Origin of the sequence: Lactobacillus equicursoris DSM 19284 = JCM 14600 = CIP 110162, from assembly GCF_001434815.1 — a bacterium.
GTDB lineage: Bacteria > Bacillota > Bacilli > Lactobacillales > Lactobacillaceae > Lactobacillus > Lactobacillus equicursoris.
The window spans coordinates 1-49,158 of record NZ_AZDU01000010.1 but is presented as its reverse complement, the minus strand read 5'-3'; the positions used below and the strand labels follow the sequence as shown (position 1 = coordinate 49,158).

Sequence of the window (49,158 nt, the reverse complement as noted above, 5' to 3'; positions counted from 1 at the left end):
CGGTTGAGTCAAAATGGGGGCAAAAAAGCGGTAAACCGGATCCGGTTGAGTCAACTCGGGGGCAAAAAAAGGGAAAAAGCGGTCCGGTTGAGTCAACTTGGGGGCAAAAAAGCGGCAAACTGGGTTCGGTTGAGTCAACTTGGGGGCAAAAAAGCGGCAAAAACAGTCCGGTTGAGTCAAAATGGGGGCCAAAAAGCAGCAAATCGGATCCGGTTGAGTCAAAATGGGGGCAAAAAAGCGGCAAACCAGGTTCGGTTGAGTCAAAATGGGGGCAAAAAAGCAGCAAATCGGATTCGGTTGAGTCAACTTGGGGGCAAAAAAAGCTGCAAAAGCGGCCCGGTTGAGTCAACTTGGGGGCGAAAAAAGGGCAAATCAGACCCGGTTGAGTCAAACTGGGGGAGGGATGCACACAAACTGACTCAAGTAATAGGCGTTGCTGCCCAAAATTTACTCAACTATGGTCCTTTTTTAAAAAAGCGTGCACACAATCATACTCAAGTAAGCAAAACTGTGGCCCAAAACTTACTCAACTGCCAGCCGATCGACCTTAGTTGAGTAAGTTCGTGAGCAGCTTTTTCTTTACTTGAGTAAACTTGTGTGCAGTCAATTTGCTAGTTGACATAGTTTTTGTGCATGGTCTGGGTTTGGTTGAGTAAGTTTGTGAGCAGCATTTTCCGCAGTTGAGTAAATTCGTGTGCAGCAAGAATTACGGTTGAGTAATTTTTGGGAAGTTGAAAAATTATTTTTTAAAAAAGGCTCAAAATGATCTCAACCGAAGCGATGCTCTGCTCAAAATGATCGCCACCTCAACCAAGCTCCCGTGTCTCACCCCGTCCCCCAAAAAATCGTCCTTGTTAAACCACCCCATTTTTGGTATATTAAGGATGAAAACGATTATTCAATCATAAGGGAGTAACGGCAAGCCTAACCAGACTTGCGACAAGACCAACAGCCGAAGGCACTGCGCCTTCTGGGCTTGTCTTAATTAGTGAGACTTATGTGCCAGCGGCTAAGCCGGGGCACGTGAGTCTCTTTTTTTCATAAGGAGGTAGAAAAAATGGCTAAGACCTACTACAAGCAGGATATCCCCAGCTTGCTGGCCGAGTTCGACACCGACGCCAACAAGGGGCTATCTGACAGCAGCGCTAAAGAGCGCTTAGCCAAATACGGGGCTAATGCCCTTGCAGGCAAAAAGAAGCGGTCAATGTTTGCCCGCTTCATGGACCAGTTCAAAGATTTGATGATCATCGTCTTGCTGGTCGCCGCCGTTTTGTCCGGCGTGGTGGCCCAGGAATGGACCGACGCCGGCATCATCTTAATCGTCGTTTTGCTGAACGCCATTCTCGGCGTCATCCAAGAAGCCCGGTCTGAAGCGGCGATTGAGGCCTTGAAGGACATGTCAACACCGAGCGCCAAGGTCCGGCGAGATGGCGCCGTTGTTGAGGTGCCGTCAACCGACCTGGTCCCTGGCGACATCGTCTTGCTGGAAGCCGGCGACGTGGTGCCGGCTGACCTCCGCCTCACCGTGGCCGAAAGCCTCAAGATTGAAGAAGCAGCCTTGACCGGTGAGTCCGTGCCCGTTGAAAAAAGCAACGAAGTCCTGCAAAAAGACGACGTGGCCCTGGCCGACCGGATCAACATGGCCTACTCCAGCACCAACGTCACCTACGGCCGCGGCGAAGGGATCGTCGTTGCCACCGGGATGGAGACCGAGGTCGGCAACATTGCCAAGATGCTGAACGAGGCTGACGAAACGGATACTCCGCTCAAGCAAAACCTCAACCAATTAGGCAAGACCCTGACCTACATGATCCTGGCCATCTGCGTGATCGTCTTCATCATCGGGGTCATCCGCAACCCGCAACATGAACCGTTGAACGCCCTCTTGATTGACATGTTCTTGACGGCCGTTTCTCTGGCTGTCGCCGCTATCCCAGAAGGCTTGCCGGCCATCGTCACCATCATCTTGGCCCTGGGCACTCAGGCCATGGCTGACCACAAGGCCATCGTCCGCAAGTTGCCAGCCGTTGAAACGCTCGGCGCAACCGACATTATCGCGTCTGACAAGACTGGGACCTTGACCCAGAACCGGATGACTGTGGAAAAAGTCTACTACGACGGCATTTTGCACGATTCTAGTGACGACATCGACCTGGCCAACCCAGCTATGATCACCATGCTGCTGGCCAACGACACCAAGATCCAAGACGGGGGTGAACTTCTCGGTGACCCAACCGAAACGGCCCTGGTCCAATATGGCTTCCACAAGAACTTGAAAGTCCTGGACTTTTTAAGCGAGCACCCAAGAGTAGAAGAAGTGCCATTTGACTCTGAACGCAAGCTCATGAGTACCGTCAACAAGTACGACGGCCGCTTTATGGTGGCTGTTAAAGGTGCCCCTGACATGCTGCTGGACCGGGTTAAGTACGTCAATATCAACGGCGACTTGTCCGAAATCAGCCCGGTCCAAAAGCAGGCCATCTTAGATACCAACAACCAGATGGCCAAACAGGCCTTGCGGGTCTTGGCCATGGCCTACAAGTACGTTGACCAGCCTTACGCTGACCCAACGACCGACAATGTTGAACAAGACCTGATCTTCGCCGGCTTAGTCGGCATGATCGACCCTGAACGGCCTGAAGCCAAGGATGCGATCAAAGAAGCCCACGCTGCCGGCATCAGAACGATCATGATTACCGGTGACCACCAAGTCACCGCCCAAGCCATCGCTGAACGGCTGGGCTTGGTTGAAAAAGGCCGAGACGAAGCCGTCATTACCGGGGCTCAGCTGGACAAATTGAGCGACGACTACTTCACCAAGCACGTGGGCGACTACTCCGTTTACGCCCGGGTTTCTCCTGAGCACAAGGTAAGAATCGTCAAAGCCTGGCAGGCTAATGGCAAGATCGTGGCCATGACTGGTGACGGCGTTAACGACGCCCCAAGTTTGAAGCAAGCCGACATCGGGGTCGGCATGGGGATCACTGGGACTGAAGTCTCCAAAGGTGCGGCCGACATGGTCTTGGCCGACGACAACTTTGCGACCATCGTTGAAGCTGTGAAGCAGGGGCGGAAGGTTTTTGCCAATATTCAAAAGGCCATCCTGTACCTGATGAGCTGCAACGTCGGCGAAGTCTTGACGGTCTTCATGATGACCTTGCTTGGCTGGGACGTCTTAAAGCCAGTCCAGCTGCTCTGGATCAACCTGGTCACTGACACCCTGCCAGCCATTGCCTTGGGTGTTGAGCCAATTGAGCAAGGCATTATGAAGAAAAAGCCTCGCGGGAAGAACTCCAACTTCTTCTCAGGCGGCGTAGCCAGCTCCATCATCTACCAGGGGATCCTCGAAGGGGTCTTGGTCTTGACCACCTACGGTTTAGGCCTCCACGCTCTGCCGCACGGATCTAACCCGCACGAAGATGCCTTGACTATGGCCTTCTTGACTTTGGGCCTGATCCAGCTCTTCCACGCAGTTAACTCCAAGTACATCAAGCAGTCCATCTTCCAAGTGAACACCTTGAAGAGCAAGTGGTTCAATATTGCCATCTTGGTCTCCGCCCTCGTCATGGCGGCCGTAGAGCTGCCATTTTTGACCAAGGTCTTCGCTGTCTCCGAGCTGAACCTCGACCAGTGGCTGGTGGTCCTAGGCATGGGCATCTTGATGATCCTGATCGTGGAAATCGTCAAGTTTTTTGAAAGAAAAAAGGACCAAAACTAATTGACAAAAGCTTGACAAAAGGCCCGTGTTACCGCTAACATATGTTATTAGACGTGTTACCGGATGGGCATTAGTCTGCACCTTCTCCATTTAAGGGGAAAGTGCAGACTTTTTTATGTGTGAGAGTTAGAGTTATGGAATTTATCAAAAATTACAACAATAATGCGGCCTTGGTCAAAGACGACCAAGGGCAGGAATGGATCGTGACCGGCAAGGGGGTCGGCTTTGGCTTGAAGCCGGGGATGCAGGTGCCTGAAGCCAAGATCGAGCGCCGCTTTGCCTCAGAAAAAGACGAAGAAGTCGAGCCCGACGTGGTGGCCGGCATCACGCCCAAGGCTTTTGAAGCAACGGACCAGATCGTCAAAAAGATGGCGGACGAATACCAGCTCAGCTTTACCGGCTACCAGTACTTTGCACTGGCAGATCACATCGACTTCGCGGTCAAAAGAACCCTGGACGGCGGGGCCGCGCCCGACGGGATGGTAGCCTGGGAAGGGGCCAAGCTTTTTGCCAAGGAATATCGGATGGCCCAAGAAGCCGTGGAAATTATTGAAGAAGTTACCCATATTGAGATGGCCAAGAGCGAGGCTATCTACCTCATGTACCACTTCATCAACGCTGAATCCGACGGTACCAAATTGCAGGACACGGTCCGCCTGGCCCAGTACATCACCGGCATTGTTAACATTATCCAGTTCCAGTATGGGGTGACCTTAGACGAAGGCAGCTTCAACTACCAGCGCTTTGTTGGACACATGCGGGCCCTAATGGTGCGAAAAATCGTCGGCAGCAAGGACACTGCTGAGCTGGATCCAGCCATCTTGAACCTGATGGAGGCCAAGTACCCAGAAGAAAAAGAGACCGTGGACCGGATCCAGACTTACCTGCAAAATAAGGCGGGCTGGACCTTGACGCCAGACGACCGGGTCTACCTGATCCTCCACATTTGGCGGGTCACCCACCGGGACGAGGAGGAGTAGACTTTTAAAAAATTCCAATTCACTATTGACACCGCTTCCAAATCCTGGCATAATAAAAGCATCAAAAGACGTGTTACTATTAAATTAGGCATGGGTCTACTAAATCGTTAAAGCTCTATCTTTGCTTTAGCATTAGTAGACTCTTTTTTTATCAATTTTCTAGTATTGTGTGGTGTGTTACTGGTTCGACCAGGCATGAACCCGGCAATGGCTATTGTTAGTTTGTAGCCCTTGCTGGGTTTTTCTTTTGAACAAAACTAAATCTTCAAATCATTTAGTTTAAATTTAAGGAGTTTTAATCATGGCTAAGAATTACGATGAATTAGCTAAAGATATTGTGGCCCACGTGGGCGGGGAAGACAACGTTTCTTCCTTGAAGCACTGCGTGACCCGCCTGCGTTTTGTCTTGAAGGACGAAAGCAATGCTGATACGGATTATTTGAAAAAGCGCGACGGCGTGATCACTGTCGCTAAGGCCGGCGGCCAATACCAAGTGGTAATCGGCAACGCGGTTGGTGACGTTTACGACGCAGTTTTGAAAAATAGCAACATCAAGGGCGTCGGCGAAGTTGCTGAAGACGATGCTGAAGAAAAGCCAAAGGGCAACCTTTTTGACCGCTTCATCGACCTGATTTCCAGCGTCTTCCAGCCAATGCTGGGTGCCCTTAGTGCAGCCGGTATCTTGAAGGGGATTACCGCCATCTTAGCCGCCAGCGGCGTACCAACCACGTCAGGGCTGTACATTCTCTTCAACGCCATGGGCGATGGGATGTTCCAATTCCTGCCATTCTTCCTGGCTTATACGAGTGCTAAGAAGTTCAAGATGGACCAGTTTACTGCCTTTGCTCTTGCTGGGGCCATGCTTTACCCGACCTTAACCACCACGGTTAAGTCAACGACTAACCTCTTTGGGCTTCCGCTCAGCTTGCCAAATGGCGGCTACTACTCAACGGTGGTGCCAATTATTGTGGCTGTGTGGTTTGCCTCATTAATTGAAAAGTGGACCAAGAAGTGGATACCAACTGACGTTAAGATGTTCGGTGTGCCATTAATCACCTTGCTGATCTCAATCCCGGTTTCACTCATGGTAATTGGGCCAGTGGCTAACACCGCTTCAAATTGGGTTGGTGATACCTTTACTGCAATTTACGGCGTAAGTCCAATTGTTTACGGGATTGTCTTAGGTGCCTTGTGGCAAGTCCTGGTTATGTTCGGTCTGCACTGGGGCTTAGTGCCACTAGCCATAATCGAAATTGCCCAAAAGGGTCAAGGGGTCATGATCACCGCCAGCGTCATGATCTGCTTTGCCCAAACTGGTGCCTTGGCAGCCATCATGTTGAAGACCAAGGAAAAGAAGGTTAAGGAAATTGCTACTCCAGCTCTGCTGTCTTCAATCTTTGGCGTTACTGAACCGGCTATCTATGGTGTTACCTTGCCAATGAGAAAGCCTTTTATCATGACTTGTATTGCTGGTGCCATCCAAGGTGCAGTCAGCGGTATCTTTGATATTAAGATGTACGTCTTCGGCGGTATGGGGATTTTCGCCTTCCCATCCTTCATCAACCCTAAGACGGGTTCATACGCTGACTTGATCCACCTGATCATCTGCGGCGTGATCGCTTTGGTACTGGGCTTTGCCTTGACCATGTTCACCAAGATTCCTAGCCTGTACGGCGAAGAAGATGCAGCCTTGGCTACTGCTGGTGCTCCAGCTGAAGCCGCTAACGCAAACGCAACTACTGAATCCGCTGCTGCCGGCGTTAAGGCAGAAATCTTGGTATCACCTCTTAAAGGTGAAGCCGTTGATTTAAGCGAAGTTAAAGACGATGTTTTTGCTTCAGGGGCCATGGGCCAAGGGGCTGCTATTAAGCCTGCTGAAGGCGTACTCCACTCACCAGTTGCCGGCACGGTCATGATGGTTTTCCCAACTGGCCACGCGATCGGCTTAAAGAGCGATAATGGTGCTGAAATTTTGATCCATCTGGGCATGGACACGGTCAACCTGCAGGGCAAGGGCTTTGAAACCCTGGTTGAAAAGGGCCAAAGCGTTCAGCCTGGTCAAGAACTGATCAAGTTCGACCTTGACGGCATTCAAAAGCAAGGTTACGATTTGACGTCGCCAGTCGTTATCACCAACTCTAAGGATTACGAAAGCGTAAAGGCTGATCTTGGTCCGGTCGAAGTTGGCCAAAATCTGCTAGAATTGAAGTAGCGAAAAATAGAAAGCGATTTAGCTGGTAAAGTAATAGTAAGTTTTTTAGAAAAAAGGAGAGCATTAGTAAAATGACAAAGTTTCCAAAAGGCTTTTTGTGGGGCGGGGCAACCGCTGCTAACCAAGTTGAAGGTGGCTATGATGAAGGCGGCAAGGGTTTGTCCGTAACTGACGTGCAAACGGCTGGTTCATTAGAAGCACCGCGTTACTTGACTTACACCTTGGATGGCAAGAAGCAAAAGAGTCCGGCTCTGCCAGGCCAAGGCTTGCCAAAGGGCGCTAAGGGTGCGATCTTTGATGATGAATACTATCCAAACCATGTAGCGATCGACTTTTACCACCACTACAAGGAAGACATCAAGCTCTTTGCGGAAATGGGCTTTAAGGTTTACCGTTTGTCCATTGCTTGGACCAGAATTTTCCCTACTGGCTTAGAAGACGAACCAAACCAAGAAGGTTTAGACTTCTACCGCCGGGTCTTTGAAGAACTGAAGAAGTACGACATTGAACCACTGGTTACGATTTCCCACTATGAAGACCCATTGACTCTTAGCGAAAAGTACAATGACTGGGGCGACCGGGGCATGATCGATGCCTACGTGAAGTACGCAACTACCTTGTTCAAGGAATACAAGGGCTTGGTTAAGTACTGGCTGACCTTTAACGAAATCAACACCGCCTTGCTGGGCCTGTCCACTTTTGGCGGCAATGGCAAGGACGAAGACTTCCAGCACAACTACCAAAAGCTCCACTACGAATTCGTGGCTTCTGCCCGTGCGGTTAAGGCTGCTCATGAAATCGATCCAAACTACGTAGTCGGCAACATGATCTGCGGGATCGTCTTCTACCCAGGTTCTCCTGACCCTAAGGACGTGCTTTTGAACCGCTATAGCTGGGAACAAAACATCTTCTACTGCGGCGACGTTCAATGCAAGGGCAAGTACCCAACTTTTGCCAAGCGTTTGTGGGCTGAACACAATGTTCACTTAGACATTACCGACCAGGACTTGCAGGAGCTCAAAGAAGGTACGGTTGACATGTACACCTTCTCTTACTACATGTCCAACATGGTAACGACCCACGAGGTCAAAGACAAGGTTGGCGGCAACTTTGCGGCCGGTGCTAAGAACCCATATCTTAACTACTCAGAATGGGGCTGGGCAACTGACCCAACTGGCTTGCAATACTACCTGGAAACGATCTACGACCGCTATGAATTGCCAGTGATGGTTGTGGAAAACGGCTTGGGCGCTGTCGACAAGCTGGAAGATGGTACAGTCCATGACTCCTACCGGATTGACTACCTCCGCCAGCATATCGAAGCCATGGGCAAGGCCATCGAAAACGGCGTTGACCTGCGCGGCTACACCACTTGGGGCTGCATCGACTGCGTATCGGCTGGGACTGGCCAAATGTCCAAGCGTTACGGCTTCATCTACGTTGACCGTGACGACAAGGGCGAAGGGACCCTTAAGCGGCTGCCAAAGGACTCCTTCTACTGGTACAAGAAGGTTATCGCTTCTGACGGCACTGACTTAAGCGACTAGTTAAAAAAGCTCTCATTCTCGAAAACATTTTTCTATCTTTATACTTAAAATCTCAAAATCAAAAACTTCAAATTTCACTTAGGCTAAGGCATTATGCCTTGGCCTTTAGCTGTTAAAAAGTAAGGAGCAAAAAATGACTGAATTTCCAAAAGACTTCCTCTGGGGCGGGGCAACCGCAGCCAACCAATATGAAGGGGCTTATTTAGAAGACGGCAAGGGCCTGTCTACGTCAGACGTGATGACCAACGGCAGCCACACCACCCCCCGCAAGATCACCTGGATCAAGCCAGCCACGGGCGAAACTGGTTATGTCGAAATGGCTTTTGGCAAGAGCATCAACTTCCCTAAAGATGCCATTCCAGCAGTTGTTGACGGCTACTACTACCCAAGCCACACGGCAACCGACTTTTACCACCACTACCAAGAAGACATCAAGCTGATGGCAGAAATGGGCTTTAAGTACTTCCGCTTGTCCATCAACTGGGCGCGGATTTTTCCAAATGGCGACGATGCTGAGCCAAATGAACAAGGCCTGGAATTCTACGACAAGGTCTTTGACGAATGCCGCAAGTACGGGATTGAACCTTTGGTGACCCTGTCTCACTACGAAACGCCGCTCAACTTGTCCATCAAGTACAATAGCTGGACCAACCGCAAGGTGATCGACTTCTTCGTTAAGTACGCTAAGACTGTTATGAAGCGCTACAAGGGCAAGGTGAAGTACTACCTGACCTTCAACGAAATCAACTGCATGTCCATGATGCCCTTCGTCGCTGCTGGTCTCTTGACTGATGACGACGAATCTAAGGCTAAGGGTGCCCATAACCAATTCCTGGCTAGTGCCTTGACGGTCAAGGCAGCTCATGAAATCGACCCGGAAATCAAGGTGGGGCAGATGCTGGCCTTCCAGCCATTCTATGCCTTAACGGCAGATCCGAAGGACCAGCTGGCAGCCTTAAAGGCCAACGACTGGACCCTCTTTTACAGCGACGTCCAAACCGGTGGCCGCTACCCAGACTGGATCTTGAAGGAATATGAAGAAAAGGGCATCAAGCTGGACGATCAGCCAGAAGACTATGAACTGCTGGCCAAGTACCCAGCCGACTTCTTGAGTTTCTCTTGCTACGCTTCTTCAACCATCACCACCCACGATGGTCAAGAAGTCAGCGGCGGCAACTTGATGGGCGGGGTCACCAACCCGTATCTCAAGACCAACGACTGGGGCTGGGCGATTGACCCAGACGTTTTGCGGATCGCCTTGAACATCTTGTGGGACAGATACCACAAGCCGCTTTGGATCGTGGAAAACGGGATCGGCGTCAAGGACCAAATCGCTGAAGATGGCCACATCCACGACAAGGAAAGAATTTCCTACCTGCAGCAAAACCTTGCTTCTATGCGGGATGCCATTAGCCTCGACGGCATTGACCTGATGGGCTACACCATGTGGGGCTGCATTGACCTGGTTTCTGCCGGGACCGGGGAAATGCGCAAGCGCTACGGCTTTGTCTACGTTGACCGCGACGACAAGGGCGAAGGGACCCTGAAGCGGATCCCAAAGGATTCCTTCTACTGGTACAAGAAGGTCATTGCTTCTAGAGGTGCAGATTTAAGCGACTAGTAAAAAATATTCTATAAACAACAAGTTAAAGAGCCGTAAGGCTCTTTTTTGCTGGAAAAAATAAAAAGAGAGTACAATATTCTTCATGACTGAAGCAGAATTACAAAAACTAGTTGAAGACATCTCGCTCAAATATTTTGGCAGGCCCTTTATCCATACCGTCAAGATCAACCGCCGGATGAAGACGACGGGCGGCCGCTACCACCTGGATGATCACCACATCGAGATCAATGCCCATTTTTTAGAAGCCAAAAATCGGGAATATCTTCCTGGCATCATTAAACATGAACTCACCCACTACCACCTCCACCTCTTGGGCCTAGGCTACCAGCACAAGGACCGGGACTTTAAGACCCTGCTGGAAAAAGTAGGGGGCAGCCGCTACGCGCCAGATATTGGCCAAAGGCGCAAGCAGCACTACAAGTACCACTACCGCTGCCAGGGGTGCGGGCAGGACCTTTACCGAGTCCGCCGGCTTAACACCAGGCGGTATGTCTGTGCCCGCTGCCGCGGAAAATTTGCTTTACTGAAAAAATAGCCTTGCCAAAAAGCTTTTTGCCTGTTATACTATTATTTGTATTGCGGGCGTGGCGGAATTGGCAGACGCGCAAGACTAAGGATCTTGTGACCGCTTTAGGTCGTGGAAGTTCAAGTCTTCTCGTCCGCATGTGTGGGAGTCGTTAGGAATAACGGCTCCTTTTTTGTTGTCCTCGAAGAAAAATAACAAGTATAATAGAAAACAGCAAACTAATTTAGGGGGAAAAAGTCCAAAATGTATGATGCCAAAAGCCGGCAAAAAACGCTTAAGATGACGATGACCGCAGTCTTTATCGCCATTTTGCTCTTAGAAGCCTTTATTCCCAATATTGGCTACATCACGATTTTTCCGGGGATGCCGGCCGTGACGACCATCCCCTTGACCGTGGCCATCTACGCCTGCCTGATGGGGCCAAAAGCCGGCGCCACTTTCGGCCTGGTCTGGGGCCTAACCAGCCTCTTTCGGGCCTATACGGCCCCAAATGGCCTGGTCACCATCTTGCTCTTTCAAAATCCCCTGATCTGCCTAGTGCCGCGGATTTTGAGCGGGTATTTAGCTGGTCTAGTTGGCAAATTGCCCTTAAAGAAAAAGAGTTTGGCATATTGTTTAAGCGGAATTACGGCATCAGTCACCAACACCTTGTTCGTGATCTTGCTGTCAGCCCTGTGGTACGGCAATAATTCCCACCAGCTCTTGGTCGCTTTAGGGAAAAATTCCGGCAATCTTTTAGCCGTGTTATTCGTAGCCTTAGGCGCTAACTGCTTGCTTGAATCAGCTTTTAGCGGTATAGTAACTCCAGTTATTGCCAGCGCCGTCAACAAGCGGCTTGCGCGTCGTTAGTTAGGAAAAAGGGTGTCTTATGCCAAGAAGAAACCGCAGTAAGAATCAGCAAACGACCATTACCATCGTCCGCGTTTTTGCCATTGTTTTGCTCCTGATGGGAGCCTTCGTGGCCTTTCGCTACTACCGCCGCCAGGCTTTAGAGCAAGAGCAGGTGCGCCAAGCGGAATTAGCCAAGAAAGAAGCTGCCGCCAAGCTCTTAAAGCAGAAGAAGGACTTTATTAAAAAGGTGGCGCCGGTTGCTCAAAAAGTGGACAAGGGGACTAAGCTTTTGCCAAGCATCACCATCGCCCAGGCCTGCCTGGAGTCCAACTATGGCCAAAGCGATTTGGCCCAAAAGTACAACAACCTGTTTGGCGTCAAGGGGACCAGCAAGACCACCTCAGCGGTCATGACAACCAAGGAATACACCAACGGCAAGTGGGTCACGGTCAAGGCGCGCTTCCAGATCTACGACTCTTATGAAGCATCGATCCGGGCCCACAACCGCCTCTTCCAAGAGGGGACGACCTGGAACAAGAACCAGTATAAGGACGTCTTAAATGCCAAAAACTATACCGAGCAGGCCAAGGCCTTAGTCACCGATGGCTACGCGACCGATCCCGATTACGCCACCAAACTGACCAACCTGATCGAGCAATTCAACTTAAATCAATACGATAATTAAGCAAACAGCCGCCAATCTTTTGGCGGCTTTTTTTGCTATAATAGGTAAGCAAGATTTTTCCAATGAAAGGGTACGTGCATGACAGAAACAGCAATTTTACAAGGATTAAACCCGCAGCAAGTAGATGCAGTAGAGACGACCGAGGGACCGCTCTTGGTCATCGCTGGGGCCGGCTCTGGGAAGACCTCCGTTTTGACCAGAAGAATCGCCTACCTGGTTGAAGAAAAGCGGGTCGCTCCCTGGCAGATCCTGGCCATTACTTTCACCAACAAGGCTGCCAAGGAAATGAAGGAAAGAGAAGAAAAGCTCTTAGGCGACGAAGCCCGGGACATCTGGATGTCCACCTTCCACTCCCTCTGCGTCCGCATCTTGCGCCGGGATGGCCAGCAGATTGGCTACGACCGGGACTTTTCCATTGCTGACCCGTCAGAGCAGGTGACCCTGATCAAGCGCATTTTGAAGGAACTGGACCTGGATCCCAAGCTCTACCAACCCCGCAGCATCTTAGGCCAGATTTCCAATGCGAAAAACAACCTCTTGACCCCAAGCCAATATAAGGCCCAAGCCGCTAGTCCTTTTGAAAAAGTGGTCAGCGATGTTTACCGCAAGTACCAAGGAAGCCTGGAGCGGGACATGATCCTCGACTTTGACGACTTGATCATGCAGACCCTGGTCCTGTTTAAGGAAAGCCCAGACACCTTGGAATACTACCAAAACAAGTTCCGCTACATCTTAGTTGACGAATACCAGGACACCAACGAGGCCCAGTATGAACTCTGCCGCCTTTTGGCCAAGAAATACCAAAACATCTGCGTGGTTGGGGATGCCGACCAGTCCATCTACGGCTGGCGCGGGGCCAACATGGAAAACATCCTCAACTTTGAAAAGGACTACAAGAGCGCTAAGACCGTCAAGCTGGAACAAAACTACCGGTCAACTGGACACATCTTGAAGGCCGCTAACGCCGTGATCGACCATAACGAAAACCGCAAGGCCAAGCGCCTGTGGACTGACAAGGGCGACGGCGACAAGGTTCACTACTACCAGGCCCAAAGCGACCGGGACGAAACCCGCTTTGTTTTGTCCAAGATCAGAGAAGAAGTTAAGGCGAAAAAGCGCAAATACCAAGACTTTGCGATTCTTTACCGGACCAACGCCCAGTCCCGGACTATGGAAGAAACCCTGGTTGAGGCCAATGTCCCATACCAAATCGTCGGCGGTCACAAGTTCTATGACCGCAAGGAAATCAAGGACATTATGGCCTACCTGAAGCTGATTGCCAACCCCAGCGATTCGATGAGCTTCAACCGGATCATCAATGTGCCTAAAAGAGGGATCGGGACTGCCAGCGTAGCGCGCCTGACTGCTTTTGCCGACCAGATGGGCGGCGGGATCTACGAAGCCGCCCGCAATGTCGAGCTCTCTGACGTCTCTAGCGCTGCCGCTCGCAAGATTTTGGCCTTCAGCGACCAATTAGCTAGCGTGATCTCTTTTGCCCAGACCAACACCGTAACGGACTTGACCGAAAGAGTCCTGGAAGTTTTTGGCTACAACAAGGCCTTGAAAGACGAAGAAGCGCAAGGGTCTCTAGAAGCGGCCACCCGTCTAGAAAACTTGCAGGAATTTCTGTCAGTAACCAAGCGGTTTGACGATAACTACGAAGAAAGCGAAGACAGCAGCCGCCTGAGCGACTTTTTGGCAGAAGTATCCCTCTTAAGCGACCAAGACGACTTGGAAACAGACGACAAGGTGACTTTGATGACCCTGCACGCGGCCAAGGGGCTGGAATTCCCAGTGGTCTTCTTGATCGGGATGGAAGACAACCTCTTCCCTCTAGGCCGGGCCATCAAGGACGAAGACCCGAACCAGCTGGAAGAAGAGCGGCGCTTGGCCTATGTCGGCATCACCCGGGCCCGGGAAGAGCTGTATTTGACCAGCGCCTACTCCCGGATGATGTACGGCTCCTTCCAGCACAACCAGAAGTCCCGCTTCATCGATGAAATCAAGGACGATGACTTAGACGTAATTTACTCTGGTCCAAAGCCTTCCCCGCTTGACATCAAGCTGCCTTTTGCTAAAAGTAAGCCTATTTCCATGCCGAAAGCTCAAAAGGCTAAAGGCGCGGTCGGCGCTGAAAAAGAAGGCTGGCACCCAGGCGACCAGGTTGAGCACAAGGCCTGGGGCAAGGGCGTGGTCATCAAGGTTAATGGTTCAGGCGATGACGTTGAATTAGATATCGCCTTTGCCTCCAAGGGCAAGAAGCGGCTTTTAGCAGCCTTTGCCCCAATTAAGAAGATTTAACAGGTAGAAAAAATGGCTTTAGCAGACGCAAAAAAAGAAGCAGCTGCCCTCAACAAGCAGCTGAAAGAGTGGGCAGAAGCCTACTACACGAAAGACAGTCCGGTCGTTGAAGATAATGTCTATGACCAAAAGTATAACCGGCTCTTAGAACTGGAAAAAGCATACCCAAGCCTGGTGACGCCTGATTCCATCACCCAGCAAGTCGGCGGCGACGTCAACAGCGACCTGCCCAAGGTGGAGCACCCGGTACCGATGCTGTCCATGGGGGATGTTTTTTCAAAAGACGAATTAAAAGAATTTGACCAGCGGATCCAAAAGCTGGTGGGCCACCCGGTCGCTTATAACGTGGAATTAAAGATCGACGGCCTGTCGCTGTCACTAGAATACCAAGACGGCAAGCTGTTCCGGGCTTCCACCCGGGGCAACGGGCAAGTTGGCGAAGACGTGACCGCGAACGTCCGCTACATCCAGGACGTGCCGCAGACTTTGCCGGAAAACTTGACCACCGAAGTTCGGGGCGAATGCTACATGGGCAAGGAGGCCTTTGCCAAGTTAAACGCTGAGCGGGATGAGCAGGGCGAGGCCACTTTTGCCAATCCTCGCAACGCAGCAGCTGGTTCTTTAAGGCAGCTGGACCCCAAGGTGACTAAGAAGCGGCAGCTCAGCACCTTCATCTACACCTGGATCAACCCGCCTCAAGCAGTGACGGGCCAGCACCAGGCAATCGGCGAAATGGCCAAGCTGGGCTTTCACACCAATGAAAATGGCAGAAGACTGGAAGACTTAGAGGCCGTTTTTGCCTACATCGACGAATTTACGGAAAAAAGAGACCAGCTTCCTTACGGCATTGACGGGATCGTCTTAAAGGTTGATGACCTGGCCCTGCAAGAGGAGCTTGGTGCCACCGTCAAGGTGCCCCGCTGGGAAATTGCCTACAAGTTTCCGCCAGAAGAAGCCGAAACCCTCGTCCGCGACATTGAGTGGACGGTCGGGAGAACCGGCGTGGTGACGCCAACGGCGGTCATGGATCCGGTGGAACTGGCCGGCACCACCGTGGCCAGAGCTTCACTGCATAATCCTGACCTGCTGGCTAAATTAGACGTCAGAATCGGCGACACGGTCAAGCTGCACAAGGCCGGCGACATCATTCCGGAAATTTCCGAAGTCGTCCTGAAAAAGCGGCCAGTAGCTTCAACTCCGTATGAGGTCCCAAGCAAGTGCCCTTCCTGCGGCGAAGAATTAGTTCACTTAGACGGCGAAGTAGCTCTGCGCTGCATCAACCCGTCTTGTCCAGCCCAAGTCGAAGAAGGCATTACCCACTTTGCCTCCCGCCAGGCGATGAATATCGCGGGCCTTGGCCCCAAGATCGTCCGCCAGCTGATTGACCAGGGCCTGGTCCACAACGTGGCTGACCTTTACTACCTGACGGCTGATGACCTGGCCACTTTGCCTCACTTCAAGGAAAAGTCGATCAACAACTTGCTTTCAGCCATCGACCAAAGCAAGGGCAATTCACTTGAGCTGCTTCTTTTTGGTCTAGGAATCGACAATGTCGGGGCCAAGGCTGCCAAGCTAATTTCGGAAAAATTTAAAAATATGTCTAAAATCGCCCAGGCAAGCGTGCAAGATCTGACTGTAATCGATACAATAGGTATGACGATTGCTGAATCTTTGACCGCCTACTTTAAGCAAGCCGAAGTGCAAAAGCTTTTGGACGAGCTAAAGCAGGCAGGCGTGAACATGGATTATCTCGGCGCCAGCCCCGAAGAAGCTGAAGACAACTTCTTCAAGGGCAAGACCGTGGTCTTGACTGGCAAATTAGAACACTACTCCCGCAAGGAATTTACCGAAAAACTGGAAGTCTTGGGGGCCAAAGTGACGGGCTCTGTTTCTAAGAAGACGGACTACCTGATTTACGGCGCTGACGCCGGCTCCAAACTGGCCAAGGCTGAGAAGCTGGAGATTCCGCGCTTGACCGAGCAAGAGGCAATCTCGAAGATCGAATAGAATGAAAGATGCAGGATTGATTAAAGTGAAGAAATTTTTCCAGGCAATGGCATTATTGAGCTGCAGCGTCTTTTTGGCGGCCTGCGGCAATTTGAAGAATTCTGACTTAGCCAGCAATTCAACGACGACTTCGACTAGCACCAAGAAGTACCAAACGACTTCAACTTCTGATGGCGACTACTCAGTCCTTTTGAAAAAAGGCGTCTACCAAACAAGCGAAATTTCTGGTCTAGAAGCCACCAACTACGACAACAGCGTGGACGAGTCGGCCATGGAGCGGGGGTTGATCCGCCTGTCCAAGAAGGTCTACTCAACCAAGTCCTACGTTATCCAAGAAGGGCAGCAATTGGATGAAACGACCGTCACCAACTGGCTGGGCCGCTACTCTAAGTCCAACAAGGAAGGCCTGAACTTAAAGAATAACGGCAAGACCGGCGCAACCACTCGGAACCCGATCATCTTGCAGCAGATCATGGAAGAAGACTTTTACGTCAAGAGCGGATCCAGCTACAAGCTGGCCGGCATCAGCCTCTCTCTTGGTCTGAACTCGGTTGACTACTACACCAAGACTAGCGGCGGTACGGAATACAGCACCAAGATTCCCCTGGCCACCCGGCGCTCTTTTGGGCAAAAGACGGCTAACACCATCATCAGCCGCTTGAAGGCCAAGAAGAAGTACAAGAACGTCCAGATCATGGTTGGCCTTTTCTCTAAGACCGATTCAGACTCAATTGTTGGGGGAACTTACTTCTCATATGGGACAGCGGCCGCAAATAGTAGTAAAATAACTAAATGGAATTCTGTGAATGAAAAGACCCAGGTCTTGCCAACGGTTGACAATGCTACTCCGGTCAGTGCCAGTGACCAATCCAAGTTCACCAGCTTCAAGGACGACATTGAAAACTACTTCCCGAACGTTTCCGGCGTAACGGCAACCTTGCGCTACTACGACGGCAAGTTGGCTTACGAAAGCATTGCGATCACGACCCAGTTCTACAACTACCTGGAAGTGCAAAGCTTTGCCCAAACGGTCAAGAATCGGGCTAAGAAGTACCTAGGCACCAGCTCGCCTGTCGAAATTACGATTTCCTCGGTCAACGACCCGCAGGCGGTAATTTCTAAGAGTACGGCAACCGGGTCTTACAACATTCACATCTATGGCGGCAATTAGGAGGTAATTAAGTGGAAAAGGTAACAAACGATACCATCAAGCACGTTGCGAAATTGGCAAAGCTTGAATTTAGCGACGAAGAATTGACCAAGTTCACCCCACAAATGGGCAAGATCTTGGAAATGGCAGAAGAATTGCAAGCCGTTAATACTGACGGCGTTGAAGAAACCGTTCAAGTAGTTGACCGCGACACTGTCTTCAGAGACGATGTTCCTGAAAAGTGGCAAACTCGCGACGAAATGATGAAGAATGTACCAGACAAGAGCAACGGCTTTGTTAAGGTACCTGTAATTATCGATAAGGATGACGACCAATAATGAACTACTTAAACGAAACGATTGATTCATTAAACGACAAGCTGAAGAAGGGCGAACTGGACGCCAAGCAGCTTGCCAAGGATACTGCTGAAAACATCAAGAAGACTGACGAAAAGATCAACGCCTTTATTACCGTTGATGAAGATGCCAAGGTGGCAGAAGACCTGAACTTTGACAACAAGTTGGCCGGCGTGCCAATCGCCATCAAGGACAACATCATCACTGAAGGCTTGAAGACCACGGCTGCCAGCCACATTCTTTACAACTTTGAACCAGTTTACGAATCAACGGTTGTCGCTAAATTGAAGGCTGCTCAAGCAACCATCATCGGCAAGACCAACATGGACGAATTCGCCATGGGTTCCTCAACTGAAACCTCATACTTCGGTGACACCAAGAACCCTTGGAACTTGAACAAGGTTCCTGGCGGTTCTTCCGGTGGTTCAGCAGCTGCTGTTGCCAGTGGTGAAGTGGTGGCTGCTTTAGGTTCAGACACTGGTGGCTCCATCCGTCAACCAGCTTCATTTAACGGGATCTTCGGGATCAAGCCAACTTACGGCCGGGTATCACGTTGGGGCCTGATCGCCTTTGCTTCGTCTTTGGACCAAATCGGCGTAATGTCCAAGCGCGTTAAGGACTCAGCCGAAGTCTTGAACGTGATTGCCGGTGCTGACGACCGCGATGCAACTGTTTCTGAAAAGGAAGTTCCTGACTACACTGCCTTCTTGGGCAAGGACGTAAAGGGCTTGCGCGTAGCCGTTCCTAAGGAATACATGAGCGATGCCGTTGAAGCAGGCGTTAAGAAGGCTGTTCAAGCCAAAATCGACCTCTTGAAGGAAAACGGTGCGATTATCAACGAAGTCTCTTTGCCACACACCAAGTACGTGGTGCCAACTTACTACATCATCGCTTCTAGTGAAGCTTCTGCCAACTTGGAACGTTACGACGGTATCCGTTACGGTTTCCGCGCTGAAGATGCCAAGAACTTGGAAGAAGTCTTCGTAAAGAGCCGGTCAGAAGGCTTTGGCGACGAAGTTAAGCGTAGAATCATGCTGGGTTCCTTTGCCTTGTCAGCTGGTGCTTACGACAAGTTCTTCTTGCAAGCTGCTAAGGTTAGAACCTTGATCTGCCAAGACTTTGCCAAGGTCTTTGAAGACAACGACGTAATCGTTGGGCCAGTTTCAACCGAAACTGCTTTTGACCTGAACTCAGAAATTTCTGACCCAATCAAGATGTACAACAACGACATTTTGACCATTTCTGCCAACATGGCTGGGATTCCAGCAGCCAGCGTTCCAGCAGGTTTGAGCGAAACCACTGGCATGCCAGTCGGCTTCCAAATTATGGGTAATCGCTTCGATGAAGGCCACGTCTTCCAAGTAGCCGACTTTATCGAACGCAGCAACAAGTTCTATGAACAAAAACCAGCTGGATTGGAGGATTAAGCTAAATGAATTTTAAGTCAACGATCGGTCTAGAAGTCCACTTTGAGTTGAAGACCAAGAGTAAGATCTTTTCACCTTCACCAGTAACTTACGGGGCAAAGCCAAACACGGAAACCAACGTTATTGACTGGGGTTACCCAGGTACCCTGCCAATGGTCAACAAGGAAGTTTACCGTCTTGGTTTGATGGTGGCCCTGGCTACCCACTCCCACGTTAACCCGGTAACCCACTTTGACCGGAAGAACTACTTCTACCCAGACAATCCAAAGGCTTACCAAATCACCCAATTCTTCAAGCCATTGGCTGAAAACGGCTATGTGGAAGTTGAAGTTCACGGGCAAAAGAAGAAGATCCACATCCACGAAATGCACATCGAAGAAGACGCCGGTAAGAACACTCACGGGACTAACGGCTTCTCCTACGTCGACTACAACCGTCAAGGGGTTCCACTTTTGGAAGTTGTTTCTGAACCAGAAATGACTGACCCAGACGAAGCTGTTGCCTACCTGGAAAAATTGCGGGAAATCGTGCAATTTACTGGGGCTTCTGACGTTAAGATGGAAGAAGGGTCAATGAGAATTGACACCAACATTTCCATCCGTCCAGCCGGGCAAAAGGAATTCGGTACCAAGGTCGAAATGAAGAACCTGAACTCCTTTGAACACGTTCGCCTGTCTCTGGCTTATGAACAAAAGCGCCAAGAACAAATCCTCTTGTCTGGTGGACGGGTACAAATCTCAACCCGCCGTTTTGACACCAACACTGGCAAGACTGTCTTGGAACGTGTCAAGGAAGGCGACGCTGACTACCGCTACTTCCCAGAACCAGACCTGGCTCCATACCACATCAAGAAGGAATGGGTTGACGAAATCGCAGCCAACTTGCCAAAGACGGCTGACGAACGCCGGGACATCTACGTGAACGAATATGGCTTGAAGCCATACGACGCTAACGTCCTGCTCCAAAGCAAGGAAAGCTCAGACTTCTTCGACAAGGCTGTTGCTGCTGGTGCTGATCCAAAGCAAGCAGCTAACTGGATGAACACCCAAGTTAACGGCTACTTGAACGAAAACCATGCTGAACTGAAAGACATTGCCCTGACTCCAGAAAACCTGGCAGCCATGATCAAGCTGATCTCAGACGGCACCATTTCATCCAAGATCGCTAAGAAGGTCTTCGCTGAAACTGTTGCCAACGGCACTGACCCTAAGAAGTACGTTGAAGAAAACGGCATGGCTCAGCTGTCAGACGAAAGCGTTCTGACTCCAATGGTTAAGGAAGTTGTTGACAACAACCCTCAATCAGTTGAAGACTTTAAGAACGGTAAGGACCGGGCAATCGGCTTCTTGGTTGGCCAAATCATGAAGCAAACCCGCGGCAAGGCCAACCCAAAGGTGATCAACAAGCTCTTGCTGGCTGACTTGAACGCCCGTTAAGCCGAAAATTTTAAAAAGAAAAAGGTGTAGCGAAATGACAAAGCGCGCGCGTTTAATTTACAACCCAGTCTCTGGACATGAACAAATGCCCAAGAATGTTGCTGATATTTTAGATGTCTTAGAGCAGGCCGGCTATGAAGCTAGTGCCTTTAGAACCACGCCAGAGCCTTTGAGCGCCCAAAATGAAGCCACCCGGGTATCTAAGGAAGGCTTTAGCCTCGTTGTCGCAGCTGGCGGCGACGGAACCATCAACGAAGTAGTCAGCGGGATTGCCTTTTTGCCAGAAGAGCAAAGACCAAGAATGGCCATCATTCCGGCTGGCACTACCAACGACTTCGCCCGGGCTTTGAAGATTCCGCGCGATGACATTGGGGCCGCTGCTCGGGTAATCTTGAAGAACAAGGTGCAAAAGATGGACGTGGGCCGGGCCGACTTTGGCGATGGCCAGCACAAGTACTTTGTCAACATTGCTGCGGCCGGTTCACTGGCAGAACTGACCTATGGGGTGTCTTCTGACGTTAAGTCGGCTCTTGGCTATGCGGCCTACCTGATCAAGGGGGCGGAAATGCTGCCGCACCTGACGGAAAACGAAATGCGGCTGACTTTTGACAGTGGCGTTTACGAAGGCAAGTTGTCCTTGCTCTTGTTGGGGATGACCAACTCCATCGGCGGCTTTGAAAAGATCATGCCGGATGCTGAGCTGTCTGACGGCCTCTTCCAGTTGATCGTGGTTAAGCCAAGCGACCCAGGCAACCTTCTGCGCCTCATGGCCTTGGCCTTAAACGGCAAGCACGTGGATGACCCGAACATCATCTACGCCAAGACCACTAGCCTGAAGGCTGAACTGATCGGGGACAACCGCGGCGACAAGCTGTCCGTCAACTTAGACGGGGAAGAAGGCGGCATGTTCCCAGTAACTTTTGAAAACTTAAAGCAACGGATCGAGTTCTACATCGGCTAGACCTGTTATAATAGAGTTTGACTTTGGTCAAACTCTATTTTTATGGAAAAAGAGAAAGTGAAAAGACGGGAATGAAGAACAGAATTAGTCAAAGGGCCTTAGAGCGGCAAGATATGCTAGATCAATTAACGCCAGAGCAACGGGCTGACTGGCAAAAGATGGTTGACTACCGGGAAAAAGCCTTAAAAGAGCGCGACAGCAAGTTGGCTGAGCACCTGAACACCTTTAACGATGGGGTGATTGCCATTATTATTACCATCATCGTGCTGGAGATCGCAGCCCCAGTGAAAAGCGCGGACTATCCCGATTTTGCCAAGCAGATTTTCATTTACCTGCTGTCCTTTTTTGTGGTGGCCAACTTTTGGTTTCAAATCCATAAGACCTTCAGCTTTTTTATCAGTAAGGCTAGTAAGCTAACCATGATTGCCGATTTCTGCTTTTTAGCCAGCCTGTCCTTGATGCCAGTGATGACTAAGTGGCTGATGGCTGACTTGTCAGTGATGTCGGTAGTTAACTTTGGGATTGTCTACTTTTTAGTCCAATCCTTCGAGCTCTTGACTGAGCTGTCCGGCATTAGACGGGCCATTCGGCACCTGCAGATTTACCGGATTTTGATTGGCCGATACGCTTGGACGCGGCTAATCTGGCTGTTTGCCTTGAACCTGGTCTTTATCGGGATTTCCTTCTTCAGTCCCCGGGTGGGGATGGTCTTATACCTGGCTTTTCCGATCATTAACTTTATGTTTCCAGAACGCAGAAGAGACACTAGAAAGAGTAAATAAAAGAACATGCAAAAGAATCAAATCGTTGAAGTTGAAATTACGGACTTGTCCTATGAAGCCATGGGGGTGGGGCACGTGGACGGTGAAACCGTCTTTGTGACCAACGCCCTGCCAGGCGAAATCGTCAAGGCCAAGATCTTGAAGGCTAAGAAAAATTTTGCCTTTGCCAAGATCGAAGAGATCGTTAAAGAAAGCCCAGACCGGGTCAAGGTGCCTCTGCGCCAGTCAGTCCAAGGCGGACTTGCCAGTCTGGCCCACCTCACTTACGACAAGCAGCTGGCATTTAAGAAGCGGCAGGTAGTGGAACTTTTGAAAAAAGCTCACCTGGACGACATTGAAGTGGCAGATACTTTGGAAAGTCCGCTGAAGACCGGCTACCGGAACAAGGCCCAAGTGCCGGTTAGAACGGTTAAGGGGCAGCTGGAGATCGGCTTTTTCAGACGGCACTCTCACGACCTGGTGCCGCTGGAAGACTTTTTCACCAATGACCCCGAAATCGACCGGGTATTAGTGGCGGTTCGCGACATCTTGCGCGAATACCACGTGCCGGCTTACGATGAAGAAAAGCACGCCGGCGAAGTCCGCTACCTAGAAGTGCGCCGGGGCGTTGCCACGGGTGACTTGATGGTGGTCCTCATTTGCCTGCACAAGGACTTCAAGGGGCTGAAAGAGGTAACTGACGCCATTAGTGAGATTGATGGCGTCAAGTCCATCTTCCTCAATCACAACCCGCAAAAGACCAACGTCATTTTGGGCAAGCACGACTACCACCTGTGGGGGAAGAAGTACATCGACGATAAAATTGGCGATTTAACTTTCGAAATTTCCCCGCAATCCTTTTTCCAAATCAACTCATCTCAAACCCCGCGCCTCTATAAATTGGCCATTGACCAAGCTGACCTCAAGCCAAGCGACATGATCGTGGATGCTTATTCCGGGATCGGGACCATTGGTTTGTCAGCTGCCAAGTACGTTAGAGAAGTCCGCGGCGTAGAAGTGGTCAAGGCCGCGGTCAAGGACGCTAAAAACAACGCCCGCCTGAACCAGATCCACAATGCTAAGTACTATGCCGGCAAGGCTGAAGAACTGATGCCCAAGTGGGCTGACGAGGGCCTGAAGACCGACGTGATCTTTGTGGACCCACCGCGTAAGGGCCTGACGCCAGAATTTATTGACGCCGCCGTTAAGACTGGCCCAGAAAAGGTGGTCTACATTTCCTGCAACCCGGCAACCTTGGTCCGGGACATCCAGCTTTTTATGGACCAGGGCTATACGAACAGCCTGGTTTCCCCGGTTGACATGTTCCCGCAGACGCCGCATATTGAATGCGTGACCGTGCTAAAAAGAACAAATTAAAAGAGGGCCGAAAAAGCCCGTGTTTAAGCCATTTCTGCGACATCCGTCTTTCTGAGAAGAGAGGCGGGTGCCGCGCTTTTTATAGAAAAAATGTGAAAGTTGGTCTGGCGTGACTGTGGGAAGGCTATTTGAGCAGGAATAGAAAAAAGACGATGCAGAATCATCATCTGCACCGCCTCCCATCGTGTTAATCCTCTTTGAAGTACGAGGCTATCAGCAATGAAGTGATGAATCTGATCGGAGAAAATCCGGCTACTGAATTAGAGGATATCAACCAAGAGATCGCTGACCTGCAGAAGGATATTCTTGCCGGAGTGAAAGCTCATTGGGATGTCACAGAGCTTGCTGAAAGGGTGCAGGAGCTAAGATGCAGAAAGACAGAGATCGAAGCTGTGCAGACAGCAGAGAAACGGAACAAAGAACGAATCAATAACCTCCGCGAATCCATCGAGAAGTTAAAGGATAAGGTGCTCGCTTATGATGAAAAACTGGTCCGAAACTTTATCAAGGAGATCAAGATCTTTCCCGATAAGCTCACCATCACGGTGATAAGCGGTGCACATGAAGACATCACAATTTAATATTGACAGTATTTTGCCGTCTCGAACTATCGGGACGGTTTTTCTGTTTTTTCAAGAGTTTCAAACATGATATACTAAGTAACGAAATTATGCTAATGAGAATTGGATATAATTGCTACTGATTTCAAAGCCACTTGGAAGAAGACAAGATACGTATTCCAAGATATAAATCAGGATTTGGCTCAGCCTACGAAGGAGTGGTTGGATACACTCACTGAGAAACAGATCCTTGCGGTTATTGTATGGCATTTCAGGAGAGATCATTTTAGTGAAGGTAGCTGGATCGCAGATTCTGGAGCTGATGGACATATGGCTGTATTGGTGGATGCATTGTTGGGAAGATGCGAGCGACAGGGTTTAATTATGAAGACAAAGACAATAGAAACCGACGGAATTAAATATATAGAGCCTGTTCCCGGAGCCACAAGTGAGTGGTATTACGGTATGGATTATGAACACGGTGATCTTTACGAGGCCGAAGAACTGTTTAAGGATGGACATGTGGTAAAAGGAAGAAAGCTTTGTCTTGTCCATTTTCCGAACGGAGAGGTTTTCTTTCCAGTTCCGAAGACAGAGGGGCATTATAGCGAAAAACCGATATTCTTTGACGGCGGAATATATATGCTTGATGTGGATTTTCCAAATGGAGTGATCAGGATTGTCAGATTCGACAGCAGTGATCATCAGGTAAGCATTCATACGGAGCTTCCGCTTTCATCAGTGAAGGATTGTTATAATCTGCAGCTGCGTATCAGTCCACTTACGCTTTCGAGACAGAGCGGTAATGAATTGGATATTGTTTGGCCGGAGAAGGTCAGCCTTTCAATGGAGGATCATGATTCCTTCTTTTTACGGGATGGAGAGAAACTGTTCTTTAACAGATGGTTTGAAGAAGGGGAAGACGTGGATTACAAGTACTGGGAGGAGACTATAGTTCGGGATCTTAATGGAAATGTAATTGAGATATTTCCCGGGGATGTAATGCAGATGCCAAATGGAGAAATGTGGTACTTGAAGTAGATCCTTAAGAGAAGATGACAAATCGAAAGTTAGAGGATTAGACATGAATCATTGTGGAACCTATACGATAGAAACGAAAAGGCTGTTGTTAAGAGAATTTATGGTCGAAGATGCAGAGGCCATGTTTCAGAATTGGGCATCAGACAAAGAGGTTACAAAGTTTCTGACATGGCCTGCTTATACCAGTTTGGATACCGGAATTCATATATTGAATGAATGGACTGCGTCCTATGAAAAGCCGGACTTTTATCAGTGGGCAATTGTGCCGAAAAATCTCAACGAACCGATTGGTTCAATATCTGTTGTATCAATCAATGAAAAAACGCAGATGGCAGAAATCGGTTACTGCATTGGCAGACCGTGGTGGAACCGTGGAATAACTTCGGAAGCGTTGAGTGCAGTAATTAATTTTATGTTCGATCAGGTCGGTGCAAATCGCGTCCAGGCAAAACACGATGTAAATAATCCTCATTCAGGACTGGTTATGGAAAAATGCGGAATGAAATATGAAGGTACCCTAAGAAGCGCGGCTGTAAATAATCAGGGTGTCTGCGATGTGAGCATCTATGCATTATTAAAGTCAGATCGATAACTTCCAGTTCAATGTGTTTTGCAAAGTCGCTGATATCATTGAAGGTAATGGAGCAACATCATATTTCTGACAAATTCCCGAATAGCATGTCCCTGCTTTGAGCAATTCCCAGACAGCAAGAACCGACGTGATTATGTTCCTCACTGTCTCGTTTCACGTTGAATGCGTGACCGTGCTGACTAAGGAATAGCTTATGGCCAATTAACAAAGTCCTTTCACTGCCAGGGATGCTTTTTTTGGTTGATGAGCTAATATTCTACGTCTAAATCGGGCAAAAGTTCCTTGAAAGTTTTACCTTCAAACAAGGGAACGTCTTCTACCAACTTACGGAAATTCTTATTTTGAATTATGACTTTTCCGCTGAGTTCTTCGGCAATCATGTAGCCACCGTCACCGTAGGCGGCGGTAATGATATATCTAATACCGTGATACCAGAAAAGAAAATCCATTGTTAAAGGTGGATCGTCCTTTCTTTCCGGAAATTCGTTCTATGATTCAGATAACATAAAACTTTCCCAAGTGAAAGGCTTATTTTCTTCTACGTGATCTTTGTTTGTCTTCATTCTTTTTTTCTCCTGTAATGAGTATCAAATCTTGTATTTGCCCAAACATCAGACTTTCGCTTTTTCCAAGCATGTCGTGCACGATATACCATTTTTTCTCTTCTAAGGTTAGATGAGCAGCTTTTGCAATACCGTCATTCTCGTTGTGTTCATATCCATGATGAACATGAGGATTTTTAGGCTCAGTTTTTTAGGCAATAAATATTGGTGAGTGCGTCGCAGTGTTTTATACATTTGTTAAAGTGCGGTACACTAAAAATGTAATCGAATATACTTTAGTGATAATCAAAAGGATAAAAGCTGCTATGGAATTAGATCAACACATTATTGGAAAGAATATTAGATTAGCAAGAAATAAAAAAGAAGTTGTCACAAATTAAATGTGCAGAATTGATAGGGATCAGTAGCACTGCCCTTAGCAATTATGAAACAGGTAAGAAGAAGCCTGGATTAGATACTATTGCCAATATCGCAATAGCATTGGATGTTTCAATTGACTATTTATGTTATGGAACAAATCCGCAACTTCTTTTAACAAATTCTGATTCATATGGCGAAAACTTGATCAATAGTATCGTCGCGCTTTGGGAAAAAGATATGATCGACTACATTGGGAGCTCGAATCAAAAAACTGCAATCTTTCTGAAAAATGCTGATCCTCAGATTTTAAAAATGTGGTCACAGATTAAGACCTTCGAACAACAGAAAGATATGATCCCTGATCCTGATTCATACAAGAAAACGATCATTGATTCCAGTATCGAAATTGTCAAGAACAATGAAATCTACCAGAAAAAGATAAATGAGAAGCTGGCAGTTGTAGTTCGTGTTCCATAATCTGGTAGAGAAAGACATTAAATTACGACTCTAATAATAAGAAGTAACGACGATGAAAAAGATGACGATATTATTTCCTGGCAGTTACATGAATTATCGTGTCATAGACGATGATATGAGTGAAGAATTTCAAGCCGCTGAAAAAACAAAGCTTTTTAACACGGTCTTGTTTAACTACGACAATTGGCTGGCGGGAGACAAACTCAAGCTGACCGATCACGGCAACATTTCAAATCCTGTTATTTACCGGGGCTGGATGCTAAAACTGGAGGAATATCAGCGGCTTTACGAGGAGCTTGACGCTAATGGAATTCACTTGTTGACCAAGCCAGAAGCTTACTCGAACATGCATCTCTTTCAAAATGTCTATCCGCTGATTAAAGATGACTCGGCAAAGATGATCTATTTTCCAGATCAAAAGGTAGATCTGGAAACTGTGAAGAGTCATTTTAACCGCTTCATGGTCAAGGACAGCGTTAAATCGGTGAAAGGGACTGAATTCCCAGCCTTTTTTGACCAGTCGACAAGCCAAGCAGAATTCGATGAGGCAATGAAGATTTTTTACAAATACCGGGGCAATCTTCTTACTGGGGGAATTTGCGTCAAAGAATATCTAGACCTAAAACGTTATGATGGCATGACAAATGAATTCCGGGTATTTTACGCAAATGGAAAAATCATCAGCATAAGCAAAAATTCGAAGCAGCCAAAGTCCGTAAATAAGTTACCGATGGAATTGGCCGAAAAATATCGTGGCTTAAATAGCCCGTACTACACGATCGATTACGCTGAATTAGCGGACGGATCGTGGAAGATCATTGAAGCAGGAGACGGCAGTGTTTCTGGCCTTTCAACTGGTCAAGACGCGGTAGAATATTACCAGGCAATCTATCATGCATTTGTGAAACTAACAGATTAAAAAAGACTTGATTGGCGTTATATCGGCAAAAATAACTTAGTCGGTCAACCGACCAAGATATAGTGAAGTCCCTTCATGTTTAAGCGTGAAGGGACTTTTTTAGTCCAATTATTTGTTTTTTCGTCCAAAATCGGGCAAAATTGGACGAAAAAAGAGTTGGTTGGACGAAAGGAAACTTATGAGGTCATTTGATTACAGCAAACTTGCTGAAAAAGCCTGGAACATGGACATAGTCAACCTCGTGGCCAAGATTCATGAATGCAAGGGAAGACAGGACCTGTTTTTCCGGCAAAAGCCCGTGAAGCTTGACCGCTTGGTTGAAATAGCCAAGATCCAAAGTACCGAAGCCTCAAACAAAATTGAGGGGATCGTGACGACAAGCACGCGGATGAAGCAACTTTTTGCCGAAAAAACGCGGCCAAGAAACCGGGATGAAGATGAAATCATGGGCTATCGGGATGTTCTGAACACAATCCACGAGAGCTATGAGTATATCCCCGTTAGGCCGTCTTACATTCTTCAGCTCCACCGGGATCTGTTAAAAAAAGCTGGCTTCTCTTATGGCGGCCACTTTAAGAGTGCCCAGAATTATATCAATGAAACCAGGCCTGATGGAACGTCGGTTACTAGATTTGTCCCGGTTTCGCCTGCCGATACGCCGGAAGCTGTGGAAAGACTGTGCAATGCTTATGAGCAGGCTAGCGCAAGCGAGCAAATTGATGCATTAATCTTGATTCCTGCTTTTATCTGCGATTTCCTTTGCATTCACCCCTTCAATGATGGCAACGGCCGAATGAGCCGGCTGTTAACCCTGCTTCTTTTATACAAGAGCGGCTACAATGTCGGAAAGTACATCAGTATTGAAAAGCAGATTGAAAAAACTAAGGACCGCTACTACTATGTTTTGCAGCAGATTGACTTGGGCTGGCATGAAGAGAAAAATGATCCAGCGCCTTTCATCCGCTACATGCTGCAGGTGATCTTAGCTTGCTACACTGAGTTCGAAGAACGTGTTGGGTTAATGTCTGAACATGGTCAAGGCGGCACGGCATATGATATCGTGAAGCACTACGCCCTGGAAAAAATTGGCAAATTCACTAGCACGGACGTGCTGGCCCACTGCCCAAGCGTCAGCCGGTCATCGGCACTTGCCGCGTTAAAGACGCTCACTGAAGAGGGGCTTGTCATCCGGAAGGGATCTGGCCGAGGCACTTTCTACGTGAGAGCTGACAGCAGATAGTTGATATTTTTATATAAAATTTATTCTTGCAATTGACGTCTGCTAGAATATGAATTATCTTGGACATGCAGCGTTAATCTTGCGTTGCTGGCCGGATTTGTGTTTAAGCATAGAAAAGAGAACGGCCAATTGCTGCATCACGCTTAAAGGAGAAAAAAATGACCGAAAAGGAAAAGATGCTGGCCGGGAAAATCTATAACCCGACCGACCCAGAATTATCCACCCTTAGAGCCAAGGCCCACCGCCTGAGCAAGGAATACAATGACCTCCTGGAGAATGATCCCAAGCGCCAGGAAACGCTCAAGGAGCTCGGAATCGCGGGGGATTCTTTCTACCTGCAGGGACCGGTGCAATTTGACTATGGCTGCTTCACCTCGATTGGGAAGGGGGCTTTCGCCAACTTCAACTTCACCTGTATTGACTGCTGTCCGGTGACGATTGGCGACAATGTCTTTATGGGGCCCAATGTCTCTTTGCTGACGCCAATGCATCCCCTGCGCTGGCAGGACAGAAACCCGTACGTCAAACCCGACGGCAGCACGAATGACAAGGAATACGCCAAGCCAATCACGATTGGCGACAACTGCTGGATTGCAGGGAATGTCACTGTTTGCGGAGGCGTGACGATTGGCGAAGGCTGCGTGATTGGGGCCGGCAGCGTGGTCACCAAGGACATTCCCGCGAACACGCTGGCCGTTGGCGTGCCATGCCGCCCAATCCGGGCAATCACGGAAGAGGATTCACTGGAGAATCATCCTGAACTCTTCTAAACTCAGTGTCATAACTAATGGCTCAAACAAAGACGCGGCAGAGGCCGCGTCTTTGTGTTTGGATAAAAGCCAAAAAGGAGGGATAATCATGGAAATCAGACACGCGACGGCGGACGACTTGGAGGCTTTGGCGGCAGTGGAAGCCAAGTGCTTTCCTAAAGCAGAAGCGGCAACGGCTGAAGAGTTTGCTGATCGGGTAAAGCATTATGGCAATCATTTTTGGCTCATGTTTGATGGCGACCAGCTGGTAGCATTTGTCGACGGGTTCGTAACCGATCAGGCAGACTTAACGGATGAGATGTATGAACGGGCTGAGCTGCACCAGGAAGACGGGGACTGGCAGATGATTTTCGGCGTCAACACCCTGCCAGCCTACCGCAGGCATGGTTATGCCGGGGACTTGCTTAAGGCCGCGATCGAGGATGCCAAGAAGCAAGGTCGCAAAGGCCTGGTCTTGACCTGCAAGGACCGCCTCGTTCACTACTACGCTAAGTTTGGCTTCAAGAACGAGGGCGTCAGCGGGTCAACCCACGGCGGGGTGACCTGGTATCAGATGCGGCTGACATTTTAAAGGCTGCGAAGGGGGACAAAGCGATGTGTGGCAACTTTAAATTGACGGCAGATGACCTCAAGGCTCTTGATGCCAGCGACGGGGAGGCCTTGAATGACCACGGGGCAGCTTGCTACCGAGCGGGCGACTATGCCCGGGCGGTTGAATACTACCGCGGTCTTCAACTTCCACCACTTGAAGGTCGACTACAAAGACAGAGAAAAGTGGTCAAAGAGGCCATTTGACTTTATGAAGTTGAAGGAACTTTTTACCGACTGGCAGGAAAAAATGGACCAAGGCGGCGGCTGGAACGCCCTCTTTTGGAACAACCACGACCAGCCATGGGCTTTGACCCGTTTTGGCGACACCGGCAAGTACCGGGTGGTACGCTTTTCCTCATTGGGTCGGCGTAGTCGTTCATCCAGTAGCCAGCTACAGGTCAACTTGCCCCTTCACGGCCAAGTTGTAGGCGGACATGATCTCATTGGCAGCTTGCTTTCGATTTGTGATTGTAAAAATTCAGCCTGGTTGGTTCTGATGAAGTAGTTGCCAGACCGGTCAACCAGCTTGTGCTTGCCTACTGCTTTGACGCCAAGCGTAGAAGACTTTTTTTGCCAAGCCAGGTAACTAACAAGTATAACCAACTATCTATGGATTTAGATAATAAAGTAGCCGGATTGACCGTAGCCATCGGGGCCGCCCTGGGCTAAATGATTGATAAAAACTAATTAGAATTGCTTATCAATCGGTGATACAATCTAATTAGTTAAAGATGTGCGAATTAATGTGATTGTGGTGAAGATGATGACTAAAGTAATTAAAATTCTTGCAAATATTGCTGTTGCTGCTACTTTGGCTGCGGGCGTAGGTGCCGCTTTGCCAACCCAAACTGCTACGGTTAGTGCAGCTACTAAGAAGGCCAAGAAGTCAGTTAAGAAGGTAGCTAAGAAGAAGGCTGCTAAGAAGTCAGTCAAAAAGGTAGCCAAGAAGAAGGCTGCTAAGAAGACTGTGAAAAAGGTAGCTAAGAAGAAGGCTGCTAAGAAGACTGTGAAAAAGGCCGCCGCAAAGTCATCATCAAAGAAGACTAGTTCATCAACTAAGAAGTCTCTTGCTAAAAAGGTCACGTTCCCAAGAGTTGCTGATCCAGCGCCAGCTTACCCACGCGTGCCACAAGTTTCAACGACTGTTGAAGAATAATTAAAAAGATCAAGATTTCCGGATTTGGAAATCTTGATCTTTTTCTTTTGTCTTGTTTGGCGGTAGCCCCCTGGCAACGTAGCCATGGTCGTTTTGGTTAGGTTCGTGCCCCCTGACAACGTAGCCATGGTGATTTTGGATAGGTCCGTGCCCCCTGACAACGTAGCCATGGCGATTTTGGGTAGGTCCGTGCCCCGGAATCTTGTTAGCCGCAAGGCAAAAAAGCTGCTGACCATCGTCAGCGACTTCTTTAAACTAGGTCGTACCAGCTTTCTTTTTGACAGGCCATCTGCCAAAAGGATAATTCGTAGCTGCTGGACCGCAGAAAGGCCCGCATCATCTGCTCCTGGGCGGCGCTTGGCGAGCGGGTGATCGTGTTAAACGGTGATATTGGCGAAGTGCTGAAACAGCTGTAGGAGTGCTTTTATTTGCTTTATTACTTACAAAAAGTTAGAATTTTAGTAAAATAAGATTTTTAGCAAAGAGCAAGGAGAGCAACATGAAAGTATTTGTAGCTGGTGCTAGCGGCCGGGTTGGCCAAGAAGTTGTGAAAGAGTTACTGGCAGCGGGTCACACGGTAACGGCGGGTGCGCGCCATTTGGACGCGGTCGACGACCGGGCGGAAAAAGCGGCGATGGACCTGCACGCGTCAGTGGACGATTTGGCCAAGCTGATCGATGGCAATGACGCGGTGCTTTTTACCGCGGGTTCACGGGGCAAGGACTTGCTGCAAGTGGACTTGAACGGGTCGGTGAAGCTGCAAGAAGCGGCCAAAAAGGTTGGCGCTAAGCGCTTCGTACAGCTGAGCTCCACTTTTGCCCTGGAACAAGACAAGTGGGCGAGCGTGCCGGCCTTGGCCTCCATCATGGATTACAACGTGGCTAAGTTCTACGCCGACCGCTGGCTGATCGACCATCCGGGGCTTGACTGGACTATTGTGCAGCCTGGCATCCTGGAAGAGCGGGCAGCAACGGGGACGGTGGCTATCAACGATGGTGGTTACGGCCGCAATGCGATTCCGGACGTGGCTAAGGTGCTGGCTGGCAGCCTGGCTCACGACAACACGGTGGGCAAGGTGCTGATGATGCACGATGGCGAGCGGGCGATTGATGAAGCGCTGGGTGAAGCGTAGTTAGGTAGGCTGCTGGGCAGGGATGCCCAGCAGCTTTTTGTTTTGGATATCTGCTAAAATCTAGTAAAAAAGCAATTAAGGAGCAAAAAATGACCAACAAACCCAAAGTCGCCTTCATCTGCGTCCACAACGCTTGCAGAAGCCAAATTGCCGAGGCCCTGGGCCGTCACTTAGCCGGGGATGTTTTTGCCAGCTATTCCGCCGGCAGCGAAGTCCAGCCTGCAATCAACCAGGACGCTGTGCGGCTGATGAAGGATTTGTACGGGATCGACATGGAGGCCGAGGGCCAGTACAGCAAGCTAATTGACCAGATTCCCCAGGCGGACATCGCCATTTCCATGGGCTGCGACGTTGGCTGTCCATACATCGGCCGAGATTTTGACGATAACTGGAACTTGGAAGATCCCACTGGCCAAAGCGATGAGGTTTTTAAGCAAGTGATCCAGCAGATTGAGAAAAAGGTTCTGCAGCTTAAGGAGAGATTGGCGAAGTAGCAAATCCTGCCCGGTTTGGGCGGGATTTTTTATTTCTGGAGGTTAAGCTGGTTTGGCTAGTGGTAATGACGGCTAGTGTAATAGATCGGTCTCCTTTGTATATTATCTAGCTGGACGGAGGTCTTCTTTGTGTATCATCTAGCTGGGAAAAAGTCTTCCGAGTATATTAACTACCTTCGAGAGTGACTATTTTTGAACGCAGATGATATAGAAAGGGGACATGGTTTGATCTAGATGATATAGAAAGGGGACACGGTTTAATCTAGATGATATACAAAGGAGGCCTTGCTTGGCCCTGACGGTCCATGTTTATAAAAAATCTCGCCCCGATAAGGGGCGAGATTTACGTTAATTCACTAAAATTAAGGTAGCCGGGCTCTTTACCGTGCTCGGCACAATACTTTTTAACATAGTTTCTAAATTCAGTTGATCCGTTATAAACTTCATTGGAAACCATTTGAATTAGAGAGTCATTTAGCTCGGGAAATTTGTCGGACAATTGAATAAATAGGTCTACTCGAGCTCGATAAAGCGCCTGTTTGCTAGTTTCCTGAAATTTCTCTTCATTCCAGTCGAGATCGTCGAATCTAAACTGATCTAGCCGCTTCATGATCTCAGCATCGCTGGCTCCATCCGCAAATAAGACCCGTGCGGCAAAATAACGAGCCCAGTAACAAGCGGTATCGTTGGCAACGCCATTGGAGATCTCGTCTGCCATATAAAAACTATAGCCATCATCAAAATGGTCCTTGAAGACTTTGTTTAGTGCATGATGATATCTCACAGATACTGGAGAAGTCTCATCGTAGATCGCATCCCCCAAAGATTGCCACTTATAGCCAATGTTAAAACTAAACTCATCATGCCGGTCCAGCTTCCACTCGCGTTCTCTGCCCTTTAGTTTAATTGCGGCCAGCCGATTTTTGTAGATCTGTCCGACATAGCTAGCGACCAGGTTCTCCAGCGGTGCGCCATCGATGCCGTTACTAGTCTGGCACGCTTCAAGTGCATCAAGATAGGCGCCGCGGTGATCGCTGTCTGGCAAAATGTTGACGAGCGGGTAGCCATTTTCTAGCAAGGCCATGTTCATGAGGAGGCGCGCCAGCCGGCCATTGCCATCCTGGAAGGGATGGATGGTCACGAACTTCAAGTGCAGCTGGGCGGCGAAGGCGACGGGGTGGAGGCGTGCTTGGGCGTCAGGGATCCACTTGACCAGGTCTTCCATCTGCGGACGGATTTCAAAAGGCTGGCTGTAAGGGTTATGCGTGCTTTGTGCGGGATGCACCGCGGTTGTCCGGTATTGTCCGGAAATGTCTGGCTCAGACAGCTTGGTCAGGTCGTAGTGGAGTTCTTTGATCATTTGCTCGCTGATAGGCGTTTGATTTTTGACAAAAAAGAGCATGTCATCATAGGCGCGGCCCAGGTCCAGGGTGGCCAAAAGGTCACTGATTCGGTTGCCGTTGCCTGTGAGGCCCTTGTCCAAAATTTTAGTGGTATCTCGCAGCCCGACCTTTGCCCCCTCAATCGCATTTGAGGACCAAACGTGCTCAAACTTCTGCTCTTTGCTATCGGGGCTCCACTGAGATCTCAGCGTCTGCTGGTCTTCTGGCAGCAAGTTTTTCAGGGCTTTGCGGCAGTTGAACTGTAAGAGATCAACTTGGGCTAGGGTGTATTCGGTCATGGCGGCGCCTCCTTTTCTAATCAATTCTAATTTTACTCTCTGAACCCCGCCCCTGGCTACGAGAACAGCAGATTTAACGAAAGCGCTTAAGTGCCAATGGCATAGGCGCTAAGCTGAATTGAAGAAAAATGGCTGGCGATGGACAAGATTCCGCCTTACGTGAGTGAAGTGGTGGAAAAGTTTGTGATTGGGTATTAGCTGTTGAAAAATCCTGCTCTTATGGGGAGCGGGATTTTCTTTTGTCTATGCTATAATTTAACCATAAACATATTATTGCTGTGTGACCGAAGGAGAAAAAGATGAAGTTAAAGAAAGCGACAGTTGCCTTGCTGGCTGGCGTATCCCTGGCAGGTGCAACCTATTTGCCAAAGCAGGCTGATCGGGTTCAAGCTAAGGCGACTAAAAAGAAGTCCAGTGAGCTCTTCCCCAAGGATCCTTATCCTAAAGTGAAGTACACCAACGGCAAGTATGGCGTGGAGACGACTGCTAGTGTTAAGGCAAGAATTGCGTGGTCCAGACGGCATAGTGAAAAGTGGAATATGTATTATCATGCGGATATTAGAAAGACGAGTGACCTAAATCGCTACAAAAAATCTCGCCAGAAAATCGTCTTTCAAGCTGTTGAAGCCCTTAATAAAAAGAAGAAAGTTCTCTTTACCGTCACTGATGTTCAAGAAGGGACATATACTGAAGAATATATGCACAGATATTTATCAGAAGATAAAATCCCAGGTTCTTGGCACAACTACCGCTTCTGGGCAATGGGACCACAGCTTACTCCAGTAAACTGGAAGAACAAGAAGGGGATTATGTACGAAGAAGTGCCGTACTACACAACTAAGCAATTAGTGAAGATGAGTAAAGCTTTTAGTTCGAAAAAGTAAAAGATCCAAAATATGGATTGTAAAATCTCCTCAAAATTGAATACTTTCAGAGAAGCTTAGGGTTTACGCCTTGAGCTTTTTTCTGATAACCCATAAAATTAAAAGAGAGCCTTTACATTTTCCCAAAAGTGTAAAGCACCATTCAAAGAGGAAATTAGAAAAATTATGACTGAAATCGATCCAGGCGAAATCGCCTTTGAAAATGAATTAATCGAATATTTGCAGCATGTCGGCGCCACCCGCCAGTGGAAGTATGTGCCTAACATCAAAACTACCAACCAGCTCTGGGACAACTTTCAAGACATCTTAGAGCGCAACAACATGGACAAGCTTGATGGCAAAAAGCTTTCCAAGACTGAATTTGGCCAGGTTAAACGTGAAATCGAAGCCTTGGACAACCCTTATAAAGCCGGGATGTTCCTGTATGGCGTTGGCGGCAAGAGCCAAGTTGCCGTCAGCCGGGACGATGGCAAGCAGGTCATCTTGACTGTCTTTGACCAGGACCAAATCGGCGGCGGGAACACCGTCTACCAGATCGTCAACCAGATTGAGCGCAAGCCCGTTATCAGCGGCAAAAGACCGCGCCGGTTTGACGTAACCATGCTGATCAATGGTCTGCCAATCATCCAAATCGAAGAAAAAAGAGCCTCCATCAGCACTGATGAAGCCTTCAACCAGATGCTGCAGTATGTTGATGAGCGTCAGTATACCGGCATTTTCTCGACCTTGCAGATTCTAGTGGGGATGACCAGAAACGAAATCCGCTACATGGCCATGCCAAACGATGCTGACCACTTCAATACTGACTTTGCCTTTGAATGGCAAGATGAGCAAACCAACCGGCCGGTCCACGACTGGAAGGTCTTTGCGTCAAAAGTCTTGTCCATCCCCATGGCCCACCAGCTGGCAACTAACTACATGATCCTGGACGGGACGCCCCACCACCAAATGATCAAGGTCATGCGGCCATACCAGGTTTACGCCACCCGCAAGGTGATGGACCAAATTCGGGCTCATGACTTTGACGTGAGCGACCAGCGCCTAGGCTATGTCTGGCACACGACGGGGTCCGGTAAGACAATCTCCAGCTTCAAGGCAGCCTGGCTAGCAGCAAGACAGCCTAATGTTGACAAGGTGGTCTTCATGGTTGACCGGGTAGCCTTGACCAACCAGACCGTGGCCGAATACCAAGCTTATGACCCTGACAACGACCCAGAATCCAGCACTGGCGGGGTGGTTATGGACGCCGCCAATGTTTTTGACTTAAAGCGCAAGCTGAAGAAAAAGGGCAGCAGCGTGATTGTAGCCTCGACGCAGAAGATGGCGACCCTGGTTAGACGGCACAAGTACACTGACGACCAGCACGTGGTCTTCATCGTCGACGAAGCTCACCGGTCTACTAGCGGGGAAATGATCCGTGATATTAAAAAAGCCTTCCCGCACTCAGCCTGGGTGGGCTACACGGGGACGCCAGTCTTTGACGATCCTAAGCACAAGAATAAAGGCAATACGACTCAAGAAATTTTTGGCGACCCACTGCACATCTACACGATTAGAGAAGCGATTGCCGACCACAACGTCTTGGGCTTTAAGGTCGACTTCCAGACCACTCTACCTAAAGAGTCGCTAGAAAAAGAATATTTGCCAAAATACTTTAGAAATCTGCATCCCAAGTGGACGGATGCAGAAATTCAGAACCGGATCCAGCACCTGACGCCAGAAGACATGGACGACGTCTTGCAGCCCAGCGTTTATGACAACAACCAGGCTCACGTGAAGCTGGTCGTTGACGATATTTACAAGTACTGGGCCAACCGGTCAAACGGCGGCAAGTACAGTGCGCTCCTCACGACCCACGTAGGTGGGGGCAAAGCATCAACGCCAATGGCTATGATGTACTTTGATGCTTTTCGGGAAAAGAATGAAAAAGAGCCAGAATCGAAGCGGTTAAAGGTGGCGATCACTTTTAGCCAAGACAACTCAAACGGCGATAACCAGCTGGAAAATAACCGGGGACTCAGCCGGGCAATCAAGGCCTACAACGAAGAATTTGGGACCAGCTTTGATGATAGCACGGTTAAGGAATATACCGAAAACGTGGTGAACCGGCTGGCTAGAACCTTGGGCGATGATCAAAAGAACCTAGATATCGTCATTGTGGTTGACCAGCTGCTGACGGGCTTTAACGCGCCGATGCTGAATACCTTGTACGTTGACCGGACCCTGCAAGGGGCCAACCTGATTCAGGCATACTCGAGAACCAACCGGGTTCAGGACATGAACAGCAAGCCTTTTGGCCGGATTGTCAATTACCGCTGGCCGCACTATTCAGAAAAATTGATGAACGAGGCCTTGACGGTATATGCTAACCGGCAGTCGGCGATGCATCAAGAAGAACTCCTTGATCCTGTGAATATTGTCGAGGTCCCGTTTGAAGACTTAATCAAAGAGCAGATCAAAGTTGTTAATAAAATTGAACAAAAGACAGACCACTTTACAGCCTGTCCACCTAGTGAGAGCGATCAAGTTGAACTGTGGCAGCTGATGCACAAGTACAACGGCTTGATGGTCAAAATCAAGCAAGATGACAACTATGATCGGGAACATCCGGAAAAGCTTTTTGATCAATTGCCATTAAACAAAGAAGATGAAGTGGCCTTGACCGGTCCAATCTTGACCAAGCTGAAAAAGGAAATTGCTCAAAGAAGCCATGAAAATGCGGATATTTTTAACCTCAGCTTTAAGATGGAACACATCAAGGACGTACGGGTTAACTACGACTACATCAATGAACTTTTAGCTCAGCTAGCCAACCAATTGCACGATGGTGATGAAGAAGGGGCCAAGCAGACTCACGAGCAGCTGCAAAGCATGAGTAATACCATTGAAGACAAGAAGTTTGTAGCTAAATTAACGAATTTCATTAAGGGCCTGTTTAATAAAACAGTCGGTGCTGTAAACTACCCACTGCAAGGGCAAGACATGGGTCAGCTTATGGATGAACATGCAAATAATAGCGAAAAAAGTGAAATTGCTGACTTTAAGAAAAAGTGGGGCTTGTCTAACCTGGAAAGCAGTCAGGAAGTTAATAAGATCATCGATTACCACACCTTGGAAATGGATGATTTGGACACGCTAGGTGAATTGACGAATATCATCAACGAAGCTCAAAAGACTTATAAGGTTGATGCTCATGATGAAAAGGTAAGAGCTTTAAGCAAGATCAAATATCGTAAAGAATTGCGGCAAGCCGTAAAGAACTTTGCTGATTTAATTAAACGGAAGTATTAAGGAGAAAATAATGTCAGAAGCACAAGACATCTCAAGCAAGTTGTGGGGGATGGCCAATGAATTGCGGGGAACCATGGATGCCGGTGAATATCGGAATTATATCCTGGGCTTTATGTTCTACCGCTATTTGTCAGAAAAGCAAGAAGAATACTTTATTGATAATGACATTTTGGAGGCAGAAGACGGTAAATCGATTAATGAGGTCTACCGGGAAGAAGCAACTGGCGATGACTTAGAAGACTATCTAGAAGAAATTGCCGGTTCACTTGGCTATGCTATTGCTCCAGAAGATACCTGGACCACTTTGATGGGAAAGATTCATGATAGCAAGGCTACCGCTGAAGACTTCCAGAACATGTTTGACCACTTTGAAGAGAATGCTAAGTTGAACGAGTCAGCTAAGCAAGACTTTGGTGGGGTCTTCTCAGATATCAACTTGAACAACAGCCGATTGGGTAATAACTTGGCAACCAGAACTAAGACTTTGATTGCTACGGCTAAGATGGTTAACGAGTTTAAGTATTATGATGAAGAAGGTCATGACATCTTAGGGGATGTTTATGAATACCTAATCAAGCAGTTTGCCAGCAACTCTGGTAAGAAGGCTGGCGAATTCTACACGCCGCACGAGGTTTCCAAGGTTTTGGCTAAGTTAGTTGCAGCTAACCTGGACATGGGGCAGGAAACCTTCTCTATCTACGACCCGACTATGGGATCTGGTTCCTTACTGCTTACAGTGCGGGATGAGATTCCAAATGGGCACAAGAAGGGGAGAGTCAACTTCTTTGGTCAAGAATTAAACACGACCACTTACAACTTGGCCCGGATGAACCTGATGATGCACGGCGTCGACTATGACAACATGACGCTGAAGAACGCCGATACCTTGGAGCAAGACTGGCCAGATGGGTTAGATAAAGATGGGGTTGATCATCCACACTTCTTTGATGCCGTTGTGGCAAACCCGCCATATTCACAGAACTGGGATGCTGCAGCAGGTAAGATGAAGGATCCACGTTTTAAGGACTATGGGGCTTTGGCACCTAAGAGTAAGGCAGATTATGCTTTCTTGTTGCACGGCTTGTACCACTTGGAAGAAGACGGTACGATGGCGATCGTTTTACCGCACGGCGTACTTTTCCGCGGTGCCGGTGAAGGCAAAATTCGGAAAGCCTTGCTTGAGAAGGGACAAATTGACGCAATTATCGGGATGCCTGCAGGTTTATTCTATTCAACTGGGATTCCAACTATTGTGATGGTGTTGAAGAAGCATAGAGATAACCGGGATGTGCTGTTTATTGATGCTTCAAAGGGCTTTGAGAAGGCAAAAAATCAAAACATTTTGCGGGATGAGGATATCGACAAGATTATCGAGACCTACAAGAAGCGGGAAGACGTTGCTAAGTACGCTCACCTAGCAACGATGGATGAGATTAAGGAGAACGAGTACAACCTTAACATCCCTCGGTATGTGGATACTTTTGAAGAAGAACCACCAATTGACATCGTGACTTTGAGCAAGGAGATGCAAGAGACGGATAAGCAGATTGCGGAGAGTGAAGCTGAATTCTTGTCATTGGTTGATGATCTTGCTGTGACTGAGGAAACGAAAGGCACGATTGACGCTATTAAGGCGGTGTTTAAGCATGACTAAAAGGGATGCAAAAGACGAAAAAAAGGCTCCAAAACTGCGGTTTAAAGGGTTCACTGACGATTGGGAGCATGGACATTTAGGGGATATAGTTAAAATTGTCATGGGACAGTCACCTAGTTCGATAAATTATACCGATAATCTAGAGGACCATATTTTAGTTCAAGGAAATGCTGACTTAGAAAATGGTCATGTTGTCCCTAGAGTTTGGACTAAACAAGTTACTAAAACGGCTGATAAAGATGATATTATTTTAAGCGTTCGAGCACCTGTCGGTGATGTAGGTATAACAAATTATCCTATAGTAATTGGTAGAGGTGTTGCTGCAATAAAAGGGAATAAATTTATCTATCAATTGTTAGATAAGATGAACCAAGATAGCTTTTGGAGGAAGTATAGTACCGGCTCAACTTTTGAAAGTATTAATTCTAACGATTTAAAGAAAGCAGAAATCTTTCACCCTAATGAACCTGAACAAGAAAAAATTGGCAAACTTTTTCAATCTCTTGATCACGCTATTTACTTGCATGAGGAAAAGCAGGAGCAACTAGAACAGCTTAAGAAGGCGCTTTTGCAGAAGATGTTTGCTGATAAGACTGGGTATCCGGAAATTCGATTCAAAGGATTCAATGGATCTTGGAAAATAATTAAGCTCGGAAAAATACTCAAGATTTACAATGAAAAAAATAAAACTAAATTCGGAAAAGAAGATGTTTTAGCAGTATCTGATGAATTTGGTTGTGTAAATCAGATAAAGTTTCATGGCAGAAGTTTTGCTGGTGATGATTTATCAAAATATAAAATTGTCGATTCAAACGATATTATTTATACCAAATCACCTTTAAAAGAAAAGCCATACGGAATAATAAAAATTGTCGGAGACGAAACAGGTATCGTATCACCTTTGTACATAGTTAATAAAGCTAGAGAAGGTATCTCACCGCATTATATATATTCTTACTTCGATATACCTTTTCGAACTAATTACTACTTAGCACCTTTGGTTAGAAAAGGTGCTAAAAACACAATGAATATTTCAAATGAAGAATGGCTTTCTGGAAACATACCTGTTCCTATAACATATAATGAGCAGCATAAAATTGGTAAATTTTTTCAAATTCTTGATCATACTATCACATTTCATGCACAAAAGCTTGAATACTTAAAACAACTAAAACGAGCTCTACTCCAACAAATGTTCATCTAAGCAAAAAAGGATAACGACAAATCAGTCGTTATCCTTTTACATTTACAGCGAAGCCAAGTGTTGCATGATTTTCGAGTTATCTTTATTCTCAAGCTCTTGAATAATGTGGAGATATGTTTGCTGAGTAGTCGTCATATCGGCATGCCCAAGTCTTTTTGCAACACTTGCAATCGAAACACCAGCAAAAAGTAGTAGTGATGCATGAGTGTGGCGTAGGCCGTGCACTGAGATGACAGTTATTCCTAACTCCTCGCAGTACTTCTTCAGAATGTTATTTACTGTTGAATTGAAGACACGCTTTTGAGCAAATAATGGCTTATCATCAGGAAAATCTTGAATAACTCGGTTCAATTGCATCGCAAGTTTCCAATCAATCGATACTTTACGGACTGATGAAGTGTTCTTGGTCGGTCTAAAACCACCAGAATAGCTCTTATAATCCCAAGTTTTATCAACGTTGATGGTTTGGTGTTCTAGATCGATATTGTTTTTGGTAATTCCCAAAGCCTCGCCGAAACGCAACCCAGTTTTGGCAATTACTAGAATCAGCCAATCAAAGCTAGGAAAAGTGGACAGGTCTAAGTGACGTAAAAGCAGCTTAAGCTCAAATTCGTTGAGATACTTGGCCTTTTTCTCAGATGGTTCTTTGCCTTTCACAACAACCTTACGTGTCGGGTCACGTTTGAGATAGCCTTCGTCGTAAGCATCCATCAAGGCCGCTTTTAGCTGATGATGGAAGTCCATCGTTGTAGCTTTTTCGTGAGTCTTGGCAAAAGTATTGAGGATCTGTTGGTACTCAAGTCGTGTTACATCGACTAGCTTCAAATCTGGTGCAATCTTTTTCAAGTGCCGATATGATAGCCAGTACTTTTCCAAAGTACGTTCTCGTACAGCGCCATCTTTGTAGACGCTGATCCACTGGGCAAAGTAGTCTTGTAGTAAAATTTGTTTCTTTCGCATAAAAAATCTCCTTAGCAAATATCTTGCTAGGGAGATTTTAGGTTAAATGAACATTTGTTGTAAGAGGGCTTGCTTGAGGGATTTTAGTTGTTCAATCTTATGCTCGGTAAGTATAATAGCTCTTTCTAGATTATTAAAGAGAAAAGACAAATTGTTCTGCTCTTCAGTATTTGTAGGCAAGGAGATTACGATTTCTCCCATCACATTATTCATCAGCTTGGGATTACCAACATACGAAACGTATTTCTTAGTCACTTTATTCAAAGCCATTGCTATCATTTCAGATGCTTTTGCTTTCTTAGTTAAGAGAACTCCGCAAACATTTGTACAATAAAATTTTCCCGTTCTAAATCTGACTGTTCCTGCATTAGCACCATCGGTTGTCCAGGTGATTGCGTCTTTATATAGATATTTGTTGTAGTATCCCATGAGACCATTTTGTGCTGTCTGAGACGAATATACAGGATAACAATAGTCTCCTTCTGGGGTAGGCTTAGTATCTTTTGCCGGAAGTACATATCCCCGTGTAATTGTAAATAACTCGGAAACTTTGTTTTTATTCCAACTATCACTAAATCCATTAAACCTAAGCTCAGGATATTCCTTTTTATCAGCAAACATCTTCTGTAGAAGTGCCTTTTTAAGCTGTTCTAGCTGTCTCTGCTTTTCCTCATGCAAGGTAATAGTGCGATCTAGTCCTCTCAGAAGTTTTGATATTTTTGTTTGTTCTTGAGGTGTAGGTACTTTTAGCTTTATACCAAAAAAGTCTTTCTTATTTATGTTGAGTAACCCGTCCATTCGAGCACCAGATGTAATTAGCTTTGAAAGCTCACGATCTGGACGCTTAGTAGCGAATAAATACTCAATAAAGGATGGACTGTTTCCATTGACCATTTTAAAGCTGTGATAAACTCTAGGCACTAAAGCCTCTTTATATGAATCAAGTTCAAAGACGGCACCGAATTTAGCTAGTTTAGAATTGCCGTGATTATATGAAAGTTCTCCTTTTTTTAGTAAAGTATATTTCTTCAATTCGCTTCCTGCGATGACTTGAGAAAATCTATCTTTTTGATTCATCCAACCATTTGCAGCAGAAATAGTTAGGATAGGGAGCCCATCTACCACACCATCATTCCCCTTAACCTCTTCTGAAAGGTCTACCAATTTATGTTGCTCCCAAAAAAGTGATTTTTTAAAGTTAACAGAGATTAAAGGTTATTTTCTATGCTCTGCTAAACTATGGTAGACTCTCATAGAGAAGACAATGCTCTAATTGAAAGTTAGTGTTGCATATGTAATACCGATTTTAGTGAAAGAGGATGGAAGAATTTGAAGCAACTTATTGTTTTAGGAAATGGTTTCGATCTCGCATGTGGACTGAAAAGTAACTATTCTGATTTCTTTTTAAATAGGTTTCAAGAACTATTTTGTGATAGCAATAATCAAGAATTTAACAACTTAAATAAGATGTCTAACATCCTGAATAAGAAACGAAACGAAATATATGTGAAACTGAAAGGAACAGATGAATATTCTGCATATGTTAAAGATAAATTACCAGAGTCTGATAAGTTTAAAGCATATTCTAAGGAGTGGTCAAAAAACACTACACTAAATCGTTGGGATATTATTTTCCTATTTGCGCAGATATGTGTGGGGAAAGATGTAAAGTCGTATGAATGGCAAGATGTTGAAACTATAATTTTAGAGGTGCTTTCTATCTTATTCGTGCCGAGAAGTAAAATTAAAAGCAATGTCCAATATAGTGATGATATAGGAATTCAATTTGGACATAATAGCGGACGTAGTCTTTTTAGAGAAGTAGTAAATAAAATTTCTTTTGTTGGAGAGGGCGATAAAAATGAAATTGCCACTGAGATGCTAACTGAATTAAATAAATTTGAATTTGTCTTTGGAGAATTTATTTCAAAGCAATTTGATCAAACCGTCTCAGAAGATAGCTATATCCGTAAGGCAATTGATTTATTAAAAGAAATATCAATTCATCCTCAAAATACGGTAACTACTGAAGAAATGGAAAATGATGAAATTGATGTGTTGAGTTTTAACTATTCTTTGGATGAAGTATTTAAGGATATGTGGGATAAATTTATAGGCGATTATAGTTTAAAAACATGGACCAACATTCATGGGCTATCAAATAATTTACCTGATCCGAATTTCGCTTCTCCAATATTTGGAATTGATAGTCACAATATTTCTGATGAAGATGATTTACGTATCGCATTTACGAAGTCCTATAGAGTAGTTGAAGAGAATGTAAATGCAATTAGAAGCTCAGCAGGGTATAAAAATCGAAATGTAATCACAATTTACGGTCACTCGTTAAGCAAAGCAGATTACTCGTATTTTGAAGCATTGTTTGATGAAAACGATCTGTATCACTCAAGATGCAAAGTTGAATACTACTATAAACCTGGAAAAACTGATGTTGAAAGTTTCAGTGAGAGAAAAGGTGCTACGACCAGGTTATATAAGCTTTTAAGTGATTACGGTAGTACTTTAGATAATTCGCATGGTGAGAACCTCATATATAAGATGAATTTAGAAAATAGATTAAGTGTGATACCAGGGCCTAAAATATAAGGGGGGCTTGAATCGAAAGATGCCCCCCACAAAATCGAGCATCCCCCAGGTTGCTCGATTATTTTTCCCAACATTCCCACCAAATTTTGGCGAACTTTACCATCTCGAATCGTTAGTAATAGTGGAAGGATTTTTTCCAAATTAACACATCGTAAATTACCCGCCACTTGGCGGAAAGGAGAAAAACATGACACTATTATTCGACGCATCCCCAATCGCGGTTTACCCCGACCTCGCCGCCTCCCTTGGCAGCCTGCAAGAGGCGATCGTCCTCCAGCAGCTCCACAACCAGCTCTGCGACTCCACCAATTTCAAAAACGGCGCCGTCTGGGTCTGCCGCTCCATCGCCTCCTGGCAAAGCGACGTCTTCCCCTGGATCAAGTCAGAGACCACGCTTCGCAGCTACTTCAAAGACCTCTGCCGCCTCGGCCTCGTCCGGGTCGCCAGCTACAACTCCGATCCGCAAGACCGCACCCTCTGGTACACGATCGACTACGACCGGGTGATGGAGCTAGGCCTACACCTGTGTGATTGACTTGTAAAAATGCTAACTTCCCAGAGCAATCAAACTCAAGTCCTCTGAGAAAGTGCCCTAAACCCGCAAAAATACTGTATTTTTAGCACATCTTTGCTTGCATTGATGTGCTTTTCTATGTTATAATTTGAGTATGATATCATACTCAGCAAAGGAGGCCATCATGTACTACAACTGCCTGGTTAATATTCCTAAGAACACTGGTAAAATTTCCAGAAATAAACGGGGTAAGACTACCTACATCGAATACACTTATGCTAGAGAGTACCTTCCCGAGAAGAAATACAACGTTGCTAGAAGAACGACCATTGGGAAAGCTGACCCAGATCATCCTGGAATGATGTTTCCTAACCCCAACTTCGAAAAGTTCTTCCCAGATATCGAGATTCCCGCCGAAGGAACGGCGGCTGAGCCAGTCAGCGAATCCAGAAGCAGCTGTATCCGCATTGGTGCCTTCTCTGTAGTCAGACGAATTATTGAAGACTACAAGCTGGCTGAACATTTGAAGCGTTGGGATGACCGGGGAAAAGGGCTGCTTCTTGATCTCGCCGCGTATTCAGTTATCGCAGAAAGCAACGTGGCTCAGCACTTCCCGGATTATGCCTACAACCACCCATTGATGACGCCACAGAACAAGATTTACAGCGACTCTACAATCTCGCGCTTCATTCGCGAGATCGATGATAATGACAGGGTCGACTTCTTGAACAGCTGGAACGCCACCCACGACAAGAACGAGAAAATCTACGTTTCCTATGAGTCCACCAACAAGAACTGCAAGGCTGGAGATATTGAGATGGCGGAATACGGTCACCCTAAGAATGACGTTGGCGCGCCAATCATCAACTACTCGATTGCTTACGACATGACCAATGAGAAGCCCCTGCTTTACGAGAGCTACCCGGGCAGTATCGTGGATGTCTCGCAGCTGAAATACATGCTGGAGAAGATTCGCGGCTACGGCTATAAGAAGATAGGTTTCATCCTTGATCGTGGATACTTCAGTAAGGCTAACATCCAATTCATGGACTCGTGCGACTATGATTTCGTGATGATGGTTAAAGGCAGGGCCTCCTTTGTACACGGCTTGATTATGGAGCACATGGGTGAATTCGAATCAAAGAGAGCCTGCTCCATCAAGGCTTACCGGACTTATGGCATAACGGTTAAAGCCAAGCTGTACGCGGATGACGACACTGACCGCTATTTCCACATCTACTACAAGGCCAAGAAGCAGGCTAGCGAGCGTGCTAGACTGGAAGCTGATTTGGACAGAATGGAAGCCGAGATGGACAAGATAAAAGGCAGAGAATACAAGCTTCCAAAGCGATACGAGCATTATTTCAAGCTCACCTACCACAAAGACAAGTTCTATGGCTACGAGGAACGGGAAGATGTCATCGAACGAGAGCTGCAGCTGTGCGGCTATTTCGCGATCGTGACCTCCGAAAAGATGACGGCCTCTGAAGCCTTGAATCTTTACAAGAGCCGCGATATCTCAGAGAAGCTGTTTGGCAGTGATAAGGCCTTCCTTGGCAATCGCTCATTCAGAGTCGCAAGCAGTCAAGCAGCCGAAGCCAAGATCTTCATTCAGTTCATCGCTTTGATAATCCGTGCAAGAATCTACACGCTTTTGAGAAAGCGCAAAGCCGAAATGCCGGGCAAGCCTAACTATTTGAGCGTACCTTCAGCACTGAAAGAGCTCGAAAAGATTGAGCTGATACGCCAACCGAACGGCAATTATAAGCTAGATCACGCAGTCACAGCTACCCAGAAAGTAATACTAGGGGCCTTTGGACTGGACGAAGAATGGATCAAGGCACAGGCAAGACTGATTGGAAAAGATATCCAGAACGCCGCAATGCCAGAAGAACAGAAAGATGATGATGAAGATGCCGAGAACGAAGAGTATTAAGACAATTGAAGCCGAGATCTCCCAAACCGAAGAACAACTCCGGCGCCTTAAAGAGCGCTGCGATAAAGTATCGCAGAAACTAGATGCTCTCTATGAGCTCAAGAAGCACCGGGAGCAGGAGGAATTACTAAAAGCTATTGATAAAAGTACCCGAACTAAAGCTGAGATCCTCGCGTTTCTGGAAAGTCATGCATAAAAGAAATACGGCTGGCAGAAAATCTGTCAGCCGTATGGTTTGAGTTGTAAAATCCTGGGAAATTAGCAAAAAAAGAAGAGCACCCGCTGGCTGGCGGGTGCTCTTGATGTTTATGACGGTTATGCCAGAAAGGAGGACGCTCTTGTATTTGGCCGGATTTGGGAATAGTTTTATAGGATAAAGGGTAATAGGGTTCCGGCCGCGCTTTGCCAAAGAAGTCTCAGAGCGCCTTGATTTCTAACACATCTAGTATGATATCAATATTTAGTGGCTCTGTCAAAGTGTGCCCACAAGATCAAGTGTTGATATACCGGGATATTGCTTTTTGCTTAAAGCGGGGTGAGGCTAGACGGCCGTAAGGGCGGGGCGGATTTTGGCAATTTTTTTCAAAAAATCTGCCTGCAGTCCTAATTGACAACCGCCCCAATCCTTAGTAC

43 protein-coding genes, 1 tRNA gene and 1 pseudogene are annotated in these 49,158 nt (G+C 47.3%); 39 read left to right on the top strand and 6 right to left on the bottom strand.

Annotation, left to right across the window (positions count from 1 at the left end):
• Positions 1-349, bottom strand: a 349-nt coding sequence (locus tag FC20_RS10295; protein ID WP_156402947.1) for a hypothetical protein, incomplete at its 3' end; no start/stop codon positions are given.
• A gap of 708 nt (positions 350-1,057) precedes the next feature.
• On the opposite strand from FC20_RS10295, the gene FC20_RS03310 reads away from it, so the two are divergent.
• The 18 genes from FC20_RS03310 (at position 1,058) to rlmD (ending at position 23,899) form a co-directional block, all read left to right on the top strand.
• A complete protein-coding gene (locus tag FC20_RS03310) occupies positions 1,058-3,718 on the top strand; it encodes a calcium-translocating P-type ATPase, PMCA-type (protein WP_056945315.1) in 2,661 nt (886 codons plus the stop codon).
• A 134-nt stretch (positions 3,719-3,852) separates the two neighbouring features.
• On the top strand, positions 3,853-4,698 hold the full coding sequence (locus FC20_RS03305; protein ID WP_008462202.1) for a PRD domain-containing protein: 846 nt from the start codon (positions 3,853-3,855) through the stop codon (positions 4,696-4,698).
• A 301-nt stretch (positions 4,699-4,999) separates the two neighbouring features.
• Positions 5,000-6,910 carry a beta-glucoside-specific PTS transporter subunit IIABC gene (locus tag FC20_RS03300; protein WP_008462200.1) on the top strand — a complete coding sequence of 637 codons (1,911 nt, stop codon included), beginning with the start codon at positions 5,000-5,002 and terminating at the stop codon, positions 6,908-6,910.
• A gap of 71 nt (positions 6,911-6,981) precedes the next feature.
• Positions 6,982-8,457: a glycoside hydrolase family 1 protein gene (locus FC20_RS03295; RefSeq protein WP_008462199.1), complete on the top strand. Its 1,476-nt coding sequence runs from the start codon at positions 6,982-6,984 to the stop codon at positions 8,455-8,457.
• A 133-nt stretch (positions 8,458-8,590) separates the two neighbouring features.
• The gene (locus FC20_RS03290; RefSeq protein WP_008462197.1) at positions 8,591-10,078 is read left to right on the top strand and encodes a glycoside hydrolase family 1 protein; all 1,488 of its coding nucleotides are present in this window, start codon (positions 8,591-8,593) and stop codon (positions 10,076-10,078) included.
• An 85-nt stretch (positions 10,079-10,163) separates the two neighbouring features.
• The gene (locus tag FC20_RS03285; RefSeq protein ID WP_008462195.1) at positions 10,164-10,616 is read left to right on the top strand and encodes a SprT family protein; all 453 of its coding nucleotides are present in this window, start codon (positions 10,164-10,166) and stop codon (positions 10,614-10,616) included.
• 43 nt (positions 10,617-10,659) lie between these two features.
• Positions 10,660-10,745, top strand: a tRNA-Leu gene (locus tag FC20_RS03280).
• 105 nt (positions 10,746-10,850) lie between these two features.
• Positions 10,851-11,456, top strand: a complete 606-nt coding sequence (locus FC20_RS03275; protein WP_008460314.1) for an ECF transporter S component — start codon at positions 10,851-10,853, stop codon at positions 11,454-11,456.
• A 19-nt stretch (positions 11,457-11,475) separates the two neighbouring features.
• Positions 11,476-12,123 carry a glycoside hydrolase family 73 protein gene (locus tag FC20_RS03270; RefSeq protein WP_008460313.1) on the top strand — a complete coding sequence of 216 codons (648 nt, stop codon included), beginning with the start codon at positions 11,476-11,478 and terminating at the stop codon, positions 12,121-12,123.
• A gap of 78 nt (positions 12,124-12,201) precedes the next feature.
• Positions 12,202-14,424: a DNA helicase PcrA gene (pcrA, locus tag FC20_RS03265; protein ID WP_008460312.1), complete on the top strand. Its 2,223-nt coding sequence runs from the start codon at positions 12,202-12,204 to the stop codon at positions 14,422-14,424.
• 12 nt (positions 14,425-14,436) lie between these two features.
• Positions 14,437-16,431: an NAD-dependent DNA ligase LigA gene (gene ligA / locus FC20_RS03260; protein WP_008460311.1), complete on the top strand. Its 1,995-nt coding sequence runs from the start codon at positions 14,437-14,439 to the stop codon at positions 16,429-16,431.
• A 25-nt stretch (positions 16,432-16,456) separates the two neighbouring features.
• On the top strand, positions 16,457-17,602 hold the full coding sequence (locus tag FC20_RS03255) for a CamS family sex pheromone protein (RefSeq protein WP_081586488.1): 1,146 nt from the start codon (positions 16,457-16,459) through the stop codon (positions 17,600-17,602).
• An 11-nt stretch (positions 17,603-17,613) separates the two neighbouring features.
• Positions 17,614-17,919: an Asp-tRNA(Asn)/Glu-tRNA(Gln) amidotransferase subunit GatC gene (gatC, locus tag FC20_RS03250; RefSeq protein WP_008460309.1), complete on the top strand. Its 306-nt coding sequence runs from the start codon at positions 17,614-17,616 to the stop codon at positions 17,917-17,919.
• A complete protein-coding gene (gene gatA / locus FC20_RS03245; protein ID WP_008460308.1) occupies positions 17,919-19,364 on the top strand; it encodes an Asp-tRNA(Asn)/Glu-tRNA(Gln) amidotransferase subunit GatA in 1,446 nt (481 codons plus the stop codon). The genes gatC and gatA overlap by 1 nt, the downstream gene beginning before the upstream one ends.
• Positions 19,365-19,369: 5 nt before the next feature.
• Positions 19,370-20,800, top strand: a complete 1,431-nt coding sequence (gatB, locus tag FC20_RS03240; RefSeq protein WP_008460307.1) for an Asp-tRNA(Asn)/Glu-tRNA(Gln) amidotransferase subunit GatB — start codon at positions 19,370-19,372, stop codon at positions 20,798-20,800.
• Between the two features lie 34 nt (positions 20,801-20,834).
• Positions 20,835-21,761 carry a diacylglycerol kinase family lipid kinase gene (locus FC20_RS03235; protein WP_008460306.1) on the top strand — a complete coding sequence of 309 codons (927 nt, stop codon included), beginning with the start codon at positions 20,835-20,837 and terminating at the stop codon, positions 21,759-21,761.
• A gap of 71 nt (positions 21,762-21,832) precedes the next feature.
• Positions 21,833-22,543 (top strand): TMEM175 family protein, encoded by a 711-nt coding sequence (locus FC20_RS03230; protein ID WP_008460305.1) that lies wholly within the window; start codon positions 21,833-21,835, stop codon positions 22,541-22,543.
• A 6-nt stretch (positions 22,544-22,549) separates the two neighbouring features.
• On the top strand, positions 22,550-23,899 hold the full coding sequence (gene rlmD, locus FC20_RS03225) for a 23S rRNA (uracil(1939)-C(5))-methyltransferase RlmD (RefSeq protein ID WP_008460304.1): 1,350 nt from the start codon (positions 22,550-22,552) through the stop codon (positions 23,897-23,899).
• A gap of 23 nt (positions 23,900-23,922) precedes the next feature.
• On the opposite strand, the gene FC20_RS10290 is transcribed toward rlmD, so the two are convergent.
• Positions 23,923-24,066 (bottom strand): hypothetical protein, encoded by a 144-nt coding sequence (locus FC20_RS10290; protein WP_155859249.1) that lies wholly within the window; start codon positions 24,064-24,066, stop codon positions 23,923-23,925.
• Positions 24,067-24,096: 30 nt separating this feature from the next.
• Here FC20_RS10290 and FC20_RS03220 point away from each other — a divergent pair, with 30 nt between their 5' ends.
• The 3 genes from FC20_RS03220 to FC20_RS03210 all read left to right on the top strand — a co-directional run bounded on the left by FC20_RS03220 (position 24,097) and on the right by FC20_RS03210 (position 26,092).
• Positions 24,097-24,480, top strand: a complete 384-nt coding sequence (locus FC20_RS03220; protein ID WP_008460302.1) for a hypothetical protein — start codon at positions 24,097-24,099, stop codon at positions 24,478-24,480.
• A gap of 102 nt (positions 24,481-24,582) precedes the next feature.
• On the top strand, positions 24,583-25,500 hold the full coding sequence (locus FC20_RS03215) for a hypothetical protein (protein WP_008460301.1): 918 nt from the start codon (positions 24,583-24,585) through the stop codon (positions 25,498-25,500).
• A gap of 43 nt (positions 25,501-25,543) precedes the next feature.
• Entirely contained in the window at positions 25,544-26,092 is a 549-nt protein-coding gene (locus FC20_RS03210) for a GNAT family N-acetyltransferase (protein WP_008460298.1), read from the top strand.
• Between the two features lie 248 nt (positions 26,093-26,340).
• On the opposite strand, the gene FC20_RS03205 is transcribed toward FC20_RS03210, so the two are convergent.
• On the bottom strand, positions 26,341-26,541 hold the full coding sequence (locus tag FC20_RS03205; protein ID WP_008460296.1) for a hypothetical protein: 201 nt from the start codon (positions 26,539-26,541) through the stop codon (positions 26,341-26,343).
• 480 nt (positions 26,542-27,021) lie between these two features.
• Here FC20_RS03205 and FC20_RS03200 point away from each other — a divergent pair, with 480 nt between their 5' ends.
• The 10 genes and pseudogenes from FC20_RS03200 (at position 27,022) to FC20_RS03160 (ending at position 33,794) form a co-directional block, all read left to right on the top strand.
• A complete protein-coding gene (locus tag FC20_RS03200) occupies positions 27,022-27,492 on the top strand; it encodes a helix-turn-helix domain-containing protein (protein ID WP_008460294.1) in 471 nt (156 codons plus the stop codon).
• Positions 27,493-27,544: 52 nt separating this feature from the next.
• Positions 27,545-28,411 (top strand): ATP-grasp domain-containing protein, encoded by an 867-nt coding sequence (locus FC20_RS03195; protein WP_008460291.1) that lies wholly within the window; start codon positions 27,545-27,547, stop codon positions 28,409-28,411.
• Between the two features lie 178 nt (positions 28,412-28,589).
• Positions 28,590-29,651: a Fic family protein gene (locus FC20_RS03190; RefSeq protein WP_008460288.1), complete on the top strand. Its 1,062-nt coding sequence runs from the start codon at positions 28,590-28,592 to the stop codon at positions 29,649-29,651.
• A gap of 158 nt (positions 29,652-29,809) precedes the next feature.
• Positions 29,810-30,421, top strand: a complete 612-nt coding sequence (locus FC20_RS03185; protein WP_008460287.1) for a sugar O-acetyltransferase — start codon at positions 29,810-29,812, stop codon at positions 30,419-30,421.
• 88 nt (positions 30,422-30,509) lie between these two features.
• Positions 30,510-30,992: a GNAT family N-acetyltransferase gene (locus tag FC20_RS03180; protein ID WP_008460285.1), complete on the top strand. Its 483-nt coding sequence runs from the start codon at positions 30,510-30,512 to the stop codon at positions 30,990-30,992.
• A gap of 23 nt (positions 30,993-31,015) precedes the next feature.
• Positions 31,016-31,216 (top strand): hypothetical protein, encoded by a 201-nt coding sequence (locus FC20_RS10480; RefSeq protein WP_008460283.1) that lies wholly within the window; start codon positions 31,016-31,018, stop codon positions 31,214-31,216.
• Positions 31,149-31,352, top strand: a pseudogene (locus FC20_RS10015) (alpha-amylase family glycosyl hydrolase); the annotation flags it as partial. The gene FC20_RS10480 and the pseudogene FC20_RS10015, both read left to right, overlap by 68 nt.
• Before the next feature lie 423 nt (positions 31,353-31,775).
• Entirely contained in the window at positions 31,776-32,168 is a 393-nt protein-coding gene (locus tag FC20_RS03170; RefSeq protein WP_008460279.1) for a hypothetical protein, read from the top strand.
• 499 nt (positions 32,169-32,667) lie between these two features.
• Complete coding sequence (locus FC20_RS03165) at positions 32,668-33,300, top strand: NAD(P)H-binding protein (protein ID WP_008460278.1); 633 nt, start codon at positions 32,668-32,670, stop codon at positions 33,298-33,300.
• 89 nt (positions 33,301-33,389) lie between these two features.
• Positions 33,390-33,794 carry an arsenate reductase/protein-tyrosine-phosphatase family protein gene (locus tag FC20_RS03160; RefSeq protein WP_008460277.1) on the top strand — a complete coding sequence of 135 codons (405 nt, stop codon included), beginning with the start codon at positions 33,390-33,392 and terminating at the stop codon, positions 33,792-33,794.
• Positions 33,795-34,137: 343 nt separating this feature from the next.
• Here the strand turns inward: FC20_RS03160 and FC20_RS03155 are convergent, their stop codons facing one another.
• Positions 34,138-35,475 (bottom strand): Fic family protein, encoded by a 1,338-nt coding sequence (locus tag FC20_RS03155; RefSeq protein ID WP_008460276.1) that lies wholly within the window; start codon positions 35,473-35,475, stop codon positions 34,138-34,140.
• Positions 35,476-35,774: 299 nt separating this feature from the next.
• On the opposite strand from FC20_RS03155, the gene FC20_RS03150 reads away from it, so the two are divergent.
• The 4 genes from FC20_RS03150 (at position 35,775) to FC20_RS10010 (ending at position 42,508) form a co-directional block, all read left to right on the top strand.
• Positions 35,775-36,359, top strand: coding sequence for a hypothetical protein (locus FC20_RS03150; RefSeq protein ID WP_008460274.1), 585 nt, complete (start codon positions 35,775-35,777; stop codon positions 36,357-36,359).
• Positions 36,360-36,524: 165 nt separating this feature from the next.
• A complete protein-coding gene (locus FC20_RS03145) occupies positions 36,525-39,650 on the top strand; it encodes a type I restriction endonuclease subunit R (RefSeq protein WP_008460273.1) in 3,126 nt (1,041 codons plus the stop codon).
• A gap of 10 nt (positions 39,651-39,660) precedes the next feature.
• The gene (locus tag FC20_RS03140) at positions 39,661-41,304 is read left to right on the top strand and encodes a type I restriction-modification system subunit M (protein WP_008460271.1); all 1,644 of its coding nucleotides are present in this window, start codon (positions 39,661-39,663) and stop codon (positions 41,302-41,304) included.
• Positions 41,297-42,508 (top strand): restriction endonuclease subunit S, encoded by a 1,212-nt coding sequence (locus FC20_RS10010; protein ID WP_082610473.1) that lies wholly within the window; start codon positions 41,297-41,299, stop codon positions 42,506-42,508. Before FC20_RS03140 ends, FC20_RS10010 begins: the two co-directional genes overlap by 8 nt.
• 42 nt (positions 42,509-42,550) lie before the next feature.
• On the opposite strand, the gene FC20_RS03130 is transcribed toward FC20_RS10010, so the two are convergent.
• Both FC20_RS03130 and FC20_RS03125 read right to left on the bottom strand, forming a co-directional pair.
• The gene (locus tag FC20_RS03130; protein WP_008460532.1) at positions 42,551-43,468 is read right to left on the bottom strand and encodes a site-specific integrase; all 918 of its coding nucleotides are present in this window, start codon (positions 43,466-43,468) and stop codon (positions 42,551-42,553) included.
• 42 nt (positions 43,469-43,510) lie between these two features.
• A complete protein-coding gene (locus tag FC20_RS03125; RefSeq protein ID WP_056945313.1) occupies positions 43,511-44,632 on the bottom strand; it encodes a restriction endonuclease subunit S in 1,122 nt (373 codons plus the stop codon).
• Between the two features lie 165 nt (positions 44,633-44,797).
• Between FC20_RS03125 and FC20_RS03120 the strand changes: the two genes are divergently transcribed.
• The 4 genes from FC20_RS03120 to FC20_RS03105 all read left to right on the top strand — a co-directional run bounded on the left by FC20_RS03120 (position 44,798) and on the right by FC20_RS03105 (position 48,721).
• Positions 44,798-46,075 (top strand): AbiH family protein, encoded by a 1,278-nt coding sequence (locus tag FC20_RS03120; RefSeq protein ID WP_008460240.1) that lies wholly within the window; start codon positions 44,798-44,800, stop codon positions 46,073-46,075.
• Positions 46,076-46,262: 187 nt separating this feature from the next.
• Positions 46,263-46,610, top strand: coding sequence for a hypothetical protein (locus FC20_RS03115; RefSeq protein ID WP_008460241.1), 348 nt, complete (start codon positions 46,263-46,265; stop codon positions 46,608-46,610).
• Positions 46,611-46,773: 163 nt separating this feature from the next.
• Positions 46,774-48,525 (top strand): IS1634 family transposase, encoded by a 1,752-nt coding sequence (locus FC20_RS03110; protein ID WP_056945312.1) that lies wholly within the window; start codon positions 46,774-46,776, stop codon positions 48,523-48,525.
• Entirely contained in the window at positions 48,491-48,721 is a 231-nt protein-coding gene (locus FC20_RS03105) for a hypothetical protein (protein WP_002880222.1), read from the top strand. The genes FC20_RS03110 and FC20_RS03105 overlap by 35 nt, the downstream gene beginning before the upstream one ends.
• Positions 48,722-49,158 lie beyond the last annotated feature (437 nt).

Coding starts and splice junctions, on each gene's coding strand:
- FC20_RS03310 (WP_056945315.1), top strand. CDS start 1,058: ATGGCTAAGACCTACTACAAGCAGGATATCCCCAGCTTGCTGGCCGAG.
- FC20_RS03305 (WP_008462202.1), top strand. CDS start 3,853: ATGGAATTTATCAAAAATTACAACAATAATGCGGCCTTGGTCAAAGAC.
- FC20_RS03300 (WP_008462200.1), top strand. CDS start 5,000: ATGGCTAAGAATTACGATGAATTAGCTAAAGATATTGTGGCCCACGTG.
- FC20_RS03295 (WP_008462199.1), top strand. CDS start 6,982: ATGACAAAGTTTCCAAAAGGCTTTTTGTGGGGCGGGGCAACCGCTGCT.
- FC20_RS03290 (WP_008462197.1), top strand. CDS start 8,591: ATGACTGAATTTCCAAAAGACTTCCTCTGGGGCGGGGCAACCGCAGCC.
- FC20_RS03285 (WP_008462195.1), top strand. CDS start 10,164: ATGACTGAAGCAGAATTACAAAAACTAGTTGAAGACATCTCGCTCAAA.
- FC20_RS03275 (WP_008460314.1), top strand. CDS start 10,851: ATGTATGATGCCAAAAGCCGGCAAAAAACGCTTAAGATGACGATGACC.
- FC20_RS03270 (WP_008460313.1), top strand. CDS start 11,476: ATGCCAAGAAGAAACCGCAGTAAGAATCAGCAAACGACCATTACCATC.
- pcrA (WP_008460312.1), top strand. CDS start 12,202: ATGACAGAAACAGCAATTTTACAAGGATTAAACCCGCAGCAAGTAGAT.
- ligA (WP_008460311.1), top strand. CDS start 14,437: ATGGCTTTAGCAGACGCAAAAAAAGAAGCAGCTGCCCTCAACAAGCAG.
- gatA (WP_008460308.1), top strand. CDS start 17,919: ATGAACTACTTAAACGAAACGATTGATTCATTAAACGACAAGCTGAAG.
- gatB (WP_008460307.1), top strand. CDS start 19,370: ATGAATTTTAAGTCAACGATCGGTCTAGAAGTCCACTTTGAGTTGAAG.
- FC20_RS03235 (WP_008460306.1), top strand. CDS start 20,835: ATGACAAAGCGCGCGCGTTTAATTTACAACCCAGTCTCTGGACATGAA.
- FC20_RS03230 (WP_008460305.1), top strand. CDS start 21,833: ATGAAGAACAGAATTAGTCAAAGGGCCTTAGAGCGGCAAGATATGCTA.
- rlmD (WP_008460304.1), top strand. CDS start 22,550: ATGCAAAAGAATCAAATCGTTGAAGTTGAAATTACGGACTTGTCCTAT.
- FC20_RS10290 (WP_155859249.1), bottom strand. CDS start 24,066: ATGATGATTCTGCATCGTCTTTTTTCTATTCCTGCTCAAATAGCCTTC.
- FC20_RS03210 (WP_008460298.1), top strand. CDS start 25,544: ATGAATCATTGTGGAACCTATACGATAGAAACGAAAAGGCTGTTGTTA.
- FC20_RS03205 (WP_008460296.1), bottom strand. CDS start 26,541: ATGGATTTTCTTTTCTGGTATCACGGTATTAGATATATCATTACCGCC.
- FC20_RS03195 (WP_008460291.1), top strand. CDS start 27,545: ATGAAAAAGATGACGATATTATTTCCTGGCAGTTACATGAATTATCGT.
- FC20_RS03190 (WP_008460288.1), top strand. CDS start 28,590: ATGAGGTCATTTGATTACAGCAAACTTGCTGAAAAAGCCTGGAACATG.
- FC20_RS03185 (WP_008460287.1), top strand. CDS start 29,810: ATGACCGAAAAGGAAAAGATGCTGGCCGGGAAAATCTATAACCCGACC.
- FC20_RS03180 (WP_008460285.1), top strand. CDS start 30,510: ATGGAAATCAGACACGCGACGGCGGACGACTTGGAGGCTTTGGCGGCA.
- FC20_RS10480 (WP_008460283.1), top strand. CDS start 31,016: ATGTGTGGCAACTTTAAATTGACGGCAGATGACCTCAAGGCTCTTGAT.
- FC20_RS03170 (WP_008460279.1), top strand. CDS start 31,776: ATGACTAAAGTAATTAAAATTCTTGCAAATATTGCTGTTGCTGCTACT.
- FC20_RS03165 (WP_008460278.1), top strand. CDS start 32,668: ATGAAAGTATTTGTAGCTGGTGCTAGCGGCCGGGTTGGCCAAGAAGTT.
- FC20_RS03160 (WP_008460277.1), top strand. CDS start 33,390: ATGACCAACAAACCCAAAGTCGCCTTCATCTGCGTCCACAACGCTTGC.
- FC20_RS03155 (WP_008460276.1), bottom strand. CDS start 35,475: ATGACCGAATACACCCTAGCCCAAGTTGATCTCTTACAGTTCAACTGC.
- FC20_RS03150 (WP_008460274.1), top strand. CDS start 35,775: ATGAAGTTAAAGAAAGCGACAGTTGCCTTGCTGGCTGGCGTATCCCTG.
- FC20_RS03145 (WP_008460273.1), top strand. CDS start 36,525: ATGACTGAAATCGATCCAGGCGAAATCGCCTTTGAAAATGAATTAATC.
- FC20_RS03140 (WP_008460271.1), top strand. CDS start 39,661: ATGTCAGAAGCACAAGACATCTCAAGCAAGTTGTGGGGGATGGCCAAT.
- FC20_RS10010 (WP_082610473.1), top strand. CDS start 41,297: ATGACTAAAAGGGATGCAAAAGACGAAAAAAAGGCTCCAAAACTGCGG.
- FC20_RS03130 (WP_008460532.1), bottom strand. CDS start 43,468: ATGCGAAAGAAACAAATTTTACTACAAGACTACTTTGCCCAGTGGATC.
- FC20_RS03115 (WP_008460241.1), top strand. CDS start 46,263: ATGACACTATTATTCGACGCATCCCCAATCGCGGTTTACCCCGACCTC.
- FC20_RS03110 (WP_056945312.1), top strand. CDS start 46,774: ATGTACTACAACTGCCTGGTTAATATTCCTAAGAACACTGGTAAAATT.
- FC20_RS03105 (WP_002880222.1), top strand. CDS start 48,491: ATGATGATGAAGATGCCGAGAACGAAGAGTATTAAGACAATTGAAGCC.